This window comes from Paractinoplanes atraurantiacus, assembly GCF_900215205.1.
GTDB lineage: Bacteria > Actinomycetota > Actinomycetes > Mycobacteriales > Micromonosporaceae > Actinoplanes > Actinoplanes atraurantiacus.
This window is the reverse complement of sequence record NZ_OBDY01000039.1, coordinates 1-57,053: the sequence shown is the minus strand read 5'-3', so window position 1 is coordinate 57,053 and position 57,053 is coordinate 1. Positions and strand designations below refer to the sequence as shown.

Genomic DNA, 57,053 nt, shown 5'->3' with positions numbered 1-57,053 from the left:
TCCCTGCAGAAATCGGTGCGCGACAAGGCCGAAGGGCTGCCGGTCACCGCCCTTTACCTCGGCCTGGCCTGGGCTGTCGTCGGCGCTTCGGTCATCATGCTGGCCGTCGGCCTGGTCAACAGCGGCATGGCGCTCAGCGAGAAGGGCTTCTACGGGCTGTCGTTCGCGATGGCGCTGTTCGCGTCGGTCGCGGTGCAGAAGAACGTGCGCGACGCCCTGCAGTACCGCCCCTCGTACGTGCCTCCGGATCATCTCACCCGCAGCGCATGAAGACGTCGTGGCTTTTGAGGTCCAGGCTCTGACCTCATGGACGCGATCCTGGGCACCCTGACCGAGGCGGAGTCGGCGCTGGTCCGCGAGGCCGGCCCGAAACGCCTGAAGAAGCTCGACGAGGACGCGCTCATCGAGCTGCACGGCCGGGTCCGCCGGGCCCGCAACAAACAGGTGAAGAACTACCGCCGCCGCGCCGCCGAACGCGTCCCCGAGACCGGCGGCCGCGGCAAGGCGTACGACCGCAATGCCCGCCGCCGCGCCAAGGCCGAGGTCTTCGAGGAGCTGCTGTCACAGGTCAGCGCCCGGCTGGCCGCCCTGGCCCACGAGGCGGCGGAGGCCCTTCGCCGTGAACGCGAGGCCGAAGCCAGGGCCGAAGCCAAGGCCGCCGCCCGGGCCAAGCCGCGCCCCGCACGCGGAAAGAAACCTCGCCCGCAGCGCGTCGACAACCGCCCCGACACCCCCGACCTGCGCAAGCGGCACGCCTCGACCCGGGCCAAGGTCGCCCGCAAGCAGGCCCGCAAGGACAGCCGTTAGGGCCTCTCGGCCTGCCGGCGCACGAAGGACTCCCAGCGCGGATCCGGCTCGCGCGGATCCGGCTCGTGGAAATCCTCCACCTTCGACATCAACACCACGACGACGACCGCCGTGGCGAGAAGAACCGCGCTGAGCGCCGCCGTGAGCCCCGGATACCACGGTGGGAGCAGCTCGCTCGCCTCACGGGTCGCCTCACCGGCGGTGAAGCTGAACAGCAGTCCCATGCCGAGCGCGCCCAGCGTGCACCAGACCGTGGCCCGCACCCACCGGCGCCGCAGGTGAACCACGACGGCCAGCCCGGCCGTGGCGAGCGCCGCCACGACGGCCAGCCCGGTCTGATAGCCGAGCCCGGTGCGCACCGAGGAGGTCAGCGACTCGGCATGCTCGCGGTCGTACCCCGTGTAGAGGCGCAGATAGGAATCGGCGGCCGGCCCGTAATGCCGCCAGGCCGGCACCGCGTCGAGAACCATCACGGCACTCACCACGGCGAACCCACCCAGCAGAGCCGAGCAGACCCACACCACACGTTTCTGTTTCCCCGTCATCGACGGGCATCTTAGCGGCCGTCGAACCCTTGCGGTGACCGCTCGGCCAGGCGGTCGCGGCGCTGCTTGGCGGCCTGGGCGCTGTTGAGGCCCATGCCCTGGGCGATGCCCTGCCAGGTCAGCTCGCGCCCGCGGGCGGCGTCCAGCAGCCCGAGTTCCAGCTGGTCCACGTCGGCCCGCACCTGCGCGATCAGCGCCAGCGCCGCGAGGAGGTCGTCGTCGTCCAGGTCGGGCTCGCCGAGGTCGGCCTCGATGGTCCCCAGGGCCAGGCCGGCCGCCAGCCGTACGGCCTCGTGCGGCTCGACAGCGGTGGGATGCACGGCCCGGCGCCGCTGCTCGTCGGTGGCGGCGTGCCGCTCCGCGATGCGGTTCAGGGCGGCGAACTCAGTACTTGCCTGCGTCATGCCACCCATCCGACCACTTCAACAAACTGTTGTCAACAAAATGTTTAAGGGGCGGGTGCACGATGTTGTCACTGTCCGGCGTCACCGCCTCGCGGAGAACTATCTCGTCGAGATCCTCGCGGTAGTCCACCCATTCCACCCACCAGCCGTGGTCGACTCGAGCCGGTTCAGCGGGCGTGGGAGCCGCAGGCCGATGGCCCAGACGTGGAATTCGTGCAACTGGACGCCGTAGCTTCTCCGCGTCGTCGTCGCCGATTCGGAAGGCCTCAATGAACAGTTCCAGAGTGTCCCGGCTCAGTGACGTTCCGTTCAAAGCGCGCGACACGCGGGCCGTGGAATACCGCCGGCCTCCCCCCGGGCGCCGGTGACCCGCTGCACACCATCAACGTGCACCGGGCCAAGAAGGCCGACCCCCACTGCCCGGAATGATCAGAACGGGGCCGGGCCGCTTCCGGTGAGGGAGACCAGGATCTGGGTGGCCAGCAGCTTGCGGACGCCGGTTACCGAGACGGAGCCTGTCTGGTCGTACGGCAGCTCCAGGGAAAGGCCGTCGCCGGCGTTGCGGATCTCGTCGGAGACCTGGTCCGGGCGGAAGGTTCCGCCCCAGCTGTCGAGGCCGCCGCGCTGGTTGGTGCTCAGCGAGGCCATGCCGGACACCTGGGTGCCGTCGACGAGAGTGAGCCGGGCGGGGCCGGAGTACGTAGCCATAGTCACCAACCGTAGCGGGTCGGCCGAGAAAACCGTACTTCATGGGACCTTCCCGGCGTGCGAGGCGGCGCGATGATCGCGGCCGGGCGGACTGCCGTTAGTCTTCTCGGGTTTGCACGGAAACGAGAGGCGGCAGCACGGGTGGCCCAGCTGCACTACCGATATGCGGCGATGAACAGCGGCAAGAGCACGATGGTGCTGCAATATCGGCACACCTACGCGGCCTGCGGGCGTACGGGCATGCTGCTGACCCGGCTCGACCGGGCCGGCGCGGGCATCGTGTCGTCGCGGATCGGGCTCGAGGCGGACGCCATCGAGTTCGAGGCGGACACCGACCTGGTGCACCGCGTGCTGTCGTACAACGGGGCCCGGGTCGATCACGTGATCGTGGACGAGGCCCAGTTCCTGTCGCCGGAGCAGGTCGACCAGCTGGCGGCGCTGGTGGACGACCACGACATCGACGTGTTCACGTTCGGGTTGTTGTCGGACTTCCGCGGGGAGCAGTTCCCGGGGTCGGCGCGGCTGGTGGTGCTGGCCGACATCGTCGAGGCGCTCCAGGTGTACCCGATGTGCTGGTGCGGGCAGCCGGCGCGGATGAACGCCCGCGTGACCGGCGGGGTGATGGTGCGCGACGGGGACACGGTGGTGGTGGGCAACACCGACGCCGATGCCGAGGTGGGCTATGTCGTGCTGTGCCGGCGTCATCATCGGGCGGGGCAGCCGTACGCGCTCAATCCGGTCTCACAGCCGGGTGATGACGGTCTCGGCGACCCGCTTGGCGTCCGGGAGGTCGTCCCCGCCCCGCGAGTAGACGTCGATCTGCAGGGTTCCGTAGAGCACGTATAGATGCCCGGAGCTCCAGCACGCGCCGTCGCCGATCCCGTCGACCGTGCTGTGGAACTCGGCCGGATCGGTGCGGCTCACGAAGACCGCCAGCTGACCGTCCTCCTGCTGCCACTGGCAGTAACCGTCGCCGTGGTCGATCTGGGTCACGTCGCGATGGGTCAGCTCCGTCACGTCGTCGCGGCTGAGCAGGGTGCACGGATCGGGGACGCTGACGGATCCCATCCCGCTGCGGGCGGCCGGCGGCGCCGAGGTGGCGGGGGCGCTGCATCCTCCGGCGAGGGCGACGGCCATGACGGCGCAGGTCCAGCGCTTCACGTGGGTCTCCTGACTGTCGGTTCGACCAGGTTCGCGAGCTTCGGCCCCGTACGTCGAGAGGCCGGTCCGACTTTCAGCCGTTAGAGAGGGCGGCGGGCAGCGCTTGACAGTGGTGGCGGTCACACCGGATAACTAACGTACCGGTTCGTACATACCCCTCGGAGTTCGACATGCCTCGATCGCGCGCCACCTCCGACCCGGCCATACAGACGGTCTCCCTGCCCGAGCCGCTCCCGCTGCGCCGGATGATCGGCCCCGGTGTCATCGCCGTCGGCATCGGCATGGCCGCCGGCGAGATCATCCTGTGGCCCTACCTGACCGCGATCGGCGGTCTCGGCCTGCTCTGGCTGGCCTTCTGCACGCTCGCCGTCCAATTCGTCATCAACATGGAGATCGAGCGCTACACCCTGGCCACCGGCCAGACCGTCGTGGCCGGCTTCTCCCGCTGGTGGAAGGGCTGGGGCATCATCATCTGCCTGGCCGGGGCCTTCCAGTACGTGTGGCCCGGCTGGGCGACCAGCGGCTCCACCGTCTTCACCTACCTCGCCGGCTGGGGCGACCCGGTCTGGATCACCATCGTCACCCTGGTCGCCGTCGGCCTGCTGCTCACCCTGTCCAAGGTCGTCTACACCACTGTCGAGCGGGTCGAGACCCTCAAGGTCGCCCTCACCCTGTTCTTCCTGCTCGTCGTGGTCGTCTTCGTCATCTCCCTGACCACGTGGGGCGACGCCGCCAAGGCGACCGTCACCGAGTTCGGGCAGATCCCCGACGGCATCACCTTCACCCTCATCCTGAGCGCGATCGGGGCGGCCGGCGCCGGCGGCGTACACAATCTGGTCCTCAGCAATTGGATCCGCGACAAGCGCTACGGCATGGGTGCCCACGTCCCCCGGCTCGTCTCCCCGATCACCGGCCGCGAGGAGGCCGCCGGCGCCGACCGCTATCTCTTCCCGGCCGACGAGGAGAACCTGAGCCGCTGGCGCGTCTGGTGGAAGAGGGCCAACACCGAACATCTGGTCACGTTCGTCGCGGTGTGTTTCGTGACGATCAGCATCATGAGCCTTCTCGCGTACGAGACCCTGTTCGGCCGCGACGACCTCAAGAACGACACGTCGTTCCTGCGCATCGAGGCCGGCATCCTGGCCGACCAGGTCGGCGGCTGGCTCAAACTGCTGTTCCTGGCCGTGGCCGCGGTCTCCCTGTGGGCCGCCGCGATGGGCCTGCTCGACATCATCGGCCGCGTGGCGTCGGACTTCCTGCGCCGCAACTACCTGACCGGATCCGCGCGCTGGACGGAACCCCGGATCTACCTGACGGTCGTCTGGGCCGAGATCACCCTGGGCTCGGCGATCCTGCTGGCCGGCTTCACCCAGCCCCTGGGCCTGCTGATCGTCTCCACCTGCGCCGCGTCGGTGGTCACCCTGCTCTACTCGATCCTGCTGGTCCGCCTGAACGTCCGCGATCTGCCCCCGGCGATCCGCATGCGCGGCTGGCGCCTCGGCGGCATGCTGGCCGCCATCGGCTTCTACGGCTTCTTCGCCATCGCCATGGTCGTCACCCAGCTGCAGAAACTCTGAAATCTGTTTCAGGGACCCGGAGGTGCGGGCTGGCACGATGGCCCGGTGCGGTTACTGATTGTTGAGGACGAGCGGGAGTTGGCCGAGACGCTTCGTCGTGGGCTTCTCGCCGAAGGCTACGACGTCGATGTGGCCCATGACGGCGGCACGGGGCTCGAGTTCGCCATGACGCACGGCTATCAGGCCGTGATCCTCGACCTGATGCTGCCCCGGATGAACGGGTTCCAGGTGTGTGCCCGGCTGCGCGAGTCGCGAGTCGACACGCCCGTGCTGGTGCTCACGGCCAAGGACGGCGAATACGACGAGGCCGAGGCTCTCGACACCGGGGCGGACGATTATCTGACGAAGCCCTTCTCCTACGTAGTGCTGCTCGCCCGCGTGCGGGCCTTGCTTCGCCGCGGTCGGGCCGCCCGGCCGGCGCTGCTGACCGTCGGGGATCTCGTCGTGGATCAGGCGCAGCGCCGCTGTTCGCGGGGGACCACGCCGATCCGGCTCACCGCCAAGCAGTTCGCGGTGCTGGCCTGCCTGGCCCGCCGGGCCGGGACGGCGGTCAGCAAGGCGGACATCGTGGACGAGGTGTGGGACGCGGCCTACGACGGCGATCTCAACATCATTGAGGTGTACGTCGCCGCGCTGCGCCGCGTCGTCGACGTGCCGTTCGGTGTGCGCAGCATCGAGACCGTCCGCGGTGAGGGCTACCGGCTGGTGGACGCCCGTGCCTAGGCTCCGGTTCCCCCGAGCGGCCTCGGTCCGGGTCCGGGCGGCGGTCGCGGCGGCGGTGGCGGCCGCGCTGTGCTTCGGCGGCGGGGCGCTCTGGCTGCGCCACGAGATCTACGCCAACCGGATGAAAGCGTCACTGGAAACCGCGCAGATGCAGGCCCGCGGCATCGCGGCGACCTACGACACCCCCGAGGCGAGGCTCAGCGCGGATGTGGGCGCGCTGGCCCGGCAGCGGGTGGAGAAGGGACTCGACGTCCGCGGCGCCGGACTCCAATTCCCCTACTACACCGAGTCCTACGCGGTGGTCGACGGCAACGGCCGGGTACTGCTGGCACAGGAACGGCTCGCATATTACGTACGGGAAAGCGGTCTTGTCTTTCCTCCGATACCGCCGCTGATGACGGAGGGATGGACCGGCCAGATCCGCGTCGTGCTCCCCACCCCGGCCAACGACGAGGGACGCCGGCTCGACGGCCGTGAGGTGACCTTGGCGGCGCGAAATATCGGCGAAGCGGGGCATGTGACGGCGACCGTGTACGTGCTCGCGTCGCCGCTGCCCGCGGAGAACGCCGTGAACGCCGTCGACCAGTGGCTGATCCCGGGTCTGCCCGCCGCCGTCCTGATGGTGGCCGCGGTCGCCTGGTGGGCCGCCGGGCGTGCGCTGCGCCCGGTGGAACGGATGCGGGCCGAGCTGGCCCGCATCACCGCCGCCGACATGAGCAGCCGGGTGCCACAGCCGCGCACCGGCGACGAGATCGCGCGGCTGGCCGTCACCATGAACGAGACCCTGGACCGGCTCGCCGGCGCCGCCGACCGGCAGCGCCGGTTCGTCGCCGACGCCGCGCACGAGCTGCGCAGCCCGCTCGCCGGTCTGCGCAGCGCGGTCGAGGTCGCGCTCGCCGACGGTGGCGCCGCCGACCTGCACGGCCTGCACGCGATGACCCGGCGGCTTCAGCGGCTCACCGACGACCTGCTGCTGCTGGCCCGCCTCGAACGGGCCACGCCGTCCGCCGGCAAGCCGGTCGACGTGGCCGCGATCGCGCGGGAGCTGGCCGAGGAGAGGGCCTACCGGGTGCCGCCGGACCGGCGGTTCATGGTGGTGGCGTGGGAGCCCGCGCTGGTGATGGGCCGCGAGGACGAGCTGACCAGGCTGCTGGCCAACCTGCTGGACAACGCGGCCCGCTACGCCCGCGACCAGATCAGCGTGACAGTCACGAAAACGGAGCCGGCCCTGATACGAGTGGAGGTCCACGACGACGGCCCGGGCATCCCACCCGCGGAGCGGGAACGCGTCTTCGAACGGTTCGCCCGAGCCGACGAGGCCCGCGACCGAAGCCACGGCGGCGCCGGCCTGGGCCTGGCCATCGCGCGAGACATCGCCGTACGCCACGGCGGCACCCTGCGGGTGGCCGACTCCACTGTCGGCGCCCGCCTCGTGGCCGAGCTGCCCCCGCATCACGACACCGAATAGCGGGCGGTCAGTCGCGGCGGTTGCTCCGGCGAAGGGCCACGATGGTGGGCAGGTCCGGTGCTTCGGCGGGCGCGTCGGGAGCCGGCTCGCTCGGGGGTGGTGAGTCGTCCAGGCTGATGGTGAGCAGGTCGCTGGTGACTTTTCGGCTGCCGTGCCAGCGCAGCGTGCGGGCGCTGCGGGCGAAAGCGGGCGACGTGCTCAGGTTCGTCGGGGCCGGTTCGGAGGTGGCCAGCGGGTGGCCGTCGGCGCGGCGGCGGATCTGGATGGTGGCCCGGGCGAAGCCGTCGTCGTGGAGGACGAAGAGCGGGTGGGCCGTCAGTTTGCGGTCGGGGCTGGTCTTCGGCGGGCCCTGCCAGCGGAAGCGCAGGCCGTTGTCGAGGGCGTGCTGCCGGGCGGCGTCCAGGACGGTCTGGTCCCAGCCGCGTTCGCGGGCCAGCCTGGACGCGGCCGCGTGGACCAGCTCCAGCGCCAGCGCGGCGCGGGTGGGCGCGGGCAGTTCGGCGATGCCCGGTGGTAGCTCGGCCCGCGCACATTCGAAGCCCTCGCCACGATCGGTGTCGACCTCCAGAAGAAGGTCGTCGGCGTGCTGGCAGAACAGGCGCAGCTCGGAATGCCGGGCCTGGAGGCCGGCCGGCGCCACGGCTTCGGTGTAGAGCTCGCACACACTCCGGCTGCTGCGCACCAGCGCGTCCTCGTCGGGGTGCTCGAGCCACGGTCGGTCCGTGAAGCCGGCCGGCGGCCAGAAGTTGATCCAGGTCAGTCGGGACATCGGCGCCTCAGTCGGTGTCGGTGGCGGCCAGGACGGCCAGGCGCCGCCGGTCGGGGGAGACGACGGCCAGCCCGATGTCCCAGGCGACATCGTCGAACCACTTGGTGGTGCCGGCGAACCAGTGCCAACTGCTCGCGAGGGCCATGGCCTCCACCTCGGACGCCGGTGTCTCGGGAGGGGCACCGACGAGGGCGGCGACCGACTGCCAGGCGAAGAGGCGGCCGTACGCCCCGTAGTCGCCGTCGTTGTAGGCGCCGCCGCCCGAGGCCGCGAGGAACAGCTGCTGCCACGCCTGGGTGGCCGAGCACGGGCCGGGACTGCTCTTCGGCTTGTGGTAGCTCTTCAGACCGAGGCTCACCAGGGTGGCGGGGAGCGCGTCCGGCGGGAGTTCAGCGTCCAGAGCGAAGGTTCGCGCCTCGATGCGGCCGTTCGAGCCCTCGGCCCAGTTCGCGACCGCCGTGCCGATGGCGGTGGACTCCGCCTCAGTCGTCGTCGCGCGGGCGGGCTGCGCGGTGCCGCTCCGGCGGGCCGGGGTGACGGCCAGTCCGGGCGTGTCGCGGCTGCCGCCGTTCACGTGGTAGGAGGGGAGGCCGGGCCGGCCCTCCAACGGCGTCAAGGCCGGAGGCAGCCAGGCCAGGGGATGCCAGGGGGCGTTCCACGGGTGCCCTATTTCGGCCGACCGCAGTATCGACTCCTGCCGGACGCAGGCGCGCAGCTCGTCCGAGGCGGGGCCGCGGAACACCTGCGTCAGCTCGTCGGCGGAGTGGGCGGAGGCGAGCAGGGAGGCCGCATACCGGGCTCGGCGCCGGTCGATCGTCACCGCCATCAGGCGCAGGGCCTCGTCGATCCGGCCCGGCGCCAGCGCCAGCAGCCGGAGCACGTGGTCGAAGGCGCTGCGATACTGCCACGGCGGGTTCGCGTCCTGGCCGTGGCGCTGCCACATGGCGATGCCGAGGCCGGCCACGAAGGCGGCGTCGCCGGCCTCGAGGCGACGGCCGGCGACGGCCCACACGCCGGTCACGTCGTCCAGCTCGGTGAGCCGGGTGGCGATCGCCCGCGGATCCTCGTTCATGCCGTCCTCTCAGCGGTTGGAAGCGGAGCGTGAATACTAAGGTGATGATCGAGGTCGTGACTGTGATCGGTGCCGCGGCGACCACCGTGTTCGACCTGGAGCTCGACATGGACGTGCACTCCGCGTCGCTGGCCGGCAGCCGGGAGACGGCCGCGACGGCCGGTGGGCAGCGCCGGCTCGGGCTGGGGGACGAGGTGACGTTCCGGGCCCGGCATTTCGGGCTGTGGTGGCGGATGACCAGTCGCGTCACCGTATATGAGCGGCCCTGGCGGTTCGTCGACGAGCAGACCCGTGGGCCGTTCCGGGAGATGCGCCACGAGCATCTTTTCGAAGAGCTGGGAGACGGGCGTACGCGCATGACCGACCGCATGTCGTTTCGCGCGCCGATGGCGGTGGTGCTAACCCCGTACCTCAGAAGGCTTTTGATCGAACGCGCGGCCCACATCAAAGCGCGAGCAGAACGCCGCCCCTAGCAGGGCCGCGAAGATGAGCACGTTCAGGATCCAGCGCGGGTCGTCGACGTGCAGGGCCTGCGCGAACTCGGTCCTCTCGGCGGGGGAGAGGGGCGTCGTGGAGCGCTCGGCGGCGGCGAAATCGAGGCGGTCGGGGGCGAACACCAGATAGGTCCAGATTCGGTGTACGAAATAGAGTGCGGCCGCCGCGACCACCAGCACCCGGCGAGGACCGGGGCGCCAGGCCAGGATGAGCAGGCCCGGGATGACGAAGAGCTCGGTGGGGACGTTGGCCGCTATCGCGATCGGGATGCTGGGCAGGAACATCGTCACCATGGTCTCGCCGGTGATCGAAGAGCTGTCCAGGGCGGTGCCGAGCATGAGCAGGCCGATGGCGCCGCCGAACGCCAGCAGGGCCATGGTGAGGCAGCCGAAGGCGACCAGGCCCTCCTCCAGCCACAGGCTCAACCTCGGGCGGCGGCTCGCGCGGTGAGCGGCGAAACAGATGCCGGCGGCCCAGGCGGCGGCGATCAGCACCGCGAGCGGGAGGGGCAGGAACTCTTTCAGCGACAGGCCTTCGACCACGACGAGGAACAGGGCGGCCAGGGCGAACTTCGGTTTCATGCGGCGGACGCTAGGGGTGTGCGGCCGCGGAAATCGTCTGCCGAAAGGCCTAGACCGGGTTTAATCCAGCAGTCCGGCCTCGCGGGCGTGGGCGACGGCCTGCAGGCGGCTGGTCGCGCCGAGCTTGCGGAAGATGTGGTTGAGGTGCGCCTTCACCGTTCCGGGGGCGAGGAACAGGGCCTTGGCGATCTCGCTGTTCGAGTGGCCGGCGGCCAGGTGGCGCAGCACCTCCAGTTCCCGGGCGCTGAGCGGCTCGGTGGGTTTCGCCGCCGCCGGCTCGGGAGGGGGTGGGGCGGGGACCCGGCGTACGGCCACAAGCGCCACCACCGGCATGACCGCGCCGAAAAGCGGGATCACCCACCACTGGCCGGTTCCGCGCTCGACCATCGCGAACGACAAGCCGACGACGATCATGGTCCAGACGAAACAGCCGGCCAGGATCGCGGCGACGATCAGATGCCGGCGGGACATTTCAGGAAGTCACCTTGTACAGGTCGCCGTAGACGCGCATCGCCTCGACGTCGGCGACCGGGCGCAGGTTGCCGGCCGCGTACTCGCCGCCCAGCACGAAGGGGACCACGGGGATGAGGCGCTCGGCCGGGGCCAGGGGGCGGTGCTGCAGCTGCCACTCCCGGGCCAGGGCATGGCCGGTCATCACCGAGCAGTCGTCGATGATCTCGGTGGCCCAGCCCTCCAGAGAGGAGGCCATGTGCTCGACCTCGCCGGTCTCCGGGTTGAACGAGACGACCTCGTCGCCGCGGAAGCCGAACTGGCCGCCGAACACGTCCTCGGCGAAGAACGTGACACCGTCGAGCACGTCGCCGTAGACCGCGCCCCACAAGGCGCGCGAGTTCCAGGCCGCCACGTCCAGGATCGGGCCGGCGGGCACGGACACCGGGCGGACCAGCAGGGCCGAGTCGAAGGCGTAGAAGCCGTTCTTGCGGTCGTACAGCGGGACCGGCGGCGAAACGAGGGGCGCCAGGCCCTCCGATCCCGCCGCGACAAGCCTTTCGAGAGCGTCGCCCACGGGCCGGACGATACATGATCGCCGCTTTCGGCTTCGTCCGGGCGCGGCGTCCTCGGCTATCCTTCAGCCTTCGACCCGGCCGGTGGGCTGCGGAGATCCGAGGGAGATCGATGGCCGGTTCCACCCACGCGCAGGCCTTCGCCGAGGCGATCCTCTCCAGTGGCCGCACCCACGTCTTCGGGCTGATGGGTGACGACAACGCGGCCCTGCTGCTCGCCCTGCGCGAGCACGGCGTCGAGGTCGTGGCGGCCCACCACGAGAGCGACGCGGTGGCGATGGCCGAGGGCTACGCGTGGGCGTCCGGACGGCCCGGCATCTGCTCGGTGCCGCACGGGCTGGGGCTCAGCGAGGTGGTGTCGTCGCTGCGGGTGGCCGCGCGCGACCGGTCGGCGGTCGTGCTGATCGCGGCGGCCGAGGAGCACGACGTGACCGCGTACCGCCGCATGTGGCCCGGCGAGGACCCGGCGGCGGTGCTGGCCGACGCGCTGAGCCTCGCGGCCGACCGGTTGCGCCCGGTCGTGGTGGGCGTCGACGCGGAACTGCTGACGTCGCCGGTGCGGGTGGGCGCGGTCAAGCTTCCGGCGCCCCGGCCCCGCATCGGCCTGGCCGTGGGCGACGACGCGGCGGTGGCCCGCCGGTTGACGGCGGCGCTGGCACGCTCCGAGCGGCCCGTGCTCCTGGCCGGCCGGGGCATTCAGGCAACAGGCACTGCCGATTTGGTACGGGATTTAGCGGAGCGCACAGGAGCAGCCCTGGCCACCACGCTGGCCGCGAAGGGCCTGTTCGACGGCCACGCCCAGGACCTCGGCCTGGCCGGCGACCTGGCCCACCCGGCCGCCGAGCGGGTGCTGCGCGCGGCCGACCTGGTCCTGTCCTTCGGCCGCACGAGACCGGACTCGCGGCTGCGGTCACTTCGGGGAGCGCCACCGAACCCGCGAGCGCGGCCGGTTTCCGGAGAGCGGCCGATTTCCGGAGAGCGGCCGATTTCCGGAGAGCGGCCGATGTCGGGAGAGCGGCCGATGTCGGGAGAGCGGCCGATGTCGGGAGAGCGGCCGATGTCGGGAGCGTCGTTGATTTCCGGAGCGGGGCCGGTTTCCGGAGCGCCGGTGGCGCCGCGGACGATGCTGGTGGACGACGGCGACGGCGACATGGCGGAGATCCTCGGCCTGCTGTGCGGTGCGGTGTCCCGGCGAGCGCCCTGGTTCGCGCCGGTGGGAACGGCCGCCGAGTGCTGGCGGGAGGACCTGCTGAACTTCGCACCGCCGATACCCGCCGGCTTGGTCGACCCGAGGCGCGCCTTGGCCACGATCGACGCGCTCATTCCGGCCGACGCCGTCGTGGTGGTCGGCGGCGGCCGGTGCGCGGCGTTCGTCTGCGCGCTCATCGGCCGCCCGCGCGACGGCCGCTTCTTCGCCGCCGGGGAGCCGCCGGGCGGGGCCGGCCGCGCCCTGCCCTTCGCGGTCGGCGCGGCCATCGCCTCACCCGGGCGCAAGGTGGTGGTCTTCGACGGCGATGTGGCCCATCCGGGAGAAATGGCCGGCCTCGACCTGACCGTGTTCCTCCTCAATGAGGGCGCGCAGGACGACGGCGCGCGAGGCGAGGGCGCGCAGGACGACGGCGCGCGAGGCGAGGGCGCGGGGGGCGAGGGCGCGCGGGGCGAGGGCGCGCGGGATGCGGGCGCGCGGGGCGAAGGTGCGGGGGACGGCTGGGTCGCTGCCCTGGCGGGGGAAGCGCTTCGGCCCGGGGCGGCGGTGGTGGAGATACGTACCGCGCCCGGTGTGACGCCACGCCATCGGCGTTTTGTGGGTGGGCGGGGAGAGCGGTGACGCTGACCGGGGCCGACTATGTGGGGTGGCTGCTTCGGGCCAACCGGCGGCTCGGGGCCGGCGGTGAGCTGCGCAGCGGGCGGGTGTTCGCCGAGGCGTACCGGACCGACGGCCGTCCCCGGCTGGCGCCCTCGCATGTCACGCGATGGGAGAACGGTGATCTGCCCGCCGGCCGCGATGTCGTCCGGCGGTATGAACACCTGCTCGGGCTCGAACCGGAGTCGCTGGTCACCGTGCGCGACGCCCTCTACCGGACGCTGCCCGACGCCGGGCGGCCTCCGCCGGGCCGAAGCCCGTCCGGCGACCGGGCCCTGCACGAACTGCTCGACCTCGCCCGGTCCCGCCACCCGCTCACCGGCACGCAGTGGGGTGAGCTCACCGACCTCGTCGGCGAACGGCCGGGGCTGGTGCTGCATCCGCCCGGCCTGTGGCGGGGGATCGGCGAGAAGCTGCTGGCCGACCTGACCCTCAGCGAGGGCACCGGATGGCTGCAACGGCAGGAGGCGGCCAGCCGCCTGCTGGAACATCCGGCGGCCGGCCCGCACCTCATCGAGGCCTGCATCGACCTCGTCGAGGATCCGCGGCGGCCCGCCGTGATCGAGCCACTGTCCCTGTTGGACGTGTCGGCGGATCCGGTCGCCAACGCGTACGTCCTCAAGCAGCTCGAGGCGCCGGACAGCGACCGCCATCATCAGGGTGCGCTGCTCGCGGCCGTACGGAAAATCGAGAACGGGCATTTCCAAGGCGAGCAGTGGGAACAGCTGTCCCGGCTGCTGGGACACACGGGCGCGACCGGCGAGGCCGGGCGTCTGCTGGGGGCCGCCCATCGTGCGTACACCCGGGAAGTGGAAGAGACAGTCACCGCCGAAGGACGACGGGTGGCGGACGAGGTGACCTCCGGCGAGCACGACCCGGTGCTCGCGGCCCTGGTCAGCACGGCCCTGGACGGCCCGGCGGTCGACCGGAGGGTCTTCGCGGCCATGACCATCGCGCAGACGCCGTTCCGGGAACCGGTGGCCGGGGTGCTGCTCGACGGCTGCCGTCGCGACCTCGCCCGGCGCGGCGGCGGCGACCCGACCCGGGCGCTGCAGACCATGACGATGCTCGGTACCGGCGTACACCGGCCCCTGCTCCTCGATCTTCTGACCGGTCCGGGCCATGACCTCGCCGTGCGCCGCGCCGCCGCCTGGGCCATGCCGCACTGCGGCGGAAGCTTCACCGAGCAGCAGTGGCGTCTCATTCTGGCGCGGCAGCGCGACGGCCATGTGCTGCACGGCGTCACGTATGGCATTGGCACCGACGGGCATCGCCGGCTGCTCGGCGAGATCGCGAACGACCCGGTCATGCCCGAGATCGCGCGCGCGACGGCCCGCTGGCTCAAGCCGCACAGCTGAGGTCGATACAGTCATCCCGCTCACCCCCACGAACCAGGAGGATCGACGATGTCCAGCGGTGACCCCTCGCACCCGAACACGCGCGGCAAGGTGCTCGTCTACGTGACCGCCGGGGTCCTGGTCGCGGCCGGCCTGGTGCTGCTGATCGGCGGCATCGTCGTCAAGCGCGCGGACGCGGCCCAGGCCGATCGCCTGCAGAGCAAGGGCACGGAGACCAACGCCGTGCTGCTCGACTACGAGGAGGCGTCGCTGGTCGGGCAGGCCCAGGCGCTGCTGCGCTACTGGATCGGCGACAAGCAGTACGAGTCGCGCATCGCCTGCTCCGACGCCAAGGACTGCGACCCGGCCACCCACCCGGCCCTGCAGATCAAGTACGACCCGGCCCACCCGGAGCAGTTCGTCACCGACGACGGCATCACGAACCGGTCGACCAACTTCTTCAACTCGCCGCGCGTCATCATCGCGGGCGCGGTGCTTGTGCTGGCCGGTCTTCTCGCGGCTTACTTCCCTTGGCGTACGCGGCGTCGCGTGGCCCAGGCGCAAGCCGGCCGCGTCTGGCCGCCGCAGGCCTGACCTTCCCGGGGGGCCCGCGAAGGCCCCCCGGAAAGCTCAGCGCTTGAGGCCGTGCTCGATGGCCTCGATGATGCGCGGCCGCAGCTCGGCCGTGCTGATGATGGCGTCCACCGAGCCGACCTCGACCGCCCGCTGGATGCTGTGGACGCGGTCGAACTCGGCCGCCACCTCGCCCACCTTCTCGGCCCGGACCGACGCCTGAAGCTCGGCCAGCCGCGAGTTCAGCGCCGCCCGCTCGGCGCCGGTCGCGCCGGACACCCGGGCCTGGAGGTCGACCACGCGCGGGTCGGTCGCCGTGCGGTTGTTGACCTCGCCCGAGAAGACGACGGCGGCCGCCGGGGCCCCGCCGAGCACCGAGGCGAACGAGCCCTCCAGCGCGAGCACCGTCATGTTCGGGTTCAGGGCCTTCGAGAAGACCACGAACGCACCGCCGTGGTAGCGGGAGATGACGCAGAAGACGATCGGGCCCTCGAAGTTGACGATGGCCCGGCCGATCTCCGCGCCGTACTCCAATTGGAGTTTGCGCATCGACTCGGGTGAGCCGTCGAAGCCGGACAGGTTGGCCAGCACCACGAGGGGCCGGTTGCCGGAGGCGGCGTTGATGGCGCGGGCCGTCTTCTTCGACGAACGCGGGAACAGCGTGCCGGCCGTGTATGTGTCCGGGCCGTCGGTGGGCGGGAAGCCGCGGCGCGGCACCGACCGCGACTCGATGCCGACCAGGCAGACCGGCCACCCGCCGATGTGGACGTCCTGCACGACCGACGTGTCGGCGTCGGCCATGCCGGCCCAGCGCTCCAGGACGGTGTGGTCCTGGTCGGCGAGCGCGCGCATCACCGTACGGATGTCGAAGGGCTTCTTGCGGTCCGGGTTGTGCTGGGCCGAGAAGATCTCGCCGACGGTGGTGAAGTCGCTGCCGGCGAACGTGTGCGGGAACGCGGAGACGTCACGGTCGGACGGGTCCGAGGTGGTCGCGCGCCGCGGCGCGGTCTCGCCGGGCAGGACGTACGTGTGGTCGTAGTGGGCCATGAGCACGTCGCGGGCGCCGGCCAGGTCGGGCGCCCAATATTGCGCCTGGCCGTTGGGGCCCATCACCCGGTCGTAGCCGCCGATGCCGAAGTTGTCCTCGGCCGACACGCCGCCGGAGAAGTCGAGCGACTGCTTGCCGGTGAGCACCATGGCCGAGTCGGGGGTCATGACCAGCACGCCCTTGGTGTGCATGAGCATGGTGGCCTCGGCGTTCCAGTACGGCTGGGCGCCGACCGTGATGCCCGCGATCACGATGTTGATCTCGCCGCCGGCCTGGGTGAAGGTGACGATCCGCTTGAGGGCGGCGGCGACCCAGTCCATGTTCTCGGTGCCGGAGCTCATCGAGATCTTGGCGCCGGCCGACAGGGCGTACCACTCTAGCGGCACCCGCATCCGCTCGGCCAGGTCGAGGGCGGCGATGACCCGGGCCGACTCGGGCTCGGCGAGCGAGCCGAGCGACTTGGTCGGGTCGCCGAGCAGCAGGACGCGGGTGACGCCCTCGGGGTAGCGCTCGGTCTTGGTGGTGACCACGCCGGCGACGATGGCCGCGGTGTTGCGGCCCTTGGGCCGCTCGACCGGTTGCAGCTCGTTGTCGACCAGGTCGTACTCGGTGAACTCACCGAGCATGCCGGTCAGCTCGTACGGGTACGTGTTGCCGCGGCGGGCCGCCCGCAGCACCTTCTGCCGGTAGTCGTCGAGGGGCTGCACCACGTCGGTGGTCGGCTCGCCGACCTGCAGCTTCGCTCCGCCCGCTTCCAGGGTGATCCGCACCGAGACCTCGGTGAGCTCGCCGCTCGACGTGCGCTGGCGGGCCAGGAACTCGACCTCCTCCAGGCCGGCGCCGACCGTGGTCGGCAGGATGCGCTGGACCAGGGCGTTCAGCTCGTCGGCGGACAGCTCGGTGGTCGGCCAGATGTAGAAGAAGATGCGGTTGGTGTCGAACCGCTTGTTCTGCGGGCGCTGGGCCTGGATGTTGCGGATGGCGTCGAGGCCGGCGGTGATCGCGTCCTCGACGGCGGGCAGCGCCACCAGCCGGCCGTCGGCCTCGCGCAGCGGGGTCAGGTCGCGGACCTGGCCCATGGCGATGAGCCGCTCGTCGGCCGGGTTGCTGCGGGCGACCGCCTTGAACAGGTAGATCTCCTCGTCGGCCGAGGGCAGCCGGGTGAGGTGGAACTCGCGCAGGCGCTGCAGCTGCAGGCGCTGGGCGATCTGCGGGTGCAGGCCGCGGATCAGCCGGTCTTCGACCAGCTTGCCGTCCTCGTCGGGGCGGAACGTGAAGTGGTGGTGCATGACGCCGCTGCTGCCGGCCACGGTGATCGTGACTCGGCGTCCGTTCAGCGTCCGCGGGGAGAGCGTCTCCGCGAGCTGCGCCGCGATGGCGTCCGCGTCGGGCTGGTCCTCCCACTTCACGTAGATGTCGGCGACCTGGGCATCCTTGATCGCTTCAAGGGCGGCCGGCAGGGCGCTGATGTCGACGGCGGTGGCGACCACCCGGGTCACGCCGCGCGGGCCGGTGTGCTCGGTGGTGACGAACCGGACGCTGTCGGCGTCGTGGGCGGTGAACTCGGTGAGGGCCCGGTTGCTGTAGTAGCGGCGGGTCAGCACCTCCAGCAGCGGAGCGTGGTCGCGGCCGGGCCGGCCGATGCGCTGCCCGATGAGCCGGACCAGGGGCTCGGAGCTGGCCACCATCGACTGGATCCGCTCGGCCCGGTCGGGCGCCTGCGGGTTGGCGTCGAGGTGGCGCAGGTCGTCGCGGACCTCGGCGTAGACGCGGGCCCGGTTGCGGCGCAGCAGCGGCTGGGCGAACCAGCGGAACACCACGCCGCGGGCCAGGTCGGAGACGGCCGGGAAGCGGACCTGGGTGGCCGAGACGACGTGCTCGAGCACGAGGCCGGCCTGCTCGGCCAGGGGCTCGGCCGGCGGTGATCCGGCCAGCCACTGGCGCAGCAGCTCGGACACGACGGCCGCTTCGGCCGACACGCGCTGCTGGGCCAGGAAGACGCGGAAAACGGCGGATTCCAATTCGGGCGTACGGTCGAGACCGCTCACGCCGTAATGGGCCAGCACGGCTTCGAGCTTCGCCGTGAAGCCGTCGGTCAGACCGGCCCGCTCGGCGTCGAGGCTCTGCAGGTAGCTGTGGAAGTACTCGCGGGGGCTGTGCACCGGGTTGCCCGGCTCGACGTCGGCGTCGCCCTTGTTGCGGCTGAGCTCGAGCAGGTCGGCGAAGACGGTGAGCAGGTCGAGCTCGCCCGGCAACGGGCGGCCGCCCAGCTCGGCCCGGGCCGCCAGATATCCGCCGAGCACGCGCTTGCGGCTCTGCGGGTCGACGTCGAAGCCGAGCAGCATGCTGCGCAGGTCGGCCAGGTGCTCCAGCGCGCGATCGGCCGCGGGCACGTCTTTTCGCTCGCCGGGCAGGTCGATCTCGACGCTCTCCCCGGCGGCCGCCTCGGCCTCGGCGCCGTCGCCGAGCGGCTCCAGGCGCATGAGCGGCGCGCCGGTCTCGACCTGGCTGCCGACCGAGACGGGGCACTCGCGCACCCGGGCGTGGAACGGCGCCCGGAGCACCGTCTCCATCTTCATGCTTTCCAGGACCAGGATGGGCGCGCCGGCCTCGACCTCGTCGCCGACCGCGAGCGGGGTGGCCACGACCAGGGCCGGGGCGGGGGAGCGGACCACGCCGCCCTCGTCGCGGCTGACCCGGTGGGTGACGCCGTCGACCTCGACCAGGTGGATCGGGCCGTGGGTGGCGGTGACCAGCCGGAAGCGGCGGCCGTTGACCAGGGCCTGGCCGCTGTGCTCGTCGAAGCGCTCGAGCACCACGTCGGCCGTGTGCACGTCGCCGCCGGCCGAGACGCCGACCCGGAAGCGGCGCTGGCCGACCCGGGCCACCGAGACCTTGTAGGAGGTGCCGCGCAGCTTGAGGTCGAGCGGGCGGCTGGTGTCGTGCTGCACCTGCGGGCGGCCGCCGTGCGCGGTGGCGAGCAGCCGCCGGCGGCTGACCTCCTCCTCGTCCTCGTACGCCTCGATGGCGGCCGCGGCCAGCGCGATGGCCGAGTGGCGGTGGCTGACCAGGCGGCCCTGGGCCCGGACGCGGTCGATCCAGCCGGTGTCGGCGGTCGCGTCGATCACCTCGGGCTGGTCGAGCAGGTCGAGCACGAAGCTCTTGTTGGTGGCGCCGCCCTCGATGATGACGGTGGTCTCGGCCATGGCACGGCGCAGACGGCCGAGCGCCTGCTCCCGGTCCGTCCCGTACGCAATGATCTTGGCAATCATCGAGTCGAAGTCGGCCGGGATGGTGTCGCCCTCGCTGACACCGGTGTCGACCCGGATGCCCGGGCCGGCCGGCAGGGCGAGCCGGGCGATGCGGCCGGGCGCCGGGGCGAAGTCGCGGTCGGGGTCCTCGGCGTTGAGCCGGGCCTCGACGGCGTGACCGGACTCGGCCGGCTGCGGGCCCTCGAGGCGGCCGCCGCCGGCCACGTGCAGCTGGAGGCGGACCAGGTCGGTGCCGGTGGTGATCTCGGTGATCGGGTGCTCGACCTGCAGGCGGGTGTTGACCTCGAGGAAGGCGAACAGCTTCTCGCCCGGGTGGTAGAGGAACTCGACGGTGCAGGCGCCGCGGTAGCCGACCTTGACGGCGAGCCGCTCGGCGCTGCGCTTGAGCTCGGCGGTCTGCTCGGGCCCGAGCACGGGCGAGGCCGACTCCTCGATGATCTTCTGGTTGCGCCGCTGGACGGAGCAGTCGCGCACGCCCAGGGCCCAGGCGGTGCCCTGCCCGTCGGCGATGACCTGCACCTCGACGTGGCGGGCGCCGGTGACCAGGCGCTCCAGGAAGACGACACCGGAGCCGAAGGCGCGCAGGGCCTCCTGGCTGGTCCGCTCGTAGGCGTCGGCCAGGTCGGCCCCGGAGGCGACCATGCGGATACCGCGGCCGCCACCACCGGCGGTGGCCTTGAGCATCAGCGGGTAGCCGATCTCGTCGCCGGCCCGCAGCGCGTCCTCGAGGGTCGCGACCTCGCCGCGGCTCCACGGAGCGACCGGGACGCCGACCTCCTCGGCGATCAGCTTGGCGCCGATCTTGTCGCCGAGCTTGCGCATGGCCTCGGCGCTCGGGCCGACGAAGGTGACGCCGATCTTGTCGCACAGCTCGGCGAAGGCCGGGTCCTCGGCCACGAAACCCCAGCCCACCCAGGCCGCGTCGGCCCTGGTGGCGAGCAGGGCGCGCTCGAGGACGGCCAGGTCGAGATAGGGCCGGGCCGAGGCCGGGCCCAGGTTGTACGTGATGTCGGCCTCGCGCACGAACGTCGAGTTCCGGTCGGCGTCGGTGTAGAGCGCGACCGTCTCGATGCGCGCGCCGGTCTCGGCGGACAGATCCCGGACGGCGTGGATGAGCCGCATGGCGGCCTCTCCGCGGTTGACGATTGCGACACGACTGAACACCGGTTGAGCCTCCCAGCACCACTTACGCGCAGAAGGCGACGTCCGGGTCCCGGAGCGCCGCCTGCACCTGCCTCTACCCTGTCCGATTATCGGCGGGTAACCAATGATGGCATCGTGCATGGCAGACGAGATGCTTTGTGAGGATCCCACAAAAGATGCCGTGGAACGTCACCGCCCGGGCCTAGATCACCTCCGTCACATCGCGGCGTGGCGTGGGATGGCCGGGGGAGCCGTAGCCGAAGCGGATGACGATCTGCGGCCAGCCGTAACGGCCCAGCGAGCGGCGCAACTGCTCCCGCGCGGCCGGCACCTCGATCGGCTGGCTGATCATCGACGTGTCCAGCCCGGCCGCGGTCGCGGTCAGCAGCACCCGCTGGAGCCCCTCACCGGCCAGGATCTGATCGGCCGGCCGGTCGCCGGCCACGCCGAGGATGCCGACCAGCGGCTCCGGCTCGTAGTCGCGGCCCGCCACCCGCCGCCGGTCGTTGAAGAACCGCTGCGGCAGCAGGTCCTGCGGCTCGGCCAGGGGAGCGCCGGCGGTGACCGGGATGCCGTCGGCGGCCGACTCGACATGGGTCCACGAGGCCTGCTCGGCCTGGTAGGCCGCGTCACGCCGGAGCACCCGGTCGGCCGACCGGGCGATCTCGGAGAAGGCCCCGATCGCGGTCATGCCGACCAGCAGGTCGAGCCAGGCCGACTCCTCGCGGGCGGCGGCGATCAGCCGGGCCCGCACGTCGGCCGGCACCGGATCGGGCCAGAACGGCCCCCGGTTGCTGTAGCGGCGCTCGATCGCACCGTGCAGCTCGGCCTCGGCGTACGTCGGCGGCCGTTGCGGTCCGGGGCTGAGCCGGGCGATGAGCCCGGCGTCATGCGGGTCGGGCGCGAGCCGCACCTCGGCCGGATGGCCGGCCCAGGCCAGCGCGAGGCGGGCGTTGAAGGTGGCGGCGCCGCAGGCCAGGCGGGCCGCCCAGCCGTCGCGGTCGAGGTGGTGCAGGCGCCGGGTGGGATCGGTGCGCACCTCGATGGCGCCACCGTCGAGCCGGAACAGCCACGGCTGGCTGTTGCCGATCGAGGGCGCCCGGATCCCGGCCTTCGCGGCCAGGCGCAGGTCGGTCTCGTCGTAGGCGGACACCGTCTCAGCTCCCTGTCTATTCGATGATCGTGATGACGTCGCGGACGTCGCGGCGTGGCCGCGGCGGCAGCGGCTCGGACTCGGCCGGGTAGCCCAGCCGGACCACCAGGTACGGCTCGCCGACCCCGGCCAGCAGCCCGGCGACGAGCTGCCGGGGCCACTCGACCTCGATGGCGTCGCTGATCGGCGCCGTGGCCATCCCGTCGGCGGTGGCCAGCAGCAGCAGGGCGGACAGCGCCTCGCCGCCGTGCAGCAGGTCGACCGGCCGGGTGTCGTCGCCGAACAGCACCACGTACGCGGCGCCCTGGTCGTGCTCGGCCCCGACGGCCAGCCCGGCCCCGCCACCCGGTGCGAAGTCGCGCACCGGCACCCGGCGCAGCCCCGCCTCGACGGCGGTCGAGGTGGGCACGCCGTCACCGGTGAACTCGGGCCGGCTGGTCCACCGGTCGAGCTCGGCCCGGTATTCCGGGTCGTTCAGCTCGGCGTCCCCGGCCAGCTCGGCCGAGATGGCGAGCTGGGCGATCTGGTCGGGCCGCACGAGATGCAGATAGGCCCCCTCGGCCTCGACCGCGCGCCGCAGCTCGGTCAGCTCGGCCTCGGTGACCTCACGCTCGCCGAACGGCCGCCGGTCGGTGCGCCGGCGGGGGATCGCGGCGGCCAGGCGCTCGGCCCGCGGATCGGCCGGAACGGCCTCACCGATCCGGATCCGGGCCAGCGCGTCCCCGCCCGGGAAATACTCGACCGTGGCCGCCCACCCGGCCGCGGCCAGGGCGACCCGGGCGTGGTGCAAAGCCGCGCCGCAGCTGAGCAGCAGGAGCCGCCCGTCGCGGTCCACCGTGCCGAGCTTGCGCTCCGCGTCGGCGTGCAGCTCCAGCGTGTCGCCGATCAGCCGCCACGACCAGGGCTGGGTGTTGAACACGGACGGTGCGTGCTGTGCGGCCTGCGCGGCCTTCTCGAGCGGCGTTGTCATGACAATCACTCTCCTCGCACGGACGTGGCGGCGCCGGAGGCCTTGCGCCCGATCAGTCGGGACCAAAGTCCCACCCACCGGGCCGTCGCGCGCAGCAGCAGGGCGGGTATCGCGGCGAAGACGGCGCAGGCCACGAGCTCGCGCCAGGTCAGCGCCTCGGTGCCGAGCAGTGCTCGCAGCGGCGGTGCCAGGACGCCGCCGACCTGCAGGACCGCGCACACCATCACCGAGATCAGCAACCAGCGGTTGCGGGGTGTCCCGGCCGCGGGCCGCGCCCGGACGGCCAGGGCGACACCGAGCTGGGCCAGCCCGAGCACCACGAACATCACCGACTGCCACGGCCGGTCGAACAGCATGGCGAGCACGCCGGCGGCCAGCGTCACCGACCCGAGACAGAGGCCGCCCAGGATCACACCGGCCAGCAGCCCGTCACCGAGCACGGACTGCTGAGGCGACCGGGGCGGCCGGTCGCTGACGCCCGCATCGGCCGGCTCGGCGCCGAGCGCCACCCCGGGGATGCCGTGGGTGAGCAGGTTGATCCAGAGCAGTTGTCCCGGCAGCAGTGCCAACGGCATGCCCAGCAACGGCCCGGCCAGCATCACCAGCAGCTCCGCGATGCCGCCGGAGAGCGCGTAGCGCAGGAACCGCCGGATGTTGTCGTAGATCCGCCGCCCCTCGCCGATCGCCGACGCGACAGTGCCGAGGTTGTCGTCGACCAGCACGAGCTCGGCCGCCTGCCGTGCCACCTCGGTGCCGCCGCCCATGGCGACCCCGATGTCGGCCCGGCGCAGCGCCGGTGCGTCGTTGACCCCGTCCCCGGTCATCGCCACCACGTCGCCGCGCTCCTGCAGCGCGGCGATGATGTCGAGCTTCTCCTCCGGCTGCACCCGGGCGTAGACCCGGGCGCCCACCTCCGAGGGGCCGGAGGCGACCTCGTCGCCGTCACCGAGAATGCCCAGCTGCCGCCCGATGGCCGCCGCCGTCGCGGGATGGTCTCCGGTGATCAGCACCAGCCGCACCCCCGACCGCGCGAACGCCGCAGCGGTGTCGGCCGCGCCGGTCCGCAGCGGATCCCCGATACCCACCAGTCCCGCCACCCGCAGCGGTGGCGGGTCGGCCGGGTCGGGCCGCTCCGGGGTCACTGCCGTGGCCACCGCCAACACCCGCAGCCCGCCTGCCGCCAGCTCTCCCGCGGCCTGGTCCGGCCCGTCGGCCGTCAGGACACTCTCCGGCGCACCCTTGCAGACCGTCAGGTAGCCACCCTCGGGCCGGCGGTGAACGGTGACCATGCGGCGGCGGTCCTGATCGAAAGGCTGCTCGGCGACGCGCGGGTAGCGGCCCCGCTCGATTGCCGCGTCGAGCCCGCACCGGGCCGCGAAGGCGACCAGAGCCGCCTCCATCGGGTCGCCGGCGGCCGCCCACTCCGGACGGCCGGCGGCCGGCGCGATCAGCTCGGCGTCGTTGCACAGGAGCCCGCCGAGCGCCAATTCCCTCAGTGGTGAGCCGGCGGAGGCGACTTCCGGTGTGACCGTGCCGGTGGGGGCGTAGCCCTCGCCGGTGACGGCGAAGGCGGTGCCGTCCGTCGTCAGGGCGCGCTGGACGGACATCCGGTTCTCGGTCAGCGTTCCGGTCTTGTCGGAGGCGATCACCGTGACCGAGCCGAGGGTTTCGACCGCGTGCAGGCGGCGGGGGATGGCCCTGGTCCGGGCCATCCGGCGCGAGCCGAGGGCCAGCGCGAGGGTCACCACGGCCGGCAGGCTCTCCGGCACGGCGGCGACGACGAGGCTCACCGCCGTGATGGCCATCCGGGCCACCGGCTGGCCCGCGAGCACGCCGGCCGCGAAGACGACCGCGGAGATCGCGACCGCGGCCAGGCCCAGCGCCCGGCCCAGGGCCGCCAGGCGGCGCTGCAGCGGGGTCGCGCCGGGGCCGGTGTGCGCGACCAGCGCCGCGATGCGGCCGAGCGAGCTGCGCGCCCCGGTCCGGACGACCACGCCGGTCGCCCGGCCGGTGGTCAGGACCGTCCCCGACCCGGCCTCCTCGCCGGCCGTGCGGGAGACGGGCGCCGACTCGCCGGTCAGCGACGACTCGTCGAAGGTGGCCCGGTGGGCCTCGACCAGGGCGAGGTCGGCCGGAACGATGTCGCCGGCCTCGAGACGTACGAGATCGTCCCGGACCAGATCCGCCGCCGCGACGATGCGGTCGTGGCCGTCGCGGACCGCCCGCGCCGACGGCGCGGCGAGGCGGTCGAGAGCCGCGATGGCGGCGTCGGCGCGTACTTCCTGAACGACGCCGATCACCGTGTTGACCAGAACGACCAGCACGATCACGGCGGTGTCGGGCACGTCGCCGAGCAGCGCCGTGATCACCGCGGCGGCGATCAGCAGCAGCACGAGCGGGTCGCCGAGCTGGCGGCCCACCCGGCCGACGAGGCGGCGAGGGCGCGGCGGGTCGACCGCGTTGGGGCCGTCGGCGGCGAGGCGCCGGGCGGCCTGATCGGAGGTGAGCCCGAGCGCCGTCGGTGCGGTTGCGGTGTCCACGGTGGGCAAGCCTTCCGGGTCCGCCCGGCGCGCGGGAGAGCCGAAAGTCCCGGGCGCCGAGATCGGTTCGCGGTACTTAAGCCTTGGGACCCACGGGACTTTAGACCCTCCTCCGCGGGCGGGCCGGCCGAAAGGATCTAGCCATCCGTGGAAAGGACCAGCCCGTGGACACGCTCGACATTGCCCGATGGCAGTTCGGCATCACCACCGTGTACCACTTCTTGTTCGTGCCGATCACCATCGGCATGTCGGTGCTCGTCGCCGGCCTGCAGACCGCCTGGGTCCGTACGGGTAAGGAGCACTACCTCAAGGCCACCAAGTTCTGGGGCAAGCTCTTCCTGATCAACTTCGCGATCGGTGTCGTCACCGGCATCGTGCAGGAGTTCCAGTTCGGCATGAACTGGAGCGACTACTCCCGCTTCGTCGGTGACGTCTTCGGGGCGCCGCTGGCCATCGAGGGCCTGCTGGCCTTCTTCCTCGAGTCGACGTTCCTCGGCCTGTGGATCTTCGGCTGGGACCGGCTGCCGAAGAAGGTGCACCTCGCGACCATCTGGGCCGCCGCCATCGGCACGCTGCTGTCGGCGTACTTCATCCTGGCCGCCAACTCGTGGATGCAGCACCCGGTCGGCTACACGATGAACGAGCAGACCGGCCGGGCCGAGCTGACCAGCATTTGGCAGCTCCTGACCAACTCGACGACCCTGGTCACGTTCCCGCACACGATCACCGCCTGCTTCCTCACCGGCGGCGCGGTGCTCATGGCGGTCAGCGCCTGGCACCTCAAGCGCAGGAACCAGATGGACGTCTTCCGGCCCAGCCTCAAGCTCGGCGCCTGGGTCGTGCTGATCGCCGGCGTCGGCGTGCTCATCACCGGCGACCAGCAGGCCCGCATCATGACCGAGCAGCAGCCCATGAAGATGGCCGCCGCCGAGGCCCTCTACCAGGACTCGCAGCCGGCCAGCTTCTCGATCTTCACGATCGGCTCGCTCAACGGCGAGGAGGAGCTCTACAGCGTCCGCATCCCGTCGCTGCTCTCCTTCCTCGCCACCGGCACCTTCGACGGTGAGGTCGAGGGCATCGACAACCTTCAGGCCGAGTACGAACAGAAGTACGGGCCCGGCGAGTACGCGCCCTCGATCCCCGTCACCTACTGGTCGTTCCGCCTGATGATGGGCTTCGGCATCGCCACCATGGCGGTCGCGCTGCTCGCGCTCTGGGCCATGCGCCGGGGCCGTACGCCCACGAACCGATGGTTGTGGCTCGCCGTCATCCTGTCGTTCGGCGGGCCGCTCGCGGCCAACTCGTTCGGCTGGATCTTCACCGAGATGGGCCGCCAGCCGTGGACGGTGTTCGGCCTGTTCAAGACGTCCGAGAGCGTCTCGCCCTCGGTCAGCACCGGCGAGGCCGCGACGTCACTGATCACCCTCACCGTGCTGTACGGCGTGCTCGCGGTCGTCGAGGCCGGGCTCTTCCTGAAGTACGCCCGGGCCGGCGCCCCGGAAATCCCACCCTCCGACTCGGACTCCTCCGACGAGGACCGTCCGCTAGCGTTCGCCTACTAACAGGGGCCCATCGATGGAACTCACCACTGTCTGGTTCGCGCTCATCGCTCTGCTGTGGGCCGGCTACTTCCTGCTCGAGGGCTTCGACTTCGGCGTCGGCATCCTGCTGCCCGTGCTGGGCCGCGACAACCGCGAGCGGCGCCTGCTCATCAACACGATCGGCCCGGTCTGGGACGGCAACGAGGTGTGGCTGATCGTCGCCGGCGGCGCCACCTTCGCCGCGTTCCCCGAGTGGTACGCCACCCTGTTCTCCGGCTTCTACCTGCCGCTGCTGCTCATCCTGGCCGCGCTGATCATCCGCGGTGTCGCCTTCGAATACCGCGGCAAGCGCGACGACGACCGCTGGCGGCGCCGCTGGGACCTCTGCATCATCGCGGGCAGCTGGATCCCGGCCGTCCTGTGGGGCGTCGCCTTCGGCAACATCGTGCGCGGCGTGCGGCTGGACGCCGACCACGAGTACGTGGGTGGCTTCTTCGACCTGCTGAACCCGTACGCCCTGGTCGGTGGTCTGACGACCTTGGCCCTGTTCACGCTGCACGGGGCGGTCTTCCTGGCGCTCAAGACCGACGGCGAGATCCGGGAGCGGGCCGGCCGGCTCGCGGCGCGGCTGATCGGCCCGGCGGTCGTCGTCGCGGCCGGATTCCTGCTCTGGACGGCGATCGCTCACCACGACGTGGCCGGCTGGATCCTCATGGCCGCGGCCGCGGTGTCGCTGCTCGCCGCGATCCCGGCCATCCGGGCCCGGCGCGAGGGCTGGGCCTTCCTGGCCACCGCGGCCACCCTGGTGCTGGCGGTGTTCGCGCTGTTCGTGACGCTGTTCCCGAACGTCATGCCGTCCTCGATCGCCGACGCCAACAGCCTGACCGTCACGAACGCGTCGGCCTCGCCGTACACGCTGAAGGTCATGACCTGGGTCGCGGTCGGCTGCACCCCGTTCGTGCTGCTCTACCAGAGCTGGACCTACTGGGTGTTCCGCAAGCGGCTCAGCGTCGAAAAGATCCCGGCATGAGGCCGCTGGATCCGCGGCTGCTCAGGTACGCCCGGAGCACCCGGGCCTACCTGGTGGTCACGGTCGTGCTCGGCGCCGTCCTGGCCGGGCTGATCGTGGCCCAGGCGACGCTGCTGGCCGACGGCATCACCGCGGTCTTCCTGCACGGCGCCGGCCTGGGCGACCTGCGGGCCACGCTGATCGGGCTGGCGGTCGTGATCGCGGGACGGGCCGCGGTCTCCTGGGCGCAGGAGGCGGTGGCGGCCCGCTCGTCGGCCTCGGTCAAGAGCGAGCTGCGCCTGGCCCTGCTCCGGCGGCTCGCCGAGCGGCCGGGTGCGGCCGAGACGGGGGGTGCGGTCACTTTGGTCGTACGGGGGCTGGACGCGCTCGACGCGTACTTCGCCCGCTATCTGCCGCAGCTGGTGCTGGCCGGGCTGGTCCCGGCGATCGTGCTGGCCCGGATCCTGCCGGCCGACCTGATCGCCACCGTGACGATCGTGCTGACCCTGCCGCTGATCCCGGTGTTCATGGCGCTGGTCGGCCTGCAGACCGAGAGCGCCAACCGCAGGCAGTTCAAGCTGCTCACCCGGCTGTCCCACCACTTCCTGGACGTGATCGCCGGGCTGCCGACGCTGAAGCTGTTCGGGCGGGCCCGGGCCCAGGCCGCCACGATCCGGCGGATCAGCGACGATCAGCGGCGCCTGACGATGCGTACGTTACGAATCGCGTTTCTGTCGTCCTTGGTCCTGGAACTGCTGGCGACGCTGTCGGTGGCGCTGGTCGCGGTCGGCATCGGCCTGCGCCTGGTCGACGGGCGTCTCGACCTGGCCACGGCCCTGCTCGTGCTGATCCTGGCCCCCGAGGCGTATCTGCCGCTGCGCCAGGTCGGCGCCAACTACCACGCCAGCGCGGAAGGCCTGGCCGCGGCCGAGGAGGCCTTCGCCATCCTCGACACCCCGGCGACTCCGACGGGCACGCCTTCGGGTTCCGCGCCTTCGGAGGCCGCGCCTTCGGGCTCCGCGCCTTCGGAGGCCACGCGTTCGGGTTCCGCGCCGGGCGGGGTGATCGCGTTCGAGGACGTCGTCGTTCGCTACCGCGACAGCGACGCGCTGCGGCTGACCGCGGTGATCGAGCCGGGGGAGATCGTGGCGCTGACCGGGCCGAGCGGGTGCGGAAAATCCACGGCGCTGAACGTGCTGCTGGGCTTCGCCGTCGGCTCGGGCCGGGTGACTGTCGGCGGCGCCGACCTGGCGTCGGTCGATCCGGATGCCTGGCGGTCGCGGATCGCGTGGGTGCCGCAGCGGCCGCACCTGTTCGGGGGAACCGTGCGGGAGAACATCGCGCTCGGCGCCGGGCCGGACGCCGACGTCGTCACCGCGGCCCACCTTGCCGGGGCGCACACGTTCATCCTCGGCCTGCCGCAGGGCTACGACACGGTCCTCGGCGACGACGGCACCGGCCTGTCGGCCGGGCAGCGCCAGCGGATCGCCCTGGCCCGCGCCTTCCTGCGGGACGCGCCGATCGTGCTGCTCGACGAGCCCACCGCCAACCTCGACGCCGCCACCGCCGACCAGGTCATGGCCGCGATCCGCCGGCTGGCCCACGGCCGCACCGTGCTGATCGCCGCCCACCGCCCCGAACTGATCGCCCTGGCCGGCCGCGTCGTCGACCTCACCCCGGCCGGCGCCCTCGCCACCGGCACCCCCGCCGCCGCGGGTTCCGCCGGCTCAGCACCCGGCTACACCTCCGGCAACGCCCGGCTGATCTCCGGCGCGGCCCGGCTGACCTCGGACGGTGTCCTATGACCCGGTTCGTTCCCGGCGGGACGCGGCACTACTCGGACGGTGTTTCCATGACCTGGTTCACGCTGCTGCGCACGGCGTCGCGGCCCGCCGCGCCCGGGCTCCTGCTGGCCGTGCTGGCGGGTGTCGGCGCGGCCGGGGCCGCGGTCGGGCTGATGGCCACCTCGGCCTGGCTGATCTCGCGGGCCGCCCTGCACCCGCCGGTGCTGCACCTGATGGTGGCGATCGTCGCAGTCCGGGCCTTCGGCATCGGGCGGGGCGTTTTCCGCTACGCCGAGCGCCTCGCCGGTCACGACGCCGCCCTGCGCGTGCTGGGCCGCCTGCGCGTCCGGCTCTTCGACCGCCTGGCCGCCCTCGCCCCGGCCGGCACGGCCGGATTCCGCGGCGCCGACCTGGCCCAGCGGCTGGCCGCCGACGTCGACGCCGTGCTCGACATGCTCGTCCGCGTCGTGCTGCCCTACACGGTCGCCGCCGTCGTCGGACTCGGATCGGTCCTGCTGGTCGGCGCCCTGTCCCCGATCGCCGGAGCGGCGCTCGCCTTCGGCCTGCTCGCCGTGGCCGTCGGCGTGCCGCTGCTCCAGTCCGCCGCGGCCCGCCGCGCCGACGGCCGTCTCGCCCCCTTGCGCGGCGACCTGGCCACCGCCACCGTCGACCTGCTGCACGGCCTGCCCGATCTGATCGCGTACGGTGCCGCACCCGCCCAGCTGGCCCGCCTCGCCGAGGCCGACACCCGCCTGCGCCGCGCGGAGCAGCGCTCCACCGCCGCGGCCGGCGCCTCGGCCGCCGTGACCGCCCTGGCCACCGGCCTGAGCCTGATCGCCGGCCTGGCCGCCGGGGCCGTGGCCGTCCGCTCCGGCGCTCTCGACGGCGAACTGCTCGCCGTCATCGTCCTGACCCCCTTGGCCGTGTACGAGTCGATCGCCGGCCTCCCGGTCGCCGCCCAGCGCTTCGCCGCCGCCCGCGCCTCCCTGACCCGACTGGCCGAGATCCTCGGCACCCCCGACCCTGTCACCTCGCCGGCGCATCCTGAGCCGGTGGCGAGCAGCACGCCCGTGATCAGCGTCGACGGTGTCAGCGCCTCGTGGGTGCGCGGGCGCACCGCGGTGCACGATGTCAGCTTCGAGCTGCCGGCCGGGGCGCGGGTGGCTCTCGTCGGCCCGAGCGGCTCCGGCAAGAGCACCATCGCGGCTCTGCTCGTCCGCTTCCTCGACCCCACGGCCGGGCGGATCACCCTCGACGGGACCGATTTGCGGCGGCTCGACCCCGACGAGGTGCGGCGGGTCGTCGGCTATCTGCCCGAGGACGCGTACCTGTTCGACACCACGATCTCGGCCAACCTGCGCATCGGGCGCCCGGACGCCACCGAGGCCGACCTGCGCGCCGCCCTGGCCCGCGCCCGCCTCCTCGACTGGGCCGAGACGCTGCCCGACGGCTTGGAGACCTTCGTCGGCGAGCACGGCATGGCCCTCTCCGGTGGCCAGCGCCGCCGCCTGGCTCTGGCGCGGGCCCTGCTGGCCGACTTCCGCGTCCTGATCCTCGACGAGCCCACCGAACACCTCGACGACGAGACCGCCGTCGCCCTCACCCGTGACCTGCTGGCCGCCGCCGGCGACCGCTCGGTCCTCCTGATCACCCACCGCACCGACGTCGCCGCCCAGGTCGACACCGTGATCGACCTGGCCGCGCCGGCCGCTGTCCCGGTTGGCGCGCTTTCGCACCGACTGTGACTGATGATGTGTTCATGACGCAGCCCGATCTCAACCCCGACGAGTACCCGCCCATCGATCCGGGGGAGCCCGTGCCCGACGACCCGGGCGAACTGCTCCCGGATTCGCCGGGCGAGTTGCCGGAGGCACCCGTCGAGCCGATGCCCGACGACGGCGACGAGGGCGGCGTCAGAGAGCCCGCATAGGCATAGGAGCTACAGCGGGGCGCGCCAGGTCAGCACGGAGCCGGTGCCGGACGGTCCGGCCGTCACCTCGAACGAGCCGGACAGGTCCTGGGCCCGGTCGGACATGTTGGCCAGGCCGCCCCGGGCCAGGGACGGGTCGAACCCGACGCCGTCGTCCTCGATCTGGAGGATCACCTCGTCGCCGGTGGCCCGCAACGACACCCGGCACGACGTGGCCCGGGCGTGGCGGGCCACGTTGGCCAGCGCCTCCCGCAGCACGGCCAGGAGCTCGGGGACGATGTCGTCGGGGACGGCGCTGTCGACCGGGCCCGTGGTGTCCAGGACGGGACGGAAGCCCAGCGGCTCGGCGGCCTCCTGCACGGTCTTGTTGATCTCGGCGCGCAGGGACGGGCCGACCGGGGCCCGCAGCTCGAAGATCGAGCGGCGGATGTCGCGGATGGTGGCGTCCAGGTCGTCCACGGCGGCGTTGATGCGCTTCACCGCTTCGGGGCGGCCCGCGTGGGCCACCGCGCCCTGCAACTGCATGCCGGTGGCGAACAGGCGCTGGATGACCACGTCGTGCAGGTCCCGGGCGATGCGCTCGCGGTCCTCCAGGACCACCAGCTGCTCCCGTTCCTCCTGGGCCCGGGCCCGGTCCAGGGCCAGCACGGCCTGACCGGCGAAAGTGGACAGCAGCACCGAGTCCTCGGCGTCGGGGGCGCGGTCGGCGGGCTGGGTGACGATCAGGACGCCCTGGCGGGAGCCGGCCGCGGCCAGCGGGGCGGCAAGGGCGGGGCCGGACGGGACCGGGCCCGGCCAGTCGGCGGCGGCGGCCAGGTTGTCGAAGGTGTCGTGGCCGGAAAGGTCGGCTGTCACCGCCCGGCCCTCCAGGAGCCGGCACTCGGAGTTCAGGCCGTCGGCCGCCTCGATGGTGTAGCGGGCGGCCTGCTCGTCGTAGAGCAGGACCATCGCCAGCTCGGTGTCGGCCACCTCGCGGGCGCGGCGGGCGATCAGGCGCAGGGCCTCGGTGCGGCGGACCGTGCCGAGCAGGACGCCGGTGATCTCGGCGGCGGCGGCCAGCCAGCGCTCGCGGCGGCGGGCCAGGGCGAACAGCCGGGCGTTGTCGATGGCCACACCGGCGGCGGCGGCCAGCGCGACCACGATCTCCTCGTCGTCGTCGGAGAACTGGTCCGCTCCCTGTTTCTCGGCGAGATAGAGATTTCCGAAGATCTGGTCTCTCGTACGGACGGGCACGCCCAGGAAGCTGTGCATCGGCGGATGGTGCGGCGGGAAGCCGTACGAGTTGGGATGCCGGGTGATGTCCGGAAGCCGCACGGGATGCGGGTCGGTGATCAGCAGGCCGAGCACGCCGCGGCCGTGCGGCAGGTCGCCGATCGCGGCGTGGGTGGCCGGGTCGATGCCGTGGGTGATGAAGTCGGACAGGCCCGAGCTGTCGGCGTTGAGCACGCCGAGCGCGCCGTAGCGGGCGCCGGCCAGGGCGCAGGCCGACTCGACGATGCGCTGCAGGGTGCTGCGCAGGTCGAGGTCGGTGCCGATGCCGACCACCGCGTCGAGCAGGGCGCGCAGGCGCTCCCGGCTGGTCATCACCTCGCCGACGCGGTCCAGCATCTCCTGCAGGAGCTCGTCGAGGCGTACGCGGGAAAGCGGGCGAAGCCCCAGGGACGGCAGCTCAGGAGTGCTCTCGGCCATGACCGTCAGACTAGGGTCCTTAGGCCCTTGGTGCGTCACGGGGCGGCACGGTAGGAATGAAGTGTGATCCGCGTCTTCCTTCTCGACGACCATGAAGTCGTCCGCCGTGGCCTCATCGACCTCCTCCAGGCCGGCGGTGACATCGAGGTGGTCGGCGAGTCCGGCTCGGCCCAGGAGGCCGCCCGCCGCATTCCGGCGCTGCGCCCCGACGTGGCCGTCCTCGACGCGCGCCTGCCCGACGGCAACGGCATCGACGTGTGCCGCGACGTCCGGGCGGTCGACTCGTCGATCAAAGGCTTGATCCTGACGTCGTACGAGGATGACGAGGCGCTCTTCGCGGCGATCATGGCCGGGGCGTCGGGTTACGTGCTGAAGGAGATCCGCGGCACCGACCTGGTCGACGCGGTGCGCCGGGTCGCCGCGGGCCAGTCGCTGCTCGACCCGGCCGTCACCCAGCGGGTCCTCGAGCGCATCCGCAACGGCGTCGAGCAGCCGCGCGAGCTGGCCGGGCTCACCGACCAGGAACGCAAGATCCTCGAGTTCGTGGCGCAGGGCCTGACCAACCGCGAGATCGCCTCCCGCATGTTCCTGGCCGAAAAGACGGTGAAGAATTACGTGTCGAGCATGCTGGCCAAGCTCGGCCTCGAGCGCCGCACCCAGGCTGCGGTCCTGGCCACACGTCTGCTCGGAGACAAGTAAGGCTGGGTAGTCCGCCCGCGTGACAGGCGACATCGGCCTGGTCGGGCGGCGGCGGGAGTTCGGCGAGCTCGCCCGCCTGCTCCGCGACGTCCGCGAGGGCCGCAGCCGCGCTGCTCGGCGCCGTGCTGCCCGGCCCGGTCGACGCCCGCGTGCGTGACCGCATCGTCGCCGAGGCCGGCGGCAACCCCCTGGCGTTGCGGGAGCTGCCGCGCGGACTGAACCCGGCCGATCTCGCCTCCGGGTTCGGGGCGTACGGAGGCGCCGGGCCGTCCGGCGGGTCCGCGGCACACCCGAGAGGGGAGCCGGTGGCCGAGCGCGTCGAGACGTCTTTCCGGCGGCGTGTCGAGGAGCTGCCCGAGAGAACCCGCAAGGTGCTGCTCGTCGCGGCCGGGCTGCTCGACGAGGTCGACGCCGTCACCCAGGCCACCGGGGCGTCGGTGTACCAGCTGTCCCGGCTCAGCCTGGCCGCCTATCGCGCGCCGCTGGCCGACGCCCTCGCCCTGTTCGATGAGAAGAGCCGCGACGCCGCCGAACGGGGCGACGGTCGGCTGCACGCGCTGACCGGGCTGGGCCGCGCGATCCTGCACAACGGACACGGCGACCACCGGGCCGCGATGGCGGCGGCACAGGACATGGCCTCGTACCGCGATCTCGCCCTCCACCATTGGGCGCTGCGCGAACTGGTCGAGGCGGCGGCCCACGCGGGCGAGCCCCAGGTGGCCGCTGGGGCGTGCGCCGAGGCGCGGGCGCAGCTGCGCGCGGCCTCCGAAGGCTTCACGGCGATGGGCGCGACGGCGTTCGCCGAGCGGGCCGCCCGCGAGGTGGCGGCCACCGGTGAGACCGTACGGTCAAGGAAAACGGACGGCCGTGACGCGCTGACGCCGCAGGAGGCAACGATCGCCCAGCTCGCGGAGGCCGGCCGCACCGGCACCGAGATCGCCGCGGCGCTGTTCCTCAGCCCGCGAACCGTCGAGGGGCACCGCCTCACGCCGGGAGCTCACCGCGGCCCTGGCTTCGCGCGAGCGCTGACGAGCCCCGGGCCGGCGCGCCCGCGGTCAGCGCCGACGACGCCAGCAGGGACAGCTTCTCGGCGCTGGGACTGCCCGGCGCCGCGTGATAGACGGCCAGGACCTGATCGGTGACGCCGGTGATGATCAGCTTCTCGCGGCGCAGGGTCAGGCGGCCGAGCTGCGGATGATCGATCTCGGTCGTCGCGCCCTCGCGGGTGTGCACGTCGTGCCGGGCCCAGAGCTGCCGGAACCGCTCGCTGCCGATCGACAGCTCACCGACCAGCTCGACGAAACGCGGGTCGCCGGTCTCCGTGCCGACCGACTCGCGGAAGGCGGCCACGAGCATGGCCGTGGCCTCGTCCCAGGCCGGGAAGAGGGCGCGCTCGGCCGGATCGAGGAAGACGGCCCGGATCCTGTTCTCACCGGCGCGCATCCTGGGGGAGAGGGCGACGGCCAGGTCGTTCGCGGCGAGCACGTCGAAATAGCGGCCCTCGACGAAGGCGGGCACGGTCAGCGTGCCGAGCAGCTCCCGGATGCCGGCCGGCACGACCTCGCGGCGGGGACGGCGGCGGCGCCTCGGTTTCGGCGCGGCCAGGCCGATCAGATAGTCGGTGGCGTCGTCGTCGAGCCGCAGCACCCGGGCCAGGCTCTCGAGCACCTGGACCGACGGGTTGCGGTCGCGGCCCTGCTCGAGCCGCAGGTAGTAGTCGTTGCTGACGCCGGCCAGCATCGCCACCTCCTCGCGGCGCAGCCCGGCCACCCGGCGCACGCCGGTCACCCGCACCCCCGCGTCCTCGGGCCGCACCTGAGCCCGCCGGGCCCGCAGATAGTCGCCGATCAGGTTGTCGCCGCTCATGCTCCTCACGGTAGACGCGCGGCCGCCGCCGAACCTGGTCCTGCCACCCCCAGGATCACCGGAGCTCTGCCCGCCCCGCCCGGCCCGGGCCACGCTGGCCGCATGAACAACTTCAAGGTCAATCGCATGGGGTACGGGGCGATGCAGCTCGCCGGTCCGGGCGTCTTCGGCCCGCCGCGCGACCACGATGAGGCCGTCGCCGTGCTCCGCACCGCGGTCGAGTTGGGCGTCGACCACATCGACACGGCCGACTTCTACGGGCCGCACGTCACCAACGAGCTGATCCGCGAGGCGCTCGCGCCCTACCCCGAGAATCTGAGGATCGTCACCAAGGTCGGTTCCGTACGGGGCGAGGACGGCGCCTGGCTGCACGCCCGCCACCCACAGCAGCTGCGCGAGCAGGTCCACTCCAACCTGCGCACCCTCGGCGTCGAGGCTCTCGACGTGGTCAACCTGCGCGTCGGCGGCGGCCCGGACGGCCACTCGCCGGTGCCGGGCTCGATCGCCGAGGAGTTCGGCGCCCTGGCCGACCTGCGCCGCGACGGCCTGATCAAAAATCTGGGACTGTCGGTGGTCGACGAGACCCAGGTGGCCGAGGCGCAGGCGATCGCCCCGATCGTCACCGTGCAGAACTGGTACAACGTCGCCCACCGCGGCGACGAGAAGCTGATCGCCACACTCGGCGAGCAGGGCATCGCGTACGTCCCGTTCTGGCCGCTGGGCGGCTTCACCCCGCTGCAGTCCGGAACCCTCGACCGCGTGGCAGCCCGCCTGGGCGTCAAGCCGAACGCGGTCGCCCTGGCCTGGCTGCTCCACCAGGCCCCGAACATCGCGCTCATCCCGGGCACGTCCTCGGTCACCCACCTGCGCGAGAACATGGCGGCGGCCTCCCTCGAACTGCCCGCCGACGCGCTGGCCGAGCTAGAGGGCGTTGCGTAGTTCGCGGCGGTTGGCGATGCCGAGTTTGGTGAAGATCTTGCGCAGGTGCCACTCGACGGTGCGGGAGCTCAGGAACAGCTCGGCGCCGATCTCCGCGTTCGTCTGGCCGTCGCGGGCTCGGCGGGCGATCTGGCGCTCCTGCGGGGTGAGCCGGGTCTCGGCCTTGGCCGTACGGGTTCTGACCGTCTCGCCGGTCGCGCCCAGTTCCCGCCGGGAGCGGTCGGCGAACGCGTCGGCGCCGAAGGAGACGAACATGTCGTGGGCGGTCCGCAGGTGCGTGCGGGCGTCGGCCTCGCGGTCCTGCCGGCGCAGCCACTCGCCGTACACCAAATGGGCCCTGGCCAGCGAGAACGCGCCGCGGCAGCGGGCCAAGCGGTCGATCGCCTCGCGATAGAGATCCTCCGAGCCGGTGAGCAGGGCCCGGGCGCGCGCCTCGGCGCCGAGACCCCAGTCGGTGCCGCTCGGCTCGGCCCGCGCGGCGATCCGCTCCAGCGCCCGCTCGGCCGCCTCACGATCGCCGGCGCGGACGGCGGCCTCGGCCAGTTCGACCAGGGCCCAATTCGCAAAACCGGTTTCCAGGGGGTACGCCGTGGCGCGCCCCGCCGCGGCGAGGGCCTCGTCGAAGCGGCCGAGCCCGTTGAGCAGCACGGCGTTCGACAGATGGACCACGGTCAGCACTGCGCCCTCGTGCCGGGCGGTCACGGCGGCCGTGACCAGCGGGGTCAGGCGGGCCACCTCGGCCTCGCGGCCCTGCCAGCCGGCGACGGCCAGGGCGGCCACGTCGGGCTGAACGTTTCCGGTCGCGGCGCTGACCACCTGCACCTCGTCGACCAGCGCCGCGGCCTGGGCCAGCTCGCCCTGGTGCAGGTGCAGGGCGAGGCGCTGGTAGAGCAGGTACGACATGCCGGCGAGCGCGCCCGCGCCCCGGGCCAGGCGCAGATGGCGGTGGGTGAGGGCCTGCCACACCTCGTCGTCCCAGACGGCGTGCGCGGCGTGCGACACCACGTAGATCAGGTGGATGGCCTCCTCGGCGGCGACGTCGCCGCGGCGCAGGTCGGCCAGCGCCCGGCGCACGAGCGGAGCGCCCGCCCCGAAGCCGTCGGTGAACAGGAGCGCCAGTCCGTCCAGCAGCAGGTCGGCGGCGCGGGGCCCGGTCAGCGGGCGCGGGGCCTCGCGAGCCGCGGCGGCCACTGCGGCCAGGCCGGCCGAGCCGGCGAAGCGGCCGACCAGGACGGCGCCGGAGAAGGCCTCCAGATAGGTGTCGCGGGAGCGGGTCACGTCGAGCGGGGCGAAGCGGCGGGCCGCCTCCAGCAGCAGAGCCGGCGCCTCTTGGCTGCGGCTGGGCGAGGCGAACGCCATCTGCGCGCGGAGCAGGTCGATCCGGGCCGCCCGGAGCTCGTCGTGCGGGCCGGCCAGGGCGCGATTCAGCAGGGCGGAAGCCTCGTCGAGGGACCCGGCGAGATAGGTCGCCCGCGCCGCCGCGAGGTCACGGTCGGCCCGCCGTACGGAATCATCTGTCAGTTCCGCCGCACGCTGCCGGAACGCTGCCGCCGCGGCCAACCCACCGCGGGCCTGGGCCCGCCCGGCGGAAGCCTCCAGCTCGGCGGCCACCTCCTCGTCGGTGCCCTCCGTCGCCTGCGCGTGATGCCAGGCCCGGCGGTCCGGATCGGCCCGCGGATCGGTCGCGACGGCGAGGGCCGCGTGCACCCGGCGACGGTCGGCGGCCGAAGCGGAGCGGTAGACCGCGGAGCGGACCAGCGGATGCCGGAAGACGACCCGGACGCCGATCTGCAGCAGGCCCGCCACCTCGGGCTGGTCGGCGGCCGTGCGCCCGACGCCCAGCTCGGCGGCGGCCCGCCACAGCAGCGCCGAGTCGCCCACCGGGTCGGCCGCGGCCAGCAGCAGCAACAGGCGGCTGTCGGCGGGCAGATCGTCGGCGCGGTGGACGAAGCTCTCCTCGACCCGGCTCTTCACGTCCGGTACGGCGAAACCGCCGGCCCGCCCGCCCGGAAGCTCGAGCAGGGCCAGGGGATTGCCGCGGGCCTCGGCCAGGATCGCCTCGCGCACGCGTTCGTCGAGGGGCCAGCGCACCACCGAGGCCAGCAGCTCCCGGGCGTCCGGGTCGCGCAGCCCCTCGACCCGCAGCTCGGGAAGGCTGCGCAGGTTGTGCACGGTGTCCGGGGCCGGCGTCCGGACGGCGAAGATCATCACGATCGACTCGGCCAGCAGGCGCCGGGCCACGAAGGCCAGCGTCTGTGCGGAGGCGTGGTCGAGCCACTGCGCGTCGTCGATCACGCAGACCAGCGGTGTGCCGGCGGCGGCCTCCGACAGCAGCGACAGCACGGCCAGGCCGACGAAGAACGGCTCGGGGGCGGCGCCGTCCCGCAGGCCGAACGTGGTGCGCAGGGCGTCACGCTGCGGCTCGGGCAGCTTGTCGAGGTGGTCGAGCAGCGGGGCGCAGAGCTGGTGCAGCGCGGCGAACGGCAGCTCGCGTTCGGCCTCGACACCGTCGACTCGCAAGTTCGGGACTTTTGCCACCGCTTCGGTCAGCAGCGCGGTCTTTCCGACGCCGGCCTCGCCCAGCAGCACGAGCACGCCGCTGCGGCCGGACCGGGCCGCGTCGATCAGCGCGGTCAGGACGGCCCGCTCACGCGCCCGTCCGCGCAGCATCGTCACCTGATCACCCTAACCATCACGCGGTGGGGAGGTATCGATTGGCATGGCCGTAGACATTGCTGTCGATCGATGGATGGTGATGGGCTGACGGCATGAGACGACGCTTTGGCTTCCTGACAGCGCTCACGCTGCTCGGCTCGGCCTTCCTCGTCGCCGGGCCGGTCTCGGCCGCCCCGTCCGGCACCGAGATTCCAGGGCAGTTCGAGGTGTACGACGTGAGGACCGCGGCCCAGCGCAACGCGATCGCGCGCTCGGGCGCGGCCATCGACGCCATCCAGCATGGCGTCGCCGAGATCACGGCGACCGGCCGGGAGGTGCGCGACCTGAAGCGGCAGGGCTTCACGGTCCAGCCGGTGCTGACGACACTGGACTTCCCGCCGTCCGACGCGCCCTACCACAACTACAGCGAGATGATCGCCGACGTGAACCAGGTGGTGGCCGCCTATCCGGCGATCGCCAGCAAGCGGGTCATCGGCAAGTCGTACGAGAACCGCGACATCGTGGCGGTGAAGATCTCCGACAACGTGGGTACGGACGAGGCGGAGCCGGAGGTCTTGTACGACGCCAACCATCACGCCCGCGAGCACCTGACCGTGGAGATGGCGATCTACCTGCTGAAGCTGTACACGTCGTCGTACGCCTCGGACACCCGGGTCCGCACCATCGTGAACTCGCGCGAGATCTGGATCGTGCCGTCGGTGAACCCGGACGGCGCGGAGTACGACATCGCCACCGGCAGCTACCGGTCGTGGCGCAAGAACCGCCAGCCCAACAGCGGATCGTCGGCGGTCGGCACGGACCCCAACCGCAACTACGGCTACAAGTGGGGCTGCTGCGGCGGATCGTCGGGAACACCGTCGTCGCTGACGTATCGGGGGCCGTCGGCGTTCTCGACACCGGAGACGCGGGCGATCCGCGACTTCGTGAACAGCCGGGTAGTCGGCGGGCGCCAGCAGATCGGCGCGGCGATGGACTTCCACACGTACTCGGAGCTCGTGCTCTGGCCCTTCGGCCACACGACGGCCAACACGACGACAGGCATGACGGCCGACGACTACAACACGTTCTCCACGTTCGGCCGTCAGATGGCGGCGACGAACAGGTACACGCCGGAGCAGTCGAGCGACCTCTACGTCACCGACGGCGACCTGCTCGACTGGCTGTGGGGCACCCACAAAATCTTCGCCTACACCTTCGAGATGTACCCCACGAGCTCGTCGGCCGGCGGCTTCTACCCACCGGCCAGCGTGATCACCCGAGAGACGACCCGCAACAAGGAGGCAGCATTGCTCCTGGCCGAGGTCGCCGACTGCCCGTACAAGGTGATCGGCAGGCAGTCCACCTACTGCGCCGCAGCCTGACCCCACACCAGCCGCGGCCGGCTCGCCCTCCCGACCGAGCCGGCCGCCCGCTGCGTTGTCGCACCCGAGGCTCTTCTAGCGCGAGCCGCTAGCGCCCAGTTCCGCGAGCCGCCAGCGTCGCGCCCTCCCGCCCAGCCCCGGCCTTTCCGCGCGGCCGCCCCTCACGTCCCGCCTGCTGCGCGGCCGCCCCTCGCGTCTCGCCTTTCGAGCTTTGCGCGCCTCGCTTTTTGCGTCACCCTTCCTTCCTTCCTTCCGCGCTGTTGCCCTCCGCGCGCCTCGCCTTCGGCACCGCCGTCCTCGCGCACCGCCCCGCACCTTGCCGTGCCGCCCTCTTTGGCGTCGCGCTCCTTGCCCTTCGCAGTCCGCGCCGCATTCGTGCGCCTCAGCCTCCGTCCCCTCCTTGCCCTTCGCGGTCCGCGCCGCGTTTGCGTGCCTCAGCCTCCGTCCGCTCCTCGCTCCTCGCGGTCCGCGCCATCCGCGCGCCTCGCCTTTCGTATCGCCTTCCCCGCGTCGCCGCGTCGCCGTCTCGGTGTGCGCCGCCTTCGCGTGCCTCGCCGTCCGCGTCGCCCGTCGCCTCACGGACCGCGCCGCAGTGTCTGCTCCGCCCACCGCGCTCCGCCCAGACCTCGCGCTCCGCCCAGACCTCGCGCTCCGCCCAGACCCCGCGCTCCGCCCAGACCCCGCGCTCCGCCCAGACCCCGCGCTCCGCCCAGACCCCGCGCTCTCTACCTGATCGGGAGTGACCCAGGTTCCTAGGATGCCCTGCGGGACGTGCGCTCGTGCACATGGCGCGGCGGGCGGCGAGGGTGGACGAGCGCCGCGCGGTGAGCGGCTTCACCGGGCGGTTTGGGTGGCGTTTTGTGGCGTTCAGCTGGGCGTTCTTGACCCCCGGCGAGCGTGGCGGATAGCTTTGAGTGACACAACCGAACATCGCTGTTCGAACCGCTGCGGGAGAGTTCCCGCCAGTGCGGGGCGCCGAAGGAGCAACTTCTCCCTCAGAATCTCTCAGGCCCCGGTACCGCGGCGGTCAGGCGACTCTGGAAAGTCAGGACGCGGCCGGCGTTCTGCGCCCACGGTGCAAGCCGTCCCGTTCGCGGGCGGTGAAGCTCTCAGGCACCCATGACAGAGCGGGGGAGGCCGACCTCGATGAGGAGCCTCACGCCGTCATGGCTGTCTCTGTGTTCGACCTCTTCTCCGTGGGCATCGGGCCGTCCAGCTCGCACACGGTGGGCCCGATGCGCGCGGCCCGCATGTTCGCGCTGCGGCTCGCCGAGAGTGGGCTGAGCGAGCGGACCGCCCTGGTGCGGGCGGAGTTGTTCGGCTCGCTCGGTGCCACCGGGCACGGGCACGGCACGCCCAAGGCGGTGCTGCTCGGCCTGGAGGGCGAGACTCCCGAAGGCGTTGACGTTGCGAGCGCCGATGCCCGGGCCGCGCACATTCACGCGACCGGCCGGCTGCGGTTGTTGGCGGCGGACGGCGGCGCGGCCCAGCGCCGGCGGGCGGAGAGCGGCGCAGCGGCAGAAGAAGGCGCAGCGGAAAGCGGCGCAGCGGCGTTGGGTGATGCGGTGACGTTCGCCGAGGGCTGGGAAGTCGCGGTTGAGGTGGTGTTGCATCGGCGGCGGGCGTTGGCGGGGCATCCGAACGGGATGACGTTTGCCGCGGTTGACGGTGACGGGGTGGAGCTGTTCGCCAAGACGTACTTCTCGGTGGGTGGCGGGTTTGTCATCGATGAGGCCAGCGGTGGGGTGCGGGCCGACGACACTGTGCTGCCCTATGCGTTCGCCAGTGGGGCCGAGCTGCTCGGGCTCGTGGGGGAGACCGGGTGGTCGATCTCGCGGCTGATGATGGCCAACGAGACCGTGTGGCGGTCGGAGGCTGACGTCAAGGCGGGGCTGCTCGGGATCTGGGCCGTGATGCGGGAGTGCGTCGACTCGGGGCTGGCGACCGAGGGGATTCTGCCGGGTGGGCTCAAGGTGCGCCGGCGGGCGGCGGCCACCGCGCGGCAGCTGCGGGCGGCTGGGCGGCCGGCCGAGCATGCGATGGAGTGGCTTACGGCGTACGCCATGGCGGTCAATGAAGAGAATGCGGCCGGTGGTCGTGTGGTGACCGCTCCCACGAACGGGGCGGCGGGGATCATTCCGGCTGTTCTGCGGTACTACATCGACTTCGTGCCGGGCGCCGATGACGACGGTGTGGTTCGGTTTCTGCTGGCGGCCGGGGCCGTGGGGATGCTGTTCAAGGAGAACGCGTCGATCTCGGGGGCCGAGGTCGGGTGCCAGGGTGAGGTCGGGTCCGCCTGTGCGATGGCGGCGGCGGGGCTGACCGAGGTGCTCGGCGGGACGCCGGAGCAGGTGGAGAACGCGGCCGAGATCGGCATGGAGCACAACCTGGGGCTGACCTGTGATCCGGTGGGTGGGCTGGTGCAGATTCCGTGCATCGAGCGCAACGGCATGGCCGCGGTCAAGGCGGTGACGGCGGCGCGGATGGCGTTGCGCGGGGATGGGCGGCACCACGTCTCCCTCGACAAGGTCATCAAGACCATGAAGGAGACGGGGGCCGACATGAAGATCAAGTACAAGGAGACGGCCCGGGGTGGGCTCGCCGTCAACGTGATCGAGTGCTGACTCAGTAGTCGTTGACGTTGATGGTGACGCGGTGCTGGTCGGAGGGCCAGGCGGGCAGGATCGTCGACTCCCAGCGGCCGTCGCGGTTGGCCACCACGACCGAGACGAAAGCCCGGGCCGGGATGTAGACGTCCATGCCGGTGAGGAACGTCTGCGCGTAGATGTCGGGCAGCGGGGCGGTCAGGTCGGTGACGCGGTCGCTGTTCTTGTCGAAGGCGAAGACGCCGATGACCCGCTTGGCGCGCGGGGCGTTGGCCTCGTTGAGGATCTGGCGGCCGTTGACGTAGAGCTTGTCGGCCGACGCCCACCATTCCTTCTGGCGGTTGAGGGTCAGCGCGGTGTGCGCGGGTGAGGTCTCGATCAGGGCGCCGACGCCTTCGCCGGGACGCCCGGCCAGCAGGCGTACGAAGGAGTCGGAGCGCAGGAACGGCTGGAAGTAGAAGTGGTGGTCGGGGGTGCCGGGCCGGACCAGCACGAATTCGTAGCGGGCGTGCGGCGACAGTGGCACGGGCCCGAACGAGCCGTCCGCAGCGACCTCGACCGTGTGGCGGAGAAAGCGGCCGAGAGTGACGTCGAAGATCTTCACGACGCCGCCGGCGCCGACGTTGCTGGGGAAGATGACCGCGCGGCCGGAGACGCGGGCCACCGCGGTCGGCACGACAGCCGTCGTCCGGGGGTCGCGGTCGCGGAGGAAACGGAAGACCGCCCGGAACGACTCGACCGACGAGACGGTCTGTGTGTGGGACTGGTCGGGGAGGGATACGTTGCGGGCGCCGATCACAGCACGGGTGGCATCGCCCTCGCCCCAGATGGCGAGGGTGTCGACGCCGCCGGGTGGGGCTGCGGCCGTACGGCCGTCGAGGTTGACGTAATGCGCGACGCGCCCGGCGCGCGAGGGTGACGAGTTCAGGTAGCCCTGGGAGACGAACGTGCCCAGGGAGTGGGCGATGAGGTCGACCTGGGTGGCGCCGGTGTCGGCCAGCAGGCGGCTGATCCTGGCGTCGAGACCCGCGTAGACCTCCGGCAGGATCGTGGCGATGTTGGGGGAGTCGTACTCATGGGCCTCGATGATCTCGATGGGGTAGCCATTGGCGGCGAGGCGTTTGGCCTGGGTCTCGAACTGGGCGGCGGAGCCCGCGCTGCCGTGCACGAAGATGACCGGGCGGAGCGGCGTGGACGCGTACGCGGGAAGGCTTGGAAGAAGTGAGGAAACCAGAAGGGCGAGCAGGAGCATCAGTCGGCGCACGATCACACCCCATCGATGTCGGTGATTACTGCACGGTGGGTGCAACTATAAACCGACTAGGCTGAGCGGCGTGGATCAAGAAGAGCGGATCGCCATGTTCCTCGACTACGAGAACCTCGCGATCAGCGCGCGCGAGACCCTCGGCGGCCATCCCTTCGACCTGCGGCCGGTGACCGACGCGCTGGCCGAGCGGGGTCGCGTGGTGGTGCGCCGGGCGTACGCGGACTGGTCGTTCTTCGGCGAGGACCGGCGCATGCTGACCCGCGCCCACGTCGAGCTCATCGAGATCCCGCAGCGCATGGGCGCCTCCCGCAAGAACGCGGCCGACATCAAGATGGTGGTCGACGCGCTGGAGCTGGCCTTCGAGCGCGACTACATCTCCACCTTCGTGCTCGGCACCGGCGACAGCGACTTCACCCGCTGGTGGCCAAGCTGCGCGAGCTCAACAAGCGGGTGATCGGCGTCGGCATCGAGAAGACCACCTCGGCCCTGCTGCCGCCGGCCTGCGACGAGTTCCTCTACTACGACCGGCTCGAGGGCGTGGCCCAGCCGGCGCCCGAGGTGGAGACGCCGGCCCGCGAGGTCGAGGCCCTGCCGGCGCTGGTCGCGCAGAGCGTCAGCGGCACGATCACGGCGTCCCGGCTCAAGCGGACCCTGCTGCGCAAGGACCCCACCTTCAACGAGGCCGACTACGGGTTCCGGTCGTTCGGCGAGCTGCTGCGGCATCTGGCCGGCGAGGGCGTGGTCGAGCTCAGCGGCGGCTCCGACCCCGAGGTGTCGCTGCCCGAGCACGGCGACCGGGAGGCGGCCTTCGCGCTGCTGCGCTCGGTGGTGGAGAGCCTGGCCGGTCCGGACGGCTCGGTCTCGCTGTCCGGGCTGAAGAACCAGGTGCGCAAATCCGAGCCCGGCTTCACCGAGAAGAAGCTCGGCTACCGCAGCTTCCTGCAGTTCGTGCGGGCGGCCGACACGTCCGGCGCGGTCGGGCTGCGCTGGAGTCCCGAAGCGGAGGATTATCTGTTGACCAGTGGGGCAACCAAAATGGCATGAGAGCTTTGACATGGCAGGGCACCGGCAAGGTCGCGGTGGAGACGGTCCCCGACCCGAAAATCGAGCAGCCGACCGATGCCATCGTGCGGATGACGTCCACGGCGATCTGCGGTTCCGACCTTCACCTGTACGACGTCCTCGGCATGTTCCTCGACAAGGGCGACATCCTCGGCCACGAGCCGATGGGCATCGTCGAGGAGGTCGGCTCCGAGGTCACCCACATCAAGCCGGGCGACCGGGTGGTGATCCCGTTCAACATCTCGTGCGGATCCTGCTGGATGTGCTCGCGCGGCTTCTACGCCCAGTGCGAGACGACCCAGGTCAAGGAGCACCAGAAGGGCGCCTCGCTGTTCGGCTACACCAAGCTGTACGGCCAGGTGCCGGGCGGGCAGGCGCAATATCTCCGCGTCCCGCAGGCCCACTTCGGCCCGATCAAGGTGCCGGACGACGGCCGGCCCGACGAGCACTACCTGTTCCTGTCCGACGTGCTGACCACGTCGTGGCAGGCCGCGAAGTACGCCGACGTCCAGCCTGGTGACACGGTCTTCGTGACCGGTCTCGGCCCGATCGGGCAGATGAGCGCCCGGGTGGCCCGGCACCTCGGCGCGGGGCGGGTCATCGCGTCGGATCTGGTGCCGGAGCGGCTGGCGATGGCCCAGCGGCACGGCATCGAGGTCATCGACGCGTCCCAGAGCGACGTGCCGGAGGCGGTGCTCGAGATGACGAACGGCCGCGGCGCGGACAGCGTCATCGAGTCGGTCGGCATGGAGGCGCACGGCTCGCCGGTGCAGTCGGCGGCGATCAAGGCGGCCGGCAAGCTTCCCGACGCGGTCGCCCGTAAGGCCATCGACACCTTCGGTCTCGACCGGATGGCCGCGCTGACCACCGCGTTCGCCGCGGTCCGCCGGGCCGGCACGGTTTCGATCATCGGGGTGTACGGGGGTCAGGCCGACCCGATGCCGATGTTCGACCTGTTCGACAAGGGCGTGACGATGCGGATGGGCCAGGCCCACGTGCGCCGCTGGTCCGACGAGATCCTGCCGATCCTGACCGGCGACGGCGACCCCCTCGGAGTGGACGACCTGGTGACGCACCGCCTGCCGTTGGAGGAGGCGCCGCACGCGTACGACATCTTCCGGGACAAGGAAGACGGCTGCATCAAGGTCGTCCTCAAGCCGTGAGCCGCGTGGTGGTACTGACCGGTGCCTCCAGTGGCATCGGCCGGGCCGCCGCGCTCGCTTTCGCCCAGCGGGGCGATCGCGTGGTGCTGGCGGCCCGAGGCTTGCCCGATCTGTCAGCCGTGGCGGAGGAATCGGGCGGGCTGGCGATTCCGGCGGACATCTCGGACGGCGCTTCGGTGGATGCCCTCGCGGCGGCGGCCGTGCGGGCGTACGGCCGGATTGATGTCTGGGTCGACACGGCGGCCGTCATGGCGTACGGCAAATTCGAAGATCTTCCTCCTTCGGTTTTCGACAAGGTCGTCACGACTGATCTGCTGGGGGCGGCGAACGTGGCCCGGGCGGCGCTGCGGGTGTTCCGGGCGCAGGGTCAGGGGACGCTCGTGCTGTGCAGCTCCCTGCTGGCCCACGTGACCGTGCCTTACATGTCGGCGTATGTGACGGCCAAGTGGGGCTTGCGGGGTCTCATCCGTACGCTTCGGCAGGAGACCCGTGATGCCCCGGGGATCACGGTGTGCACGGTGGCCCCGGGCAGCGTGGACACGCCGATCTACCAGCGGGCGGCCAACTACGCCGGCCGCGCCGGGAGCCCGCCCCCGCCCGTGGCGGCCCCGTCGAAGGTGGCCGAAGCGATCCTGCGGCAGGTGGACAAGCCGCGCCCGGAGGTGTCGGTCGGCCTGGCCAACCGCCTGATCGAGTTCGGTTTCGTGGTCCTGCCGCCGGTCTACGACGCGCTCGTGACCACGATGATGCGCACCTTCGGCCTCTCCCGCCACAAGATCGAAGCGCACGAGGGGAACGTCTTTCACCCCGCCCAGGATCTTGAGCAAGCGTCAGGACCGGATTTAAACGCGCAGAATTCTCAATTTGGGTCAGGTGGGGCTCCCTGAGGACTCACAGTATGTGAGGTGAAGGGGGTGCGCCATGGGTGACGGTGCTGGCGGCGGCTGGTTCGACAACGTGAAGGTCGGGATGAAGATCCAGGCCGCGATCCTGGTCGCGGCCCTGGCCGCGCTCCTGATCGGCATCGCCGGTCTGATCGGGACCGCGAAACTCGACGAGAAGAGCACGCTGCTGTACACCGACAACGTGGCGCCGCTGACCGAGCTCTCGGCGATCCAGCGCAACTCGCAGGCCATCCGGGCCCGTTACCTGGAGTACGGCATCGCCACCGACGAGGTCCAGGCCAAGCTCGGCGGCGAGATCAGCGACCGGCAGAAGCTGCTCGACGAGGCGCTGGCCGCCTACCGTTCCGGAGCGGTGAACATCGAGAACGTGGACGCCTTCGAGAAGGCGTTCAGCGGCTTCGTCGACGTCGGCGAGAACACGATGATCCCGCTGGCCAAGGCGAACAAGTACGAGGCGTTCGAGAACGCCTACCGGGACACGGCCCTGCCGCTGATGTCGGACGCCTCCGACGCGGTCGAGGCGGAGAACAAAGCCCAGCTCGAGCAGGCCAAGGCCCGCTCGGAGGACAGCGCGGCCGCCGCCTCGTCGTCCCGCCGGTTGCAGATCATCTTCCTGGTGGTGGGCCTGATCGCGGCGATCGGTCTCGGGGCGTACGTGGCCAACGCGATCGTCAAGCGCCTCGGGAAGGTCAAGTCGTCGCTGACCGCCATGGCCAACGGCGACCTGACCGCCACGGTCGACGTGAAGGGCCGCGACGAGGTCGGCGAGATGGCCGCGATGCTGCTCGTGGCCCAGCAGCAGACCCGCGACGTGGTCGCCTCGGTCGGCTCCGCCTCGCAGAGCCTGGCCGCGGCGGCCGAGCAGACCTCGGTGATCGCCAACCAGATCAGCGAGGGCGCGGCCACCGCCTCGGATCAGGCCCGCCGGGTGTCGGCCGCCTCCGAGGAGGTGTCGCTGAGCGTCAACACGGTCGCGGCCGGCTCGGAGGAGATGGGCTCGGCCATCGCCGAGATCGCGCACAGCGCCAACTCGGCGGCTGAGGTCGTCGGCCAGGCGGTGAACGCGGCGGCGTCGGCCAACCAGACGATCGGCACGCTGGGCGAGTCGAGCCGGGAGATCGGCGACGTCATCCGGGTGATCACCGCGATCGCCGAGCAGACGAACCTGCTGGCGCTGAACGCGACGATCGAGGCGGCCCGGGCCGGCGAGACCGGCAAGGGCTTCGCGGTGGTGGCGGGCGAGGTCAAGGACCTGGCCCAGGAGACGGCGCGGGCCACCGAGGACATCGCCAAGCGGGTCGAGGCGATCCAGAACGACAGCGGGCTCGCGGTCAACGCGATCGGCGAGATCAGCGAGATCATCGGGCACATCAGCGACTACACGACCACGATTGCGTCGGCGGTCGAGGAGCAGAGCGCGACCACGGCCGAGATGAACCGCAACGTCAACGAGGCGGCCAGCGCGACCGGGCAGATCAACCAGGGCATCAACAGTGTGGCCGAGAACGCCCGCACGACGGCCGAGTCGGTGGGTGACGCGCAGCGGTCGGCGGCCGAGCTGTCCCGGATGTCGAACGAGTTGCAGGCGGCGGTGTCGCGCTTCATCTACTGACCCCGTCTTCCGCTGAAGCTCGGAGTGAACTAAGTTCACTCCGGGCTTTTCGACGGAAGGAAACGGCATGGCGTTGACCGCGGGCAGCACGGTAGGGGACTGGCTTTCGGATGCCGAGGGCGGGCCCGCGCTGCGGGAGCTGCTCGGTCAGGGTGGCTTCGACGAGTCGGTGCTCACGCCCGTACGGCAGCTTCCGCTTCAGCAGATGGTCGCGCTCAGTCAGGGCAAGTTGCCGCAGGAGGTGATCGACGCTCTGGTCCTGCGGGTCAACAACGGCGTCGTCCCTGATGTCACGTCTTCTGCCTGGCGGGAACGCATCATGGCTGGGCGTTTCACCGGCAAGACCATCGTCGTCACCGGGGCCGCCTCGGGCATCGGACGTGCCGTGGCGTCGCGCATCACCCGCGAGGGTGGCCGGGTGGTTGCTGTTGACATTGCGGACATTTCTGACAACGGCGTCAAGGCCGACATCACCTCGGCCGACGACGTGCGGCGCGTGATCGAGACGGCCGGGGAACGTATCGACGGCCTGGCCAACATCGCCGGCGTGGTCGACGACTTCACCCCGGCGCACGAGGTCTCGGACACCCTGTGGCGCAAGGTCTTCGCGGTCAACGTCGACGGCGTCCTCAACCTGACCCGGGCCGTGCTCCCGTCCATGCTGGCCCACAAGAGCGGCTCGATCGTCAACGTCGCCTCGGAGGCCGCGCTGCGCGGCAACGCGGCCGGGATCGCCTACACCGCCTCGAAACACGCGGTCGTGGGCATCACCAAGAGCTGCGCTTTCATGTACGGGCTGGAAGGCATCCGGGTCAACGCGGTGGCACCCGGCGGCGTCGCCACCGGCATGCAGCACAACCCAGGATCGGAGTTCGGAGCCGCACGTACGGGATCATTCCTGCGCCAGATCCCGCCGATCGCCACCGCCGAGCAGCTCGCCGCCTCCATCACGTTCCTGCTCGGCGACGACGGCGCCAACATCAACGGCGCGATCCTCCCGTCGGACGGCGGCTGGTCGGTCCAGTGAGCACGTCCTGCAGCAACGCCCCGTACCGGGCGACGAGATCCTCGTCCCCGAGCCGCTCGTCCCCGACCACCCACAGGGCGTAGAGCAGCCCGCCGACCAGCGCCCCCGCCATCCGCACGCGCTGGTCGGCGTCGTCGCCCCTGAGCCGCGCCCGCAGCGGAGCGATCAGCGTGGTCTCGTGGATGTCGCGCAGCCGCTCCCGGATCTGCGGCTCATGAGACCCACGGACAAGGGCCAGATAGACCTGCCGTACGTCGTCACCCGAGGTGACCATGACCTCGATGAACCGCTCACCGAGCTCTTCGAGCGGCACATCGAGCAGAGGCTCGTCATCGATGGTGAGCCGCATGGTGTCGAGAAAGAGCAGCTCTTTGGTCCCGAAGTGCCGGATGACCAGGGCGGGACTGGTCTGAGCAAGGGCGGCGATGTCCCGCACGGCCGTACGAGCAAAGCCCCGCTCCCGAAAGAGACGCCCGGCCGCGTTCCGGATCTCGTCCCGCTTGGCCACGCCCATCATCGTAGGCCGAGCGCCCGCGCCTCCTCCTGCTGGTCGCCCTGACCGATCGTCGGCGGTAAGGCTCCCGTCGTCACCCCGCCGGAAGAGGCCGAGCCGGCGAAGGAGCTCGGTCTCACGCCGGGCACCAAGGTCACGGTTGCGGGCGACGACGGCATCACCGCCAACGCGATCTCGGGCGCCTTCTCCGGCTGTGAGAAGGCCTCCTGGATCTGTAGCGGCGTCGCGCCCCGAAGTGGTCGATCCGCGGGATGATGTATAACGTAGTTATCAATCATCCGTTGCTTCGATGGAGCTTGTGCATGAGCGCCTCTCATGAAAAAGCCGTCAGCCCCTTCCGGCAGCCCAAAGCCGTGTGGGCGGTGGCGTTCGCCTGTGTCATCTCGTTCATGGGGATCGGGCTGGTCGATCCGATCCTGCCGGCGCTCGCCGACGACCTGCACGCCACGCCCAGCCAGGTGTCGCTGCTGTTCACCAGCTATCTCGTGGTCACCGCGGTGGCCATGCTCGGTGTCGGCTGGGTCTCCAGCCGGATCGGGGCCAAGAAGACGCTGATCGCCGGCCTCGCCATCATCGTGGTCTTCGCCGCACTGGCCGGGGCGTCCGGGTCGATCGGCGGGATCGTCGGGTTCCGGGCCGGCTGGGGGCTGGGCAACGCCCTGTTCATCGCGACCAGCCTCGCCGTCATCGTGGCCTCGGCCAGCGGTGGGTTCGGCGGGGCGATCATCCTGTACGAGACGGCGCTCGGTCTCGGCATCGCGGTCGGGCCGCTGCTCGGCGGGGAGCTCGGCTCGATCAGCTGGCGCTGGCCGTTCTTCGGGGTCGCCATCCTGATGGCCATCGCGCTGATCGCCACGCTGGTCATGGTCAAACCGTTGCCGACGCCCACGCGGAAGGTGCCGCTGAGCGCGCCGCTCAAGGCGCTGCGCCACCGCGGACTGCTGACCATGGGCATCATGGCTCTGCTGTACAACTGGGGCTTCTTCACCATGCTCGGCTACGCGCCGTACCCGATGGAGCTCAACGCCCACAAGCTCGGCCTGGTCTTCACCGCGTGGGGTCTTCTGGTCGCCGCGTTCAGCGTCTTCTTCGCGCCGCGGCTTCAGGCGAGATTCGGAACAGCGCCGGTTCTGTACGTCAACATGGCCGGACTCGCCGCAGTCATGGTCGTCATCGCGGCGGGCGTGGACACCCCGTCCGCGGTCATCGCGGCGGTGATCGTCAGTGGGGCGTTCATCGGGATCAACAACACGCTGACCACCCAGGCCGTCATGCTGGTCTCGCCGGTCGAGCGGCCGATCGCCTCCTCGGCGTACGGGTTCGTGCGGTTCATCGGCGGTGGGCTCGCCCCGTACGTGGCCGGAAAGCTCGCCGATCATTTCGGCCTCGGCGTGCCCTTCTACGTCGGCGCGGTGGCGTTCCTGCTGGCCATCGTGGTGCTGGCCAGTGGGCACAAGCTGCTCTCGCCCTCCTCGCCGGAACCGGTCACGGACCGGCCCGTGATCGTGGCCGTCGGCAACACCCTGGACGCCGCGGCCACCGTCGACGCGGCCGCTCTCGTCGCCCGCCGGGAGGGGCGGTCGCTCGAGATCGTGCACGTGCGCGAGACGAAGGTGATCGAAGAGCTGGCGATCGAGCCGGAGGCCGAGGACGAGGCCCGCGCGGCCGTCGCCCGGCACCTGGACCGGCTGGCCGGATCGGGCGTCGCCGTCACCGGCCGGATCATCGAGAGCGTCGGCGACCACGCCGCGGCCGGGCGCGCCGTGGCCCGGCACGCGGCCGAGGTGGACGCCCCGCTGATCGCGATCGGGCGCTCGCCGCGCGGCACGCTTGCCCAGTTCACCGACGGCAGCTTCACCAGCGCCCTCAACCACGCCGCGAGCATGCCGGTGGTGCTGGTCAGCGCCGAGGGCGAGCCCCGGGCGCTGACCCCCGAGGCGATCGCCGAGCTGCGCGCCGGATAGCGGGAGATCATGGGATCGCAGGGCTGGGGCCCGGCGGCGATCGTGGTCGGCGTCGACGAGTCACGCTCGTCGTTGCGCGCGGCCGCGTACGCCGCCGGGCTCGCTCGCCGTCAGCGGGCCCGGCTGGTCGTCGTGTACGCCCGCAGCCAGCCGAACGGCCTGCTCGCCACCATGGACACCTCGGGCACCGGGGTGGCCCAGGTCGTCGACGCGCAGGATCAGGTGGAGACCGCGTTGCGGGCCGCCCTGGACGCGTACGACCTCGAAGTGGATTTCGTTGTTCGCGCCGGCAACCCGTACACAGTGATCTCCGAAGTTGCCCACGAGGTGCAAGCTGGAACCGTCGTGGTCGGCCGGCCGGAATGCCTGGCCCACCGCATCGTGGGATCGGTGGCCAGGCAGCTCGAGCGCAGCGGACGATGGCCGGTCACGATTGTCCCCTGAGGAGGTAAGCAACCTCGGCCGCTCGAGGCGTCCTTCCAAGTAGAGGGGACATTTTCGAACGGGGTGAGCGCGTTGGACGGCGGTTTCGAGGAGTACGTCAAGGCCCGCGGGGATGCCCTGCGGAGATTCGCCTACCTGATCTGCGGTGATCATCAGCTCGGCGAGGACCTGGTCCAGGAGGTGCTGGTCCGGGCGTACCGCCGATGGCACCGGATAGACACCGACGACCCCGATCGATATATCCGCACCGCCCTGGTCCGCCGGCACGTCTCCTGGCTGCGGCTGCGCCGCACGTGGGAGAGACCCGAGCCGATCGAGGACGACCGGGAGGATCCGGGCGACTTCGCAAAACAGGTCGCCGACCGCGACGACCTCTGGCCGCGGCTCGGGCGGCTCACCCGCGCCCAGCGGGCCGTGCTGGTCCTGCGCTTCTACGAAGACCTCGACGACCAGCGCATCGGCGAGACCCTGCGGTGCGCGCCCAGCACGGTGCGCGTGCACGCCGCTCGCGGGCTGGCCCGATTACGGGCCGAGCTGACACCGTCCGCCGCCGACAAGTCGGGAGTCACGCCATGAGCCTGGAAGAAGACCTGCGCACCGTCCTGCACGAGCGCGCGGCCCAGCGGGTGCCGCGGCCCGACCTGCTCACCGCCGTCGACGCCGGCATCCGCCGCGACCGCCGCCGCCGTCAGGCCCTGGCCGCCGGCGGGGTCGCCGCCGCGGTCGTGGCCGCCGCCGTCGCCGTCCCGGCCACGCGCCACAAGGAGGCCGACCCGGCCCCGCCCACCACCAAGTGGGAGTGGTCCCGGCCGACCCAGCGGATAGCCGTCTTCCCGCTGAACCCGAGCTGGGCGCCGCCCGGCCTGGGCGAGCCCGCGGTCACCCAGATGGGCCCGAACAGGCGCATCGACTACACCCGTGGCGCCCAGACACTCAGCGCCGAGATCGGCCCGCTCGAGCCCGGCTGGGAGGTCGAGGCTGAGCGCGAGCACACGGCCACCGTCAACGGACGCACGGCCACGGTCCACACATCCACGACGTACGACGGCGCCGGCCCCGGCGACCGCTTCGTCGGCGTCCGCTGGCAGCTGCCCGACAAACGCTGGGTGCAGGTCATCAGCCTCGGCCCGCCCACCGAGGCCGACGTGCTGCGCTTCGCCTCCGGCCTGAAAAACGGCAGCGTCGACGGCACCCCCGCCGGGTTCCACCTGGGCGCCTACCCGCCGCAGCTCACCCTGCAACACCAGAGTGCGGAGACGACCTGCCTGGCGCCGGAAGCCGAGGCCGCCCACGAACGCCAGCCGACGGGCCTCTGCGTCTCCCTGCTCGACGACGCCGAGCCTCCGTCCGACCCGGCCGGGCAGCTCTCGATCAACGGCAACGCGGCCGACTACTACGCCGGCGCCGCGCTTCTGCACATCCACCTGCCCAGCGGCAAGGTCCTCGAGATCACCTGGGACCCGGAAATGATCAAACTCGGCTTCCAGGACGTCGTTCACTTCGCCACGGGCATCGAGGTCACCGGATGACGGCCAGGGCCTGTCCCGCCGATCAAGCGAGTGAGAGGCGGGTCCAGGCGCCGCCTGAGCCGTGCCGCAGACCCGCTTGATCGGCAGGACCTAAGCGCTTTCGGCCGTCTCCGACAGAGCGACGGACGGGGTGCCGGCTGTGCACGTGACGGTCATGGTGACCAGGGACTTGCCCTGCTTGTAGGTGACGGCGGGGGCGCGGGACGGGCCGCCGTCGGCGGTCAGGACCCGGTAAGGCTTGATCGCCTGCCAGGACGTGATCTTGGCGGTCGTGGGTGTCGGGCAGATGGCCTTGATCGTGCCGGCGGCTGAGGAGAAGGTCTGCGCGGCGGGCGGGCTGTAGGTGGGGGTCGGGTTCGGGGTGGCGGTGCCGGCCGGGCCCGGTGGAACGGCTGGGCCCGGCGGGGTGGCCGGGCCGCTGGGAGAGGCCGGGCCGGGCGACGAGGCCGGGCCGGCCGGAGCCGCCGAGACGATCTGGCTCGGCGGTGTGGTGGCCGGCTTGGAGGTCGCCGCCGCGCGGGCACGGGCTGATGTCCGGGCGCCGGGAACGGGTGGGGCCGCCGTGGCGGAGGCCGGTGCAGAGGGGGATGAGCCCGGCGCGGGCGGGGCGGACTCGGCGGGCTTGGCGTCGTCGTCCGGCAGAGCGAGCCAGGCGCCGGCCGCGGCACAGGTCGCCAGCGCGGCCACCGCCGCCCAGCGGTGTGCCCCGCGATGACGCGGGTTCGACGGTTCCGCCGTTGGCCGATCCGCCGCTTCCGCGGGCGGCGCCGGGTTAGCTGCTTCCGCGGGCAGCGCCGGGTGGGCTGTTTCTGCAGGCGGCGCCGGGGACGTTGGGCTTGAGCCGGGGGCTGTGGCCGGGGCTGGGGTGATTCGGTGGAGCTGGCGGGCGGTGGGGATGAGGACCGAGGGCTCCGGTGGGGGCTCGGAGGTGGCGGGGAAGGGGTGGTGGTCGTCGGTTACCACGCGGAGGCCGGCTCCCCGGGCCAGGAGGGTGGCGGCCTCCCGGGCTGTGGGGCGGGTGGCGGGGTTCTTCGACAGGCAGCGGTTGGTCAGGTCGGCCACGTAGTCGGGGACGCCGGGGAGCAGCGACAACGGCTTCGGGTTGAGGTGGATGTGCTGTTTCAGGATCTGGGTGGGCTCCGTGCTGGTCCATGGGGAGCGGCCCGAGAAGAGGCGGTAGAGGACCACGCCCAGGGCGTACATGTCGGAGGCGGGCTCCACAACGGCGTCCAGCAGGCGCTCCGGGGCCAGGTAGGCGGGGGTGCCCAGGACCTCGTCGGAGACGGAGCCGGGGGAGGTGGCGGCGGCAATGCCGAAGTCGACGACCTTGGCGCCGGTCGGGGCCAGCATGACGTTCGCGGGCTTGATGTCGCAGTGGACCAGGTCCTCGGCGTGGGCGGCGGCCAGCGCGGCGGCGATCTCGGCGCCCACCCGCATGGCGAAGCGCGGGGAGACCGGGCCCTCGCAGAGGCGGCGCAGCAGGGTGCCGCCGGGGATCAGCTCCATCACCACGTACGGGAAGACCTGGGTGCCGTTGGTCATCTCGCCGTAGTCGTGGACCTGGGCGACGTTCGGGTGGGACAGCGCGGCGGCGGCCCGGGCCTCGTGGCGGATGCGGTCCCTCGACGCGGGGTCGCCCACCTGGCTGGGGGCCAGAACCTTGACGGCGACCGTCCGCGCCAGCACATCGTCGTGGGCGCGCCAGACCACGGCCATGCCGCCGCGCCCGACCGGGGCCAGCAACCGGTAGCGGCCGCCTAGTAGCTGTCCGTTCATCCCGGGCAGTCTGCACCGATCGACGGCTGTGCGCATCTCGGCCGACCGTGCGAAATCGACAGGCGTTCGTCCCAACCCGTCACCCACCGCGCCTGAACCACAGTGGCCGCCGCGGGTCGGAGGGGGGTGTCCCTATGGGTTCTGTCAAGCGGCGAGGGCGAGTTTTTCTGCCGGTTTGGGCTGGTAGGGGGTCTGGGTGCGGAGCATCGCGTGCAGGACGTCGACGCGGCGGCGGGCAAGGCATATCAGGGCGGCGTTGTGCTTCTTGCCTTCAGCGCGTTTGCGGTCGTAGTAGGCCCGACTGAGCGGGTCGGACAGGGCCGCGAAGGCGGACAGGAAGAACGCGCGTTTGAGCTGTTTGTTGCCGCCCTTGGGCGGGTGTTCCCCGCGGATGCTGGTGCCTGAGCGGCGGGTGACCGGGGCCAGGCCGGCGTAGGCCGCCAGGTGCCCGGAGG

The 57,053-nt window shown here is 71.8% G+C and carries 49 protein-coding genes, 2 pseudogenes and 2 riboswitches (1 of these 53 running past the window's edge); of the genes and pseudogenes, 30 read left to right on the top strand and 21 right to left on the bottom strand.

Annotation, left to right across the window (positions count from 1 at the left end):
- Nucleotides 1-270 carry the 3' portion of an inner membrane protein YiaA gene (gene yiaA / locus CRP55_RS46670; RefSeq protein ID WP_097328542.1) on the top strand. 177 nt of this gene lie to the left of the window's left edge, so only the last 270 of its 447 coding nucleotides appear in the window; its start codon lies beyond the left edge, outside the window; the stop codon is at nt 268-270.
- A gap of 36 nt (nt 271-306) precedes the next feature.
- On the top strand, nt 307-807 hold the full coding sequence (locus CRP55_RS46665; protein ID WP_097328541.1) for a hypothetical protein: 501 nt from the start codon (nt 307-309) through the stop codon (nt 805-807).
- On the opposite strand, the gene CRP55_RS46660 is transcribed toward CRP55_RS46665, so the two are convergent.
- From CRP55_RS46660 to CRP55_RS46650, 3 genes are all read right to left on the bottom strand, one after another.
- Nucleotides 804-1,352: a hypothetical protein gene (locus CRP55_RS46660; protein WP_143235423.1), complete on the bottom strand. Its 549-nt coding sequence runs from the start codon at nt 1,350-1,352 to the stop codon at nt 804-806. The two genes, CRP55_RS46665 and CRP55_RS46660, sit on opposite strands and share 4 nt — an antisense overlap.
- Nucleotides 1,353-1,363: 11 nt before the next feature.
- Nucleotides 1,364-1,756 carry a DNA-binding protein gene (locus tag CRP55_RS46655; protein WP_245923807.1) on the bottom strand — a complete coding sequence of 131 codons (393 nt, stop codon included), beginning with the start codon at nt 1,754-1,756 and terminating at the stop codon, nt 1,364-1,366.
- 429 nt (nt 1,757-2,185) lie between these two features.
- The gene (locus CRP55_RS46650; protein ID WP_097328538.1) at nt 2,186-2,464 is read right to left on the bottom strand and encodes a hypothetical protein; all 279 of its coding nucleotides are present in this window, start codon (nt 2,462-2,464) and stop codon (nt 2,186-2,188) included.
- 141 nt (nt 2,465-2,605) lie between these two features.
- On the opposite strand from CRP55_RS46650, the gene CRP55_RS46645 reads away from it, so the two are divergent.
- A complete protein-coding gene (locus tag CRP55_RS46645) occupies nt 2,606-3,310 on the top strand; it encodes a thymidine kinase (protein ID WP_097328537.1) in 705 nt (234 codons plus the stop codon).
- On the opposite strand, the gene CRP55_RS46640 is transcribed toward CRP55_RS46645, so the two are convergent.
- A complete protein-coding gene (locus tag CRP55_RS46640; RefSeq protein ID WP_097328536.1) occupies nt 3,206-3,625 on the bottom strand; it encodes a hypothetical protein in 420 nt (139 codons plus the stop codon). The genes CRP55_RS46645 and CRP55_RS46640 overlap by 105 nt on opposite strands.
- Before the next feature lie 170 nt (nt 3,626-3,795).
- On the opposite strand from CRP55_RS46640, the gene CRP55_RS46635 reads away from it, so the two are divergent.
- The 3 genes from CRP55_RS46635 to CRP55_RS46625 are packed head-to-tail and all read left to right on the top strand — an operon-like array spanning nt 3,796 to nt 7,393.
- Nucleotides 3,796-5,202, top strand: a complete 1,407-nt coding sequence (locus CRP55_RS46635; protein ID WP_097328535.1) for an Nramp family divalent metal transporter — start codon at nt 3,796-3,798, stop codon at nt 5,200-5,202.
- 45 nt (nt 5,203-5,247) lie between these two features.
- Nucleotides 5,248-5,925 (top strand): response regulator transcription factor, encoded by a 678-nt coding sequence (locus CRP55_RS46630; protein WP_097328534.1) that lies wholly within the window; start codon nt 5,248-5,250, stop codon nt 5,923-5,925.
- Entirely contained in the window at nt 5,918-7,393 is a 1,476-nt protein-coding gene (locus tag CRP55_RS46625) for a sensor histidine kinase (protein ID WP_245923805.1), read from the top strand. Before CRP55_RS46630 ends, CRP55_RS46625 begins: the two co-directional genes overlap by 8 nt.
- 7 nt (nt 7,394-7,400) lie before the next feature.
- Here the strand turns inward: CRP55_RS46625 and CRP55_RS46620 are convergent, their stop codons facing one another.
- Both CRP55_RS46620 and CRP55_RS46615 read right to left on the bottom strand, forming a co-directional pair.
- Nucleotides 7,401-8,162 carry a hypothetical protein gene (locus tag CRP55_RS46620; RefSeq protein ID WP_097328533.1) on the bottom strand — a complete coding sequence of 254 codons (762 nt, stop codon included), beginning with the start codon at nt 8,160-8,162 and terminating at the stop codon, nt 7,401-7,403.
- Between the two features lie 7 nt (nt 8,163-8,169).
- On the bottom strand, nt 8,170-9,234 hold the full coding sequence (locus CRP55_RS46615; RefSeq protein WP_097328532.1) for a DUF6183 family protein: 1,065 nt from the start codon (nt 9,232-9,234) through the stop codon (nt 8,170-8,172).
- A 56-nt stretch (nt 9,235-9,290) separates the two neighbouring features.
- On the opposite strand from CRP55_RS46615, the gene CRP55_RS46610 reads away from it, so the two are divergent.
- Nucleotides 9,291-9,707: an SRPBCC family protein gene (locus CRP55_RS46610; protein WP_245923803.1), complete on the top strand. Its 417-nt coding sequence runs from the start codon at nt 9,291-9,293 to the stop codon at nt 9,705-9,707.
- Here the strand turns inward: CRP55_RS46610 and CRP55_RS46605 are convergent.
- The 3 genes from CRP55_RS46605 to CRP55_RS46595 are packed head-to-tail and all read right to left on the bottom strand — an operon-like array spanning nt 9,633 to nt 11,337.
- On the bottom strand, nt 9,633-10,310 hold the full coding sequence (locus CRP55_RS46605; RefSeq protein WP_097328531.1) for a hypothetical protein: 678 nt from the start codon (nt 10,308-10,310) through the stop codon (nt 9,633-9,635). The genes CRP55_RS46610 and CRP55_RS46605 overlap by 75 nt on opposite strands.
- A 60-nt stretch (nt 10,311-10,370) precedes the next feature.
- Nucleotides 10,371-10,781 (bottom strand): helix-turn-helix transcriptional regulator, encoded by a 411-nt coding sequence (locus CRP55_RS46600; protein WP_097328530.1) that lies wholly within the window; start codon nt 10,779-10,781, stop codon nt 10,371-10,373.
- Nucleotide 10,782: 1 nt separating this feature from the next.
- On the bottom strand, nt 10,783-11,337 hold the full coding sequence (locus tag CRP55_RS46595) for an SMI1/KNR4 family protein (protein WP_097328529.1): 555 nt from the start codon (nt 11,335-11,337) through the stop codon (nt 10,783-10,785).
- A gap of 110 nt (nt 11,338-11,447) precedes the next feature.
- Between CRP55_RS46595 and CRP55_RS46590 the strand changes: the two genes are divergently transcribed.
- Genes CRP55_RS46590 through CRP55_RS46580 form a run of 3 tightly spaced genes read left to right on the top strand, consistent with a single transcriptional unit; the run spans nt 11,448 to nt 15,130 of the window.
- Nucleotides 11,448-13,163 carry a thiamine pyrophosphate-binding protein gene (locus CRP55_RS46590; RefSeq protein WP_179855651.1) on the top strand — a complete coding sequence of 572 codons (1,716 nt, stop codon included), beginning with the start codon at nt 11,448-11,450 and terminating at the stop codon, nt 13,161-13,163.
- Nucleotides 13,160-14,557, top strand: coding sequence for a hypothetical protein (locus CRP55_RS46585; protein ID WP_097328527.1), 1,398 nt, complete (start codon nt 13,160-13,162; stop codon nt 14,555-14,557). Before CRP55_RS46590 ends, CRP55_RS46585 begins: the two co-directional genes overlap by 4 nt.
- A gap of 48 nt (nt 14,558-14,605) precedes the next feature.
- Entirely contained in the window at nt 14,606-15,130 is a 525-nt protein-coding gene (locus CRP55_RS46580; protein ID WP_097328526.1) for a hypothetical protein, read from the top strand.
- A 36-nt stretch (nt 15,131-15,166) separates the two neighbouring features.
- On the opposite strand, the gene CRP55_RS46575 is transcribed toward CRP55_RS46580, so the two are convergent.
- From CRP55_RS46575 to CRP55_RS46560, 4 genes are all read right to left on the bottom strand, one after another.
- A complete protein-coding gene (locus CRP55_RS46575) occupies nt 15,167-20,593 on the bottom strand; it encodes an ATP-binding protein (protein ID WP_097328525.1) in 5,427 nt (1,808 codons plus the stop codon).
- A 181-nt stretch (nt 20,594-20,774) separates the two neighbouring features.
- Nucleotides 20,775-21,725: an Acg family FMN-binding oxidoreductase gene (locus CRP55_RS46570; protein WP_097328524.1), complete on the bottom strand. Its 951-nt coding sequence runs from the start codon at nt 21,723-21,725 to the stop codon at nt 20,775-20,777.
- 16 nt (nt 21,726-21,741) lie between these two features.
- On the bottom strand, nt 21,742-22,695 hold the full coding sequence (locus CRP55_RS46565; protein ID WP_097328523.1) for an Acg family FMN-binding oxidoreductase: 954 nt from the start codon (nt 22,693-22,695) through the stop codon (nt 21,742-21,744).
- Between the two features lie 5 nt (nt 22,696-22,700).
- The gene (locus CRP55_RS46560; RefSeq protein ID WP_097328522.1) at nt 22,701-25,235 is read right to left on the bottom strand and encodes a cation-translocating P-type ATPase; all 2,535 of its coding nucleotides are present in this window, start codon (nt 25,233-25,235) and stop codon (nt 22,701-22,703) included.
- Nucleotides 25,236-25,399: 164 nt separating this feature from the next.
- Between CRP55_RS46560 and CRP55_RS46555 the strand changes: the two genes are divergently transcribed.
- Genes CRP55_RS46555 through CRP55_RS53695 form a run of 5 tightly spaced genes read left to right on the top strand, consistent with a single transcriptional unit; the run spans nt 25,400 to nt 31,499 of the window.
- On the top strand, nt 25,400-26,797 hold the full coding sequence (locus CRP55_RS46555; RefSeq protein WP_097328521.1) for a cytochrome ubiquinol oxidase subunit I: 1,398 nt from the start codon (nt 25,400-25,402) through the stop codon (nt 26,795-26,797).
- Between the two features lie 13 nt (nt 26,798-26,810).
- A complete protein-coding gene (gene cydB, locus CRP55_RS46550; RefSeq protein ID WP_097328520.1) occupies nt 26,811-27,806 on the top strand; it encodes a cytochrome d ubiquinol oxidase subunit II in 996 nt (331 codons plus the stop codon).
- Complete coding sequence (gene cydD / locus CRP55_RS46545) at nt 27,803-29,590, top strand: thiol reductant ABC exporter subunit CydD (protein ID WP_097328519.1); 1,788 nt, start codon at nt 27,803-27,805, stop codon at nt 29,588-29,590. Before cydB ends, cydD begins: the two co-directional genes overlap by 4 nt.
- 47 nt (nt 29,591-29,637) lie before the next feature.
- Nucleotides 29,638-31,314, top strand: a complete 1,677-nt coding sequence (gene cydC, locus CRP55_RS46540; RefSeq protein ID WP_097328576.1) for a thiol reductant ABC exporter subunit CydC — start codon at nt 29,638-29,640, stop codon at nt 31,312-31,314.
- A gap of 14 nt (nt 31,315-31,328) precedes the next feature.
- Nucleotides 31,329-31,499, top strand: coding sequence for a hypothetical protein (locus CRP55_RS53695; protein ID WP_179855650.1), 171 nt, complete (start codon nt 31,329-31,331; stop codon nt 31,497-31,499).
- Nucleotides 31,500-31,508: 9 nt separating this feature from the next.
- Here the strand turns inward: CRP55_RS53695 and CRP55_RS46535 are convergent, their stop codons facing one another.
- Nucleotides 31,509-33,188, bottom strand: a complete 1,680-nt coding sequence (locus CRP55_RS46535) for a GAF domain-containing sensor histidine kinase (RefSeq protein ID WP_097328518.1) — start codon at nt 33,186-33,188, stop codon at nt 31,509-31,511.
- 63 nt (nt 33,189-33,251) lie between these two features.
- Between CRP55_RS46535 and CRP55_RS46530 the strand changes: the two genes are divergently transcribed.
- Nucleotides 33,252-33,887: a response regulator gene (locus CRP55_RS46530; protein ID WP_097328517.1), complete on the top strand. Its 636-nt coding sequence runs from the start codon at nt 33,252-33,254 to the stop codon at nt 33,885-33,887.
- Nucleotides 33,888-34,501: 614 nt separating this feature from the next.
- A pseudogene (locus CRP55_RS56135) lies at nt 34,502-34,819 on the top strand (hypothetical protein); the annotation flags it as partial.
- Between the two features lie 52 nt (nt 34,820-34,871).
- Here the strand turns inward: CRP55_RS56135 and CRP55_RS55415 are convergent.
- On the bottom strand, nt 34,872-35,753 hold the full coding sequence (locus tag CRP55_RS55415; protein WP_097328516.1) for a helix-turn-helix domain-containing protein: 882 nt from the start codon (nt 35,751-35,753) through the stop codon (nt 34,872-34,874).
- Between the two features lie 102 nt (nt 35,754-35,855).
- Between CRP55_RS55415 and CRP55_RS46515 the strand changes: the two genes are divergently transcribed.
- Nucleotides 35,856-36,692, top strand: coding sequence for an oxidoreductase (locus CRP55_RS46515; protein WP_097328515.1), 837 nt, complete (start codon nt 35,856-35,858; stop codon nt 36,690-36,692).
- Here the strand turns inward: CRP55_RS46515 and CRP55_RS46510 are convergent.
- Nucleotides 36,675-39,362, bottom strand: a complete 2,688-nt coding sequence (locus tag CRP55_RS46510; RefSeq protein WP_097328575.1) for a helix-turn-helix transcriptional regulator — start codon at nt 39,360-39,362, stop codon at nt 36,675-36,677. The genes CRP55_RS46515 and CRP55_RS46510 overlap by 18 nt on opposite strands.
- Before the next feature lie 98 nt (nt 39,363-39,460).
- Here CRP55_RS46510 and CRP55_RS46505 point away from each other — a divergent pair.
- Both CRP55_RS46505 and CRP55_RS46495 read left to right on the top strand, forming a co-directional pair.
- A pseudogene (locus CRP55_RS46505) lies at nt 39,461-40,717 on the top strand (M14 family metallopeptidase); the annotation flags it as partial.
- Nucleotides 40,718-41,667: 950 nt separating this feature from the next.
- Nucleotides 41,668-41,760, top strand: a riboswitch (glycine riboswitch).
- A riboswitch (glycine riboswitch) is annotated at nt 41,761-41,865 on the top strand.
- A 30-nt stretch (nt 41,866-41,895) separates the two neighbouring features.
- Complete coding sequence (locus tag CRP55_RS46495; RefSeq protein ID WP_097328574.1) at nt 41,896-43,353, top strand: L-serine ammonia-lyase; 1,458 nt, start codon at nt 41,896-41,898, stop codon at nt 43,351-43,353.
- Between the two features lies 1 nt (nt 43,354).
- Here CRP55_RS46495 and CRP55_RS46490 read toward each other — a convergent pair whose 3' ends face one another.
- Complete coding sequence (locus CRP55_RS46490) at nt 43,355-44,599, bottom strand: alpha/beta hydrolase (RefSeq protein ID WP_245923793.1); 1,245 nt, start codon at nt 44,597-44,599, stop codon at nt 43,355-43,357.
- 70 nt (nt 44,600-44,669) lie between these two features.
- Here CRP55_RS46490 and CRP55_RS55410 point away from each other — a divergent pair, with 70 nt between their 5' ends.
- From CRP55_RS55410 to CRP55_RS46465, 6 genes are all read left to right on the top strand, one after another.
- Nucleotides 44,670-45,056 (top strand): NYN domain-containing protein, encoded by a 387-nt coding sequence (locus tag CRP55_RS55410; protein WP_245923792.1) that lies wholly within the window; start codon nt 44,670-44,672, stop codon nt 45,054-45,056.
- Nucleotides 45,023-45,646, top strand: a complete 624-nt coding sequence (locus CRP55_RS55405; RefSeq protein WP_245923791.1) for an OST-HTH/LOTUS domain-containing protein — start codon at nt 45,023-45,025, stop codon at nt 45,644-45,646. The genes CRP55_RS55410 and CRP55_RS55405 overlap by 34 nt, the downstream gene beginning before the upstream one ends.
- Nucleotides 45,643-46,827, top strand: coding sequence for a zinc-dependent alcohol dehydrogenase (locus tag CRP55_RS46480; protein ID WP_097328512.1), 1,185 nt, complete (start codon nt 45,643-45,645; stop codon nt 46,825-46,827). Before CRP55_RS55405 ends, CRP55_RS46480 begins: the two co-directional genes overlap by 4 nt.
- Complete coding sequence (locus tag CRP55_RS46475; RefSeq protein WP_179855649.1) at nt 46,824-47,714, top strand: SDR family NAD(P)-dependent oxidoreductase; 891 nt, start codon at nt 46,824-46,826, stop codon at nt 47,712-47,714. Before CRP55_RS46480 ends, CRP55_RS46475 begins: the two co-directional genes overlap by 4 nt.
- Nucleotides 47,715-47,748: 34 nt before the next feature.
- Nucleotides 47,749-49,344 (top strand): methyl-accepting chemotaxis protein, encoded by a 1,596-nt coding sequence (locus CRP55_RS46470; RefSeq protein ID WP_097328511.1) that lies wholly within the window; start codon nt 47,749-47,751, stop codon nt 49,342-49,344.
- Nucleotides 49,345-49,411: 67 nt separating this feature from the next.
- Nucleotides 49,412-50,371: an SDR family NAD(P)-dependent oxidoreductase gene (locus tag CRP55_RS46465; protein ID WP_097328510.1), complete on the top strand. Its 960-nt coding sequence runs from the start codon at nt 49,412-49,414 to the stop codon at nt 50,369-50,371.
- Here CRP55_RS46465 and CRP55_RS46460 read toward each other — a convergent pair.
- Nucleotides 50,325-50,885, bottom strand: coding sequence for a TetR/AcrR family transcriptional regulator (locus tag CRP55_RS46460; protein ID WP_438865855.1), 561 nt, complete (start codon nt 50,883-50,885; stop codon nt 50,325-50,327). The genes CRP55_RS46465 and CRP55_RS46460 overlap by 47 nt on opposite strands.
- Entirely contained in the window at nt 50,885-51,163 is a 279-nt protein-coding gene (locus tag CRP55_RS46455) for a hypothetical protein (protein ID WP_097328508.1), read from the bottom strand. Before CRP55_RS46455 ends, CRP55_RS46460 begins: the two co-directional genes overlap by 1 nt.
- A gap of 24 nt (nt 51,164-51,187) precedes the next feature.
- On the opposite strand from CRP55_RS46455, the gene CRP55_RS46450 reads away from it, so the two are divergent.
- The 4 genes from CRP55_RS46450 to CRP55_RS46435 all read left to right on the top strand — a co-directional run bounded on the left by CRP55_RS46450 (nt 51,188) and on the right by CRP55_RS46435 (nt 54,822).
- Nucleotides 51,188-52,849: an MFS transporter gene (locus CRP55_RS46450; RefSeq protein ID WP_097328507.1), complete on the top strand. Its 1,662-nt coding sequence runs from the start codon at nt 51,188-51,190 to the stop codon at nt 52,847-52,849.
- A 9-nt stretch (nt 52,850-52,858) separates the two neighbouring features.
- Nucleotides 52,859-53,293 (top strand): universal stress protein, encoded by a 435-nt coding sequence (locus CRP55_RS46445; protein WP_097328506.1) that lies wholly within the window; start codon nt 52,859-52,861, stop codon nt 53,291-53,293.
- 63 nt (nt 53,294-53,356) lie between these two features.
- Nucleotides 53,357-53,869 (top strand): SigE family RNA polymerase sigma factor, encoded by a 513-nt coding sequence (locus CRP55_RS46440; RefSeq protein WP_342751624.1) that lies wholly within the window; start codon nt 53,357-53,359, stop codon nt 53,867-53,869.
- Complete coding sequence (locus CRP55_RS46435; RefSeq protein WP_097328505.1) at nt 53,866-54,822, top strand: hypothetical protein; 957 nt, start codon at nt 53,866-53,868, stop codon at nt 54,820-54,822. The genes CRP55_RS46440 and CRP55_RS46435 overlap by 4 nt, the downstream gene beginning before the upstream one ends.
- A gap of 90 nt (nt 54,823-54,912) precedes the next feature.
- On the opposite strand, the gene CRP55_RS55930 is transcribed toward CRP55_RS46435, so the two are convergent.
- Together CRP55_RS55930 and CRP55_RS46425 are read right to left on the bottom strand one after the other, a co-directional pair.
- Nucleotides 54,913-56,598 carry a serine/threonine-protein kinase gene (locus CRP55_RS55930; protein WP_179855648.1) on the bottom strand — a complete coding sequence of 562 codons (1,686 nt, stop codon included), beginning with the start codon at nt 56,596-56,598 and terminating at the stop codon, nt 54,913-54,915.
- Between the two features lie 144 nt (nt 56,599-56,742).
- A partial coding sequence (locus CRP55_RS46425; RefSeq protein WP_143235421.1) for a transposase occupies nt 56,743-57,053 on the bottom strand: 311 nt, incomplete at its 5' end.

Bases quoted from the DNA above. Each gene is read 5' to 3' on its own strand.
- CRP55_RS46665 (WP_097328541.1), top strand. From the start codon at position 307: ATGGACGCGATCCTGGGCACCCTGACCGAGGCGGAGTCGGCGCTGGTC.
- CRP55_RS46660 (WP_143235423.1), bottom strand. From the start codon at position 1,352: ATGACGGGGAAACAGAAACGTGTGGTGTGGGTCTGCTCGGCTCTGCTG.
- CRP55_RS46655 (WP_245923807.1), bottom strand. From the start codon at position 1,756: ATGACGCAGGCAAGTACTGAGTTCGCCGCCCTGAACCGCATCGCGGAG.
- CRP55_RS46650 (WP_097328538.1), bottom strand. From the start codon at position 2,464: ATGGCTACGTACTCCGGCCCCGCCCGGCTCACTCTCGTCGACGGCACC.
- CRP55_RS46635 (WP_097328535.1), top strand. From the start codon at position 3,796: ATGCCTCGATCGCGCGCCACCTCCGACCCGGCCATACAGACGGTCTCC.
- CRP55_RS46620 (WP_097328533.1), bottom strand. From the start codon at position 8,162: ATGTCCCGACTGACCTGGATCAACTTCTGGCCGCCGGCCGGCTTCACG.
- CRP55_RS46615 (WP_097328532.1), bottom strand. From the start codon at position 9,234: ATGAACGAGGATCCGCGGGCGATCGCCACCCGGCTCACCGAGCTGGAC.
- CRP55_RS46605 (WP_097328531.1), bottom strand. From the start codon at position 10,310: ATGAAACCGAAGTTCGCCCTGGCCGCCCTGTTCCTCGTCGTGGTCGAA.
- CRP55_RS46600 (WP_097328530.1), bottom strand. From the start codon at position 10,781: ATGTCCCGCCGGCATCTGATCGTCGCCGCGATCCTGGCCGGCTGTTTC.
- CRP55_RS46590 (WP_179855651.1), top strand. From the start codon at position 11,448: ATGGCCGGTTCCACCCACGCGCAGGCCTTCGCCGAGGCGATCCTCTCC.
- CRP55_RS46580 (WP_097328526.1), top strand. From the start codon at position 14,606: ATGTCCAGCGGTGACCCCTCGCACCCGAACACGCGCGGCAAGGTGCTC.
- CRP55_RS46565 (WP_097328523.1), bottom strand. From the start codon at position 22,695: ATGACAACGCCGCTCGAGAAGGCCGCGCAGGCCGCACAGCACGCACCG.
- cydB (WP_097328520.1), top strand. From the start codon at position 26,811: ATGGAACTCACCACTGTCTGGTTCGCGCTCATCGCTCTGCTGTGGGCC.
- cydD (WP_097328519.1), top strand. From the start codon at position 27,803: ATGAGGCCGCTGGATCCGCGGCTGCTCAGGTACGCCCGGAGCACCCGG.
- cydC (WP_097328576.1), top strand. From the start codon at position 29,638: ATGACCTGGTTCACGCTGCTGCGCACGGCGTCGCGGCCCGCCGCGCCC.
- CRP55_RS53695 (WP_179855650.1), top strand. From the start codon at position 31,329: ATGACGCAGCCCGATCTCAACCCCGACGAGTACCCGCCCATCGATCCG.
- CRP55_RS46535 (WP_097328518.1), bottom strand. From the start codon at position 33,188: ATGGCCGAGAGCACTCCTGAGCTGCCGTCCCTGGGGCTTCGCCCGCTT.
- CRP55_RS55415 (WP_097328516.1), bottom strand. From the start codon at position 35,753: ATGAGCGGCGACAACCTGATCGGCGACTATCTGCGGGCCCGGCGGGCT.
- CRP55_RS46515 (WP_097328515.1), top strand. From the start codon at position 35,856: ATGAACAACTTCAAGGTCAATCGCATGGGGTACGGGGCGATGCAGCTC.
- CRP55_RS46510 (WP_097328575.1), bottom strand. From the start codon at position 39,362: ATGCTGCGCGGACGGGCGCGTGAGCGGGCCGTCCTGACCGCGCTGATC.
- CRP55_RS46495 (WP_097328574.1), top strand. From the start codon at position 41,896: ATGGCTGTCTCTGTGTTCGACCTCTTCTCCGTGGGCATCGGGCCGTCC.
- CRP55_RS46480 (WP_097328512.1), top strand. From the start codon at position 45,643: ATGAGAGCTTTGACATGGCAGGGCACCGGCAAGGTCGCGGTGGAGACG.
- CRP55_RS46470 (WP_097328511.1), top strand. From the start codon at position 47,749: ATGGGTGACGGTGCTGGCGGCGGCTGGTTCGACAACGTGAAGGTCGGG.
- CRP55_RS46465 (WP_097328510.1), top strand. From the start codon at position 49,412: ATGGCGTTGACCGCGGGCAGCACGGTAGGGGACTGGCTTTCGGATGCC.
- CRP55_RS46460 (WP_438865855.1), bottom strand. From the start codon at position 50,885: ATGGGCGTGGCCAAGCGGGACGAGATCCGGAACGCGGCCGGGCGTCTC.
- CRP55_RS46455 (WP_097328508.1), bottom strand. From the start codon at position 51,163: ATGATTGATAACTACGTTATACATCATCCCGCGGATCGACCACTTCGG.
- CRP55_RS46450 (WP_097328507.1), top strand. From the start codon at position 51,188: ATGAGCGCCTCTCATGAAAAAGCCGTCAGCCCCTTCCGGCAGCCCAAA.
- CRP55_RS46445 (WP_097328506.1), top strand. From the start codon at position 52,859: ATGGGATCGCAGGGCTGGGGCCCGGCGGCGATCGTGGTCGGCGTCGAC.
- CRP55_RS46435 (WP_097328505.1), top strand. From the start codon at position 53,866: ATGAGCCTGGAAGAAGACCTGCGCACCGTCCTGCACGAGCGCGCGGCC.
- CRP55_RS55930 (WP_179855648.1), bottom strand. From the start codon at position 56,598: ATGAACGGACAGCTACTAGGCGGCCGCTACCGGTTGCTGGCCCCGGTC.